Origin of the sequence: Colwellia piezophila ATCC BAA-637, from assembly GCF_000378625.1 — a bacterium.
Taxonomy (GTDB): Bacteria; Pseudomonadota; Gammaproteobacteria; order Enterobacterales; family Alteromonadaceae; genus Colwellia; species Colwellia piezophila.
The window spans coordinates 1-57,671 of record NZ_KB905171.1 but is presented as its reverse complement, the minus strand read 5'-3'; the positions used below and the strand labels follow the sequence as shown (position 1 = coordinate 57,671).

The following is a 57,671-nucleotide window of genomic DNA, read 5'->3' as shown; positions in this document are numbered from 1 at the left end:
CTCTAAAGCTATTAAATTGTATGGATAACACTAAATATACAATCAATAATGAAATGGCTAACACCATAATTAAGGTATTACCCTCTTGACGTAACTGACGAGACTCACCCGCATAATCAATAGAGTAGCCCAGTGGTAATATCTCTTTTGCTTTATTTTCAATGGCTGATAAAGCCGCTTCTTTGCTAGAGCCAGGCGCAGCGACGCCGTAGATTCTAAAGGAGGCTTGTTGAGCAAAAGTCCCTAACGCTCTAGGTACGGTTTTCCACTTTAAATCAGCCACGGCTGACACAGGTAATAGCTCACCGGTGGGCAGTTTGATGGTTAACGATAAAATTGCCTCGGTTTTACTACGTACTTCATCATTAATGATAGGTATAACGCGATACGCTTTACCATTTGCATCAAAGCGATTAACAAAGTTACTCGATAATAAAACGCCTAGCTGTTCACTTATTTGACCAACTGTCATGCCCAAATCAGCAATCTTTTCACGATTGAGTTGTAACTCAACTTGCGGCAAATCTATTTTTAAATCGGTATCAGCGTAAAGAAATTGACCACTGGCAAAGGCGGCGCCAACCAGTTGATCGGCATATTGCTTCATTTCACTGTAAGGGGCTGACGCTTTCACGATCATTTCTACTTCAAACTGTCCCGAACTCGGTAAAGAAGCCGGTAAGATAGGAAACATATTTAGCCCTGGTATCTGTGCTAATTTCCCATAAATTTGCGGGACTAATGACTGAGCGCTATAGTCGCGATCATCGGCATTAACTAACTCCAAACCACCAAAGCCACCGCCACCAAAAATTATTTGCCAAATTTTCTTGCCGCCTTCAATCTCTTGTAAACTTGCCACAACAGGGTTCATTTGTGCAACGTTATACTCTAGTGATGCATCAGGTGGTGATTGAATAACAAACATAACCATGGATTGGTCTTCTACGGGCGCCAGTTCTTTTTTCGAGTATAGATAAAAAGGCACGGCTAGTAGTGATACCACGATGGCAATCAGAAAGACTTGTCCTTGCCACTTAAATATCTGCGTTAATAAATTAGCGTAACCTCGTTGTGTTTTTTCAAAAAGATGATTCACTTTGCTTGTAAACCAACCTTCCTCGCCACCTTTAGGTGAAGCATAAGCACTCATAATCGGCGATAAGGTAACGGCGACAATGCCTGAGATAATGACAGCAATGGCCAGGGTAAAAGCGAATTCTTTAAATAATACCCCAGTCAAACCCGATAAAAAGCCAATAGGCGCATAAACGGCTGCCAGTGTTAAGGTCATTGAAATAATAGGTACTAGCAATTGTCGTGAGCTGATCAAGGCGGCATCAAATTTCGACATGCCTTGGCGCATCAATCGCGCCACGTTCTCTACGACAACGATGGCATCATCGACCACTAAACCAACAGATAATACGATAGCTAACACGGTTAATAGGTTTAACGAAAAGCCCATCATCGACATGGCGGCTATAGCACCTAAAATAGAAATAGGTATGGTGATTAATGGTACAATGGCACTTCGAAAAGAGCCCATCAAGAGTAGCACTACCAAGCCAACTAAAAAGACGGTTTCAGCTAAGGTAGTAAAAATTTCACTTAACGCATCGCGCATATACAAGGTGCCGTCATAAGCATAATCAATTGAAATACCATAGGGCAGGGTTTTATTGAGCTCCGCTACTGTTTTATATAACCTATCACCAATGGCAATTTCATTAGCACCAGGCAAAGGCCAAATAGAAATATAAACGGCATCTTGGTCGTTTAGTCGCGCGGTAACACTAGTATCTTCAGCGGCAAGTTCAATGTTGGCGACATCTTTTAAATAAATATTTGCGCCATCTACCTTACTGATCACTAATTGTTTAAACTCTTCAACACTGCTGAGCTGGGTATTGGCAACGATATCAATTTTTTGTCGACTATTTTCCACATAACCTAACGTGGCTATGGTGTTATTTGTTGCTAAGGCTTGATAAACATCACTGGCACTTAAGTTAAATACTTGCAGCGCTTCTGCGTTTAACCACACTCGCATTGCCGGTGTTCTAGCCCCTTCAATACCAACTCTTTGTACCCCTTCAATGGCATTTAAAACCGGATTAACTTGGCGAGTTAAATAATCAGTAATACGTGATAAGTCATTGCCATTGGCTTGGACATTTAAATAAAATACTGCAAAAGGTCTATCGGCACGACTTACTGATACCACGGGGTCTTGGGCACCTTGGGGTAATTCGAAACGAATTTGTCCTAACCTGGTATTTAATTCAGCTAATGCCAGTGTTGAATTTACATTAAGTTTAAGCCAAACCGTGACTTTAGAACTACCTGAAGTACTGGTTGAGTCAACGTATTCAACCCCGGGTACCGTTGCTGCTGCCCGCTCAATAGGCTCGGTAATAAAACCTTTGACTACATCCGCTGAAGCGCCGATATAATAGGTTTCTATGACGAGTGAGGCACTGTCTATCTTGGGGAATTGCAGTACTGGAATTTTGCTTGCTGACCATAGGCCGGCAATACAAATAATAATAGAGAGGACGATAGCAACCACGGGTCGTTTAACAAATATGTCCATAATGGATGGTTTACTTTCTTGCATCATAATCCCTTATTCTTTAGTGCTAACATCAGCAGCAGGCGTTTTTACTGCTACGTTGGATTTTTCAGTGGCAGACTCGCTAGCAAGGTATACTTTCATGCCAGGGAATAATTTAAATGCACCTTTATTAGCAATAAGCTGACCCGCTTCAACGCCGCTAAGGATCATCACCTGTGAACCTTGTCGTTCACCCAGTTCAACGGCAACTTGTTGTGCACGATAACTACCTTCACCGGCCGGTTCTAAAACAAAAACATAATTACCTAAAGCATCGCGTTTTATCGCTAAATCAGGTACTGAAGCAAGTGTTTTTTGCTGCGCAATGGGCACTATCACTGACACTAAGGTGTTGGGTTTTAACGCTAACGTTGCTGAAGGTATTTGTGCGCGGTATTTTAAATGGCGTGAAATTCGTGATAACTGAGGGTCTACGGCTATGATGTTTGCTTCATACTCAGCCGTTTGATTCATCGGACTAATTTTTACTATCGACGCTAAACTTAGCTCTTGATAGAACTGCGGCAGATTAAAATCTACCCAAGTAAAGTCATTAACGCCCACGAGTTCAAGTACCTGACTATTTATATCTAAATATTGACCAATTTCTAAAGTATGAATACCTACTTTGGCAGTAAAGGGGGCGGTTAGTATTTTTTTGTCGATTGCTGTTTTGATTACGCTAATATCAGCTTGTGCAATTTGCACTGCTGCACGCGCTTGATCTACTTGCTCTTCACTGATAGTACGATTTTGGTGCAATTTAATATTACGCGCTAAGGTCTGTTGTTCTAGCATCAAAGTCGCTTGAGCGGCCATTAATCGGGCATCTTCGTCCCTATGGTCTAATTCGAGTAGTACCTGACCTTTTTTAACAACACTGCCTGAAGCCGCATTTAAACGGATAATTTGACCGGCAAGTTCGTTATTGATCATTAAAAATTTGAATGCTTGTACTTCGCCACTGACTTTAATATGTTTTTGGTAGCTAACAGTACTAACTTTCACTGCCGTTACGGTGGCTGCAGGCTCTGGCATGTTGGCTGCCTGAGCTTTTGCCGCTTGTTGTAATGATGATTTATAGCTATGTAAACCAAAAATTGTTGCGGCTAATATGATAATCACCAAAAGCCATTTAGTTATATTCATGATTGTTCCTTTATCTCTTTTAGGTAAAGCGTCTAGACAATAACTAAACGTTTTACCCTAGTGTGGTGATGTTGTTGAATGATAGTTTATTAGTGTTCTAAACTTACCTAAGCCCAGCGTCTGCTAGGTGTAGGCAAACTTTGTTAATGTCTTCATTTGATATTTTGTTTTGCCAATCATAACTATTGACTAAACGTTGCATACTGTTGATATGCAAATCATCCGGAGCTAGTGCTGACATTTCTTCTGTTGAATTTTTATCAGGGTTATTGTGCCGGCAATGGTGTAAACGTACCGTTTGAAAATAACCTATCGATAACGACCAGGCACCTACGTTTATCTCTTCAATATCTCGATTACCTGAGGTTAACTCACCGGAATCTGCAGCGGTTTGCAAAAACTGTTGAAACATCGTTTGGCATCGCTCTCCGCAGGCAATCATTTGTGTTAACCAACGCTGCGAGCAACGTTTCATCATCGCCTCTGTATTGACAATGCTTTCGAGCTGATGATCAAAGTTATACATTTGCACCTTAGAAAAGTCTAACAAGCTCAAGGCAATTATTCGTTCTGGTGTTGTTAAAGGTAAAGCGAGCACTTTGTTAAACACACCTTGGCGTTGTTGATACATGCGCGTGGCTAAGGCAATCAGCACATCTTCTTTACATTGCACGAACTTATAAACAGAGCCCATCGACAGACCGGCTAATTTAGCAATAGCAGACATAGAAAAGTCTAAGAGACTACTGTCTTCGATAGCCTTAATTGCAGCGCAGATAATTAGTTTTTCTTGTTCTTGTACACTAAACCTCGGAGCTGGAGCCATAATAAACCTATGTATAATGTTATTCGAATGTCGTTCAAATGTTATTTTAACTGACTTTTTGTTAAATTCAAGCATAAATCGTTATTTACACAGGTACTTTTTTGGGTGTGGTTGCTTGTGGAGAAGGCTAGGGAAGTAGTCGTTATTTTTTTGTGATAGAGCGTAGCGGGTAAATATGGGTATCGGGCTATTGCGGGACAAGTTATGGATGGGCACAGGACGTTAATCATCGCAATGAAAAACCCAGATAAATATTGTTCAGTATCTGCTTGTAACGCTTATTTAGGTGATGATAAATTTAGCTAGGGTGAACATGATGCCAGTGAATTAATGAAAGCTGCGAGGCAGGTCGTGCCAGCGAGAATTAGCCAAGGGCAGCTGATGATTTTTAAATGATATATTAGGATATTTCTTTAGACATGAAAGTGCTGTAAGGATCTACTTGATAATCGGCAAAGGGCAAACAAGTTTCAAAGCCAAGTTGTTGATAGAGCCTTTGTGCAGGGAGGAATGCATCCATAGTGCCGGTTTCTAAACTGAGCTTTTGGTAACCACGACTACTTGCTTGGTCGATCATATGCTCCAGTAGCAACTTAGCAACGCCTTGGCGTAAAAAGTTCTTAGATGTGCGCATAGATTTTATTTCACCATGACTATTATCTAACTCTTTTAACGCGCCACAACCCGCTAATTCGTCCCCTTGCCACACAGCCCAAAAGGTGATATCTGCATGTGATAATGCTGATAAATCCAAGGCATGTACACTTTCAGGCGGCGAATGGTGCAACATCTCTTGATGATGTTCTTCTAACAAGGCGATCACTGCGGGATGAGTTAGTGCTCCGATGTGTATATCCATGCTACTTTCGATTCTGCTTTTTGGTTTCTTTAAGTAAAGCTTGTTCAAATTCTTCAGGGAATAACACTAAACCTTGGTTATCTTGATTAGGAAACACTACTAAAGCCAGTTCATCGTCAGTCAAACCCAAGCTCCAACGGCTATACCATTTATCCAAAGAGATAGATTGGGGCTTACATGCATGCCACTCACCGGTTGCCCAGCGCTGAGCAAACGCTTCATTTGGCCATACTGGTACACAATCTTCATCGTCTGTATTGAGCATCATACAGCCATGTTCATCAGCCAATATCCAAATTTCTTTATTGCTAATAACTTGTTGCAGTAAGTAGTTTACGCGTTTTTCATCATCGTATTTTTCGATAGTATCGAGTTGTTCAGTTGATATAGGCATGGGCAGGAATGGCTGTTTGGAATAATTGCTAATTATTTTATCGTGTTATCCTTACACAAACAACAGCAGCCTTTAACTGCTGGTTAGTTATCACTATAACCGGTCATTTCGACAAAACCGACCCCTTGATGACTACCACTAAAAGTCACCATGCCTTCAAAGTACTCAATACCAAAACGCATAATTTGTTGCTCATTAACTACTTTTACCTTGATATCTATGCCTTCTTTAGCAATAACTAATGAAAATGATTGTGGGTAGGGTGAACTACTGGTGGCGTTACGTTTCTGGTTATAGTTATGACTGATAAGGGAGATCTCATCCGATGTTATGCTACGAATTTCGCCATTACGCGCCATTATGCTGGCATAAAAGTAATCTTCGCTGTCTGAGCGAACACGAAAAACCATCAAGGCCGTGTTTTCATTTAAGCGCAGAGAAAACCAGTCCCAACCTAGCTGATCTTGCCCTAACATTTGTGAAGCCCATTCACGATCGAACCAGGCTTGGCCAGTAACTTTTTGCCATCTACCTTGCCAATAGACCTTGCCTGTCACTTCTATAAAGGGCTGAGAATAATAGTGACTGGCGATATTTAAACTAGGGTGCTTAAGGCTAAAGCCATTTTCGCCCTGCAGAAAGTAGTCTTGTCTCGTTGATAAGTTTAATTCTACCTGCCAATCATTATTTGCCGCAGTTAGAATTGCCTTTTCCTTTATTAAGGGATCTGCTTCACTCGGTATTGAACCAATAGCTGAGCCATAAACTAGCCTGGCAGGCAGTAAAGTCGAGGTCGATTGCCATTGCCAGTCATCTATTGTGGCACTAAAAGGCTCAGTGGTTATTTTGACGTTGCCGAACTCTTCGCGGCCATTTCTATAAGCGGTGTTATGGCTTTTTGCATCAGCTAAAGCGGCATGAGCGAAGTACCAGTGTTTATTGCCAACTGCACGGCGAAAGAGGGTCCATTGGCTCGCTAATGACTGACCATCTTCAGTGGTTAAAGTAGCGGTTAGATACCACCACTCTTGGCGGTAATTTTTCTGCGGAGCATGGGCTTGTGGAAAAACAACCTGATTATCTATTGAAGGGCTAGCAAATTCACCGTTATCATCAGCAAGCAATTTTAGCGGACTACGTTTTCTATCAACCTCTTCACTACAGCCAGTAACAATTAGGCCGCAGGCTAACAAGATTAATAGCTGTTTTAAACAATGTTTGAGGCGATGTTTTAAGTTAAGTTTTAAGTTATGTTTTAAGGAATATCTGCAGCATAAAGTTTTCATGACAAACTCGCCCTCACATTGAGTTTATATAAGGGAATAGCTAATGCGGGCAATAATATAATTAGCCCGGTAAAGCTAGTGAAGGCAAATGGCGCGATATCTAATACTAGCGGCATAGACCAACCAAATGATGCTGGTAGCACCTTTGATACCAAGGCTTTAGCCAGTAGACCAGCGACCGGCCAACTAAGTAACAGCACACCAAAAGCTAGCAATAGCCACTGCATCAACATATGACTAAAGAGTTCCATACGGCTATAACCTAAGCTACTTAATGTATGTAAATCTGGCTTGCGTGCCAATTCCAAATTATTGGCTGATAAAAATAGCCCAAAGCAGGCGATAACCAGTAAAACAAAAGCAATGGCTTGAGTGAGTACAAAGGTTTGTTTAAATATTGCTAATGCCATTGTTTTGATTTGTTCAGGTACAAATATCTGCTGGTCATCAAGACCAAGCTGCTCAGCTAACGCAGGTAGACTTAACTTGTTATTGTCATGAAAGTAGACACCAAAGCCACGTTCACGCCAACCTGAAAGGGGGATTTGCTTAGCCTTTAACGGTATTTTTACCGAGTAGCCTTGATTGCCATAGTCATAAAAAATAGCTGTTATTGTACAAGTAAGTGTCTGCGTGCCTTGTTTGATGGTGAATTTCTGGTCTAGTGCTAAGCCTTTTTTCAAAGAGAGTTGTTCATTGATATAACAAATGAATTGCCCAGTAGGCTTTTGTTTGGACGACTTTATTTTAAACAATAAACTGTTTTGTTGTTTTACTGACATAAGTGCATGCACTGCCAGAGTATCATTATCGTATTTGGCGGTAGTCTGTTTAAAGACAACATATTCATCAATATTGTCTTGTTGATTTAACCAGGTCTCCACTCTGTCTTTTTGCTTAGGGTTATAGCTGATAAAGAGGTCTGAGCTGAGCAACTGATCTAAATAGGTGGTGAAAGATTTTTCAAAACTATTAACCATAAGCGCAGCGGAAATACTGGCAGTGAGTGCTAGGTAAAATGCAGCTAAGGGTAAATAACGTCTGCCTACTTGTTGGCGGGCATCTTTTACAACAAACTTGAGGCGAAATGAGCGAGTTAAATAACTCATGCCCTTAAGTAAGTAGCTCAGTAAATTAGGTAATAATGCGACACTGGCGATTAACAGCAGGCCATATTTTATCATTAACTGATGCCAGGAGTTTTGTGCATAAACCTCAGGCCACAGCAGGAAAATAGCCAGTAAGGTTCCCCCTATTGCCGCACTTGCGCTGTAGTTAAATGGCTGGGGCACAATACGGGCAGTTAGCGCTATTTTTGCTGAGCTAATAACCCTAAACTGTTTTAATAGTGCTAAAAAAACGGCGACGCCCGAAATGACGAATGCCCACAAGCTATATAACCAATGCCATTGAAAATGACCAGTTTGTCTTAGCTGATAAAGCTGTTCTAAGGTGATGCCTAATATGGGCAGTAGTATTGAAACCAAGGCAAAAGCAATGGCTATACCTATAATACTGGCGAGCAAGGTTAAGGCAAAGGCTTCACACAACATGACTTTTTGTATACTGGTTAACTCTACGCCGAGTAAACGCAATTTTGCCGCTAACTCGCCGCGCTTTTGCCATGCTTGATTAGCGGCTTGAAAAGCGATAAATAAACTAACGATAAAACCTAAAATGGCCAGTGCTGATAAATTTAAGTGTAAAGCATCGGCAAAACCTTCCCGCTCTTCCAGTGACCAGGCCTCTTGTATGGATAAGTACTCTGGCAAGGCTGCTGCCAACCGGACTTTTTCAGCATCGCTAATAGCGCCAACCATTAAATGACTAAAGCCTTTGATATCCGGAAAAATCTGCCAAGCAAGCGGTAAGTCAATTAAGGCAACGTTACCCCAGTCATTTATTTGGTTGTAGTTAACTTTTAATGGCTGCCCATCAGCTAAGGTAACTTGCTTCACTTCATTTATAACTGTTGCTACATCAAGGGTTGATTCATCAGTTAAGGCCTCAGGTAAAGTATTCGTTAAGCCAAGAGATTCTGCGTAGTCACTGCTGAGGTTAATGCGATTAGTAGTAAAGCTCTCTGGCATAGTCAATACCAGTGGTAGCATGTCCATGGCTCTAAAGGTTATTTTTTTACCGGAAGTTAGCGTTTTACGAAAAAGCTGTGCTGGTGAAAGTTGATGAAAGCCTTGTACTGTTAACTTGCTAAAGTCATCGATAGAAATATTGTGCCCTTCATTGGCAACAATATAAAAGCTCACGGGAGATTTTAACCGGCTGTTGGCTTCTTGGTACTGCTGCTCACTGGCATGATTTAATACCAAAATGCACAGTAAAGTACTGGTGGCTATGGCTAAGCTTAAAATGAAGCCAAGGTTTAATAAGGGCTTGTGTAAGTATTCAGCAAGATGCGCTTTTAATACCAAGAAAAACTCGCTCGTTTTTCCTTTGCTCAGGTTGTTCTGCATGAGGTTAGCCAGTTACTAAGCAGATGGAAGATTCTTGTAAACGATAAATCTTATCCATACTCGCGGCTACATCAGCGCTATGAGTGACCATGAGTAGTGCCGTATTGTTAGATTTTGCCAATTTGACTAACTGCGCTACTACCTGACTACTATTCTTTTCATCTAAATTGCCAGTTGGCTCATCGGCAAGCAGTAATTTAGGCTTACTGTTTAGCGCGCGGGCAATGGCAACTCGCTGCATTTCCCCACCTGATAAGGTTGCAGGATACTTTTTTAATAAACTGCTTATGCCAAGTTGCTCCGCTAGGGCTAAACCATGTTGAGCATCATAGCGACCAGCGAGTTTGGCGCTGAATTCGATATTATCCTGCACGGACAAGCTAGTAAGTAAGTTAAATTGTTGGAAAACAATACCAATATGTTGTTTTCGTAACTGGCTAAGTTGTTTATCACTGGCTTTTGTTAATGATATGCCTGCTACTACAATCTTACCGTGCTGAATTGGCTCAAGACCTGCTATTAAGTTAAGTAAGGTTGTTTTACCACTACCACTGTCACCCATTAATGCCACACATTCACCTGGGGCAACGGATAAATTTAAATCAACTAACAAATGGCGATGATTATCACCATCGATGATCTGATGGTTGAGCGATTGGATCAATAAGGACAAAATAATTCCTTTTTTATTGAGGATTGCCGCGAGCTAATAGCTTTACAGCGATAAGTTAAATTGCTCTACCAGCAAAGTTAAGCACTTTTTATTACCGGTATAAACATAGTCGTTCAACAACTTTTTAGCGCTTGTTTAGCTGCTTTATCAAAAGTTCGTTTAGGTTGAGGGTCGACAATGAAAATATTGACCGCTTCACCAATAGCATTAATATCAAAAGCTAACACTACCCAGCCTTCAATGCCATCTCTAGCTGCACTTATGGGTATTTAGGATTTATTCTAACCAGTGGTCTTGCATCTGCATCAGTTTGGTTTTTGTTAATCGATATCGATTTTTTCAAAGCATACAATGATAATTACGGCCATTTAGCTGGCGACGAGTATTTGAAAAAAGTTGGCACTTGTCTTAAGCCGCAGGTTAATCTTGCTGTTGATCAGGTTGCTAGGTACGGTGGTGAGGAGTTTGCTTTTGTTTTATTAGAATCTCATGATGTCGAGTTAATCGCCCAGCGGTGCCTTAAATCTATTGAGGCGTTACCCGTTAAACATGAGTTTTCTAAAGTTGAACCTGTGCTTACCATTACCATTAGCATTGGTTATTGTACGATCATTCCGAAGAAGGATACTGCTCCTAGCAGTCTTATTGCTGCTAGGATTAACCTTTTATAAGGCTAAAGGCAGAGGTAGGAATAATGCACTGGCGAGTTTAGCTGCTAAGTCACCGCAAGCCTACAGTATATAATGGTTATTTTCCTCAGGAAAAGTTATACCAATTTCATTACATTATTACCCACTTGTGCTGGCTAAAATACTCCAAGGCTGCGTTACTCTCAATCCCAATAGGGAGTATTGCTCAATCGAGCGTCTTACCTTGATTTATTTTTCCTTCGCGCAATAAAATCACAAACTTAATGACAGGTGTATTACTTTATTTCAGGCAAAAAAAACCGACAGCAGAGGCCATCGGTGAGTTAGCTATGGGGAAGCTAGAATATTCAATTATTACAACAAGCGTTCGCATAAGGGAACGAAGACAAGTATAGAGTAACTGCTCTATACTGGCAAGTGTATTTTGTAACTTTATTTCACTTTAGTTGCTTTATTACGTAATGTGCGTGCCAATAAATACCTTTTACTATGATTATTATTCATTAATGGTGAGAACACTTGCGTTAAATCAATAAAAAACCGCGGGGTATTTGGTGATTTAGCATGCATACAGTAAACTAGCGGCAATTATCGTTTTAATATTGCTTTAAGTGAAAATACCATGTCATCTTCAGATCAACATTCTCAAAATAGTGACTCATCTACTAACGCTTCTGCACCATCCGATGTTGACACTTCAGCCGACAACTCAGCGGATAGTAAAAACACAACGCATTTTGGTTATAAAACTATAGAAAAAGACGATAAAATTTCTATGGTTGCTGGCGTTTTTCACTCAGTTGCCAAGCAATATGATGTGATGAATGATTTAATGTCATTTGGTATTCACCGTTTGTGGAAACGTTTTACTATTGATGCCAGTGGTGTACGCCCAGGTAATAAAGTATTAGATCTTGCTGGCGGTACCGGTGATTTAACCGCTAAGTTTTCGAAATTAGTCGGCCGTGAAGGTCAAGTGGTTTTGGCTGATATTAATAGCTCAATGTTAAATGTTGGCCGTGATAAGTTACGTGATAAAGGTTTAGTGCAAAATATAGAATATGTGCAAGCGAATGCTGAATATTTACCGTTTGAAGAAAATACCTTTGATATCGTCACTATCGCTTTTGGTCTGCGTAATGTAACAGATAAAGATAAAGCCTTACGTTCTATTTATTCGGTATTAAAACCCGGTGGCCGTTTATTAGTGTTAGAATTTTCAAAGCCTGAAAATGAATTATTGAATAAAGCTTATGATTTTTATTCATTCAACATTCTACCTAAAATCGGTGAACTAGTAGCGAAAGATGGCGAAAGCTACCAATACTTAGCCGAATCTATTCGTATGCATCCGGATCAAGAAACTTTAAAAGCTATGATGGAAAACGCTGGTTTTGAACAAACCACCTTTAAAAACTTAACTGGCGGCGTAGTTGCCTTGCATAAAGGTTATAAGTTTTAACCATGCAACGCTCTAATAAGTCGCCATTAGCTGCTCAGACTACTCAATCGAGTGTTCCCGTTAGCACTCTATTGAGTACTTTATTTAGTGAAGGCTTATTATTACCACAAGCCACAACTTCAACCATTGAATTGATTATTAATAAAGCTTTGGCTTTAAATAACAATAAATTGGTCTCCTTTGCGGCGATAAGTCAAAAAACGCTGACGATAAAATTAGCTGAGCTGTCCTTTCCATTATCTTTTACCGTAAATAATAACGCAGGTTCAACATATATCATGGTGAGAGCTGCTGCTGATTTTAGCGATTGCACCATAAAGACCAGCCTCAACACCCTTAAAAAATTAAAAGCTAAGCAGTCACTGACACAGTTAATCAAGCAAGATGAGTTGGACGTGAGTGGTGATATTAAGGTGGCGCAACAATTTACCAGTATTATTGAAACACTTGCAATAGATTGGCAAAGCGAGCTTGCTAGACACCTCGGTGATGTACCAACGCATAAACTCTTACAGTTTGGTAATAAAATCACCAAATCGCTGGTCGCTACTGGTAAGCAGCTTGAAGCGGATATTGGCGAATATATCGTTCATGAAAAACGTCTTGTGGTGACTAGCAGCCAAATAAATGCCTTTAATCAACAAACAAAAGACATCGCCAGTAAAGTAGATGCCTTGTCTGATCGTATTGATAAAATCTTATTAACTGTCGCTAACTAAATCCTAGTTCGACCTTCAACTAATAAACCATAGGAAATAATAACCGCCGTGAGTAGTCAACGTCTTTATCAAATCGTTAAAACCTTCTTGAACTTTGGTTTAGATAAAATGGTTCCTCCAGGACTATTACCTTGGTATGCCAAAGCTGGCCGGGCGAGTTTATTTTGGCTGAGAAACAAACATAAAGATAAAACGCCAGAGCAACGATTTCGCTTAGCCATAGAGTCTTTAGGGCCTGTTTTTATCAAATTTGGTCAAATGTTATCAACTAGACGTGATTTATTACCGCCAAAGTTAGCTGATGAATTAGCTTTATTGCAAGATAAAGTAACCCCCTTTGACGGAGTACAAGCAAAAGAGCTTATTATTGCCGCCATGGGCGAAGAGGTTTTTGAGCAGCACTTTAAAGATTTTGAGCTGACCCCACTTGCATCAGCCTCTATCGCACAAGTTCATACCGCAACCTTACTCAGCGATGGCGAAGAGAAAGATATCGTTATCAAGGTATTACGCCCTAATATAAGTAAAACTATATTGGCGGATATTAAAGTGATGTCTTTCTTTGCTGGCATCGTCGCGCGTTGGTTACCTGATGGTAAGCGTTTACGTCCTAAAGAAGTGGTCGAAGAGTATCGTAAAACCATTTTAGATGAGTTGGATCTTAATCGCGAAGGGGCTAACGCTATTCAATTAAAGCGTAATTTTGAGCAGGGCAGTGAATACGATAAAGCGCTTTATGTGCCTGAAATTTATAGTGAATATAGTTTTATAAATGTTCTAGTGATGGAGCGTATTTATGGCGTTGGTGTTGGCGATATTGAGACGCTTAACCAACTTGGCGTCAATATGAAGTTATTAGCTGAACGTGGTGTAGAAGTGTTTTTCACCCAAGTATTTCGTGACAGCTTCTTTCATGCCGATATGCACCCAGGTAATGTTTTTGTTGATGCCACGGATCCCGCCGATCCTACTTGGATCGCGATAGATTGCGGTATTGTTGGTACCTTAAATCGTGAAGATAAACGTTATTTAGCGGAAAACTTTGTTGCCTTTTTTAATCGTGATTATCGAAAAGTGGCGCAATTGCATGTTGACTCTGGGTGGGTGCCAGCCAATACCAGTGTCGATGAATTTGAGTTCGCAATCCGTACGGTTTGTGAGCCTATTTTCAATAAACCGCTGTCAGAAATATCCTTCGGCCAAGTGCTTGTTAACTTATTTAATACCGCGCGCCGCTTTAACATGGAAGTGCAGCCGCAACTGGTCTTGCTGCAAAAAACCTTATTGTATATTGAAGGTTTAGGTCGTCAACTCTATCCACAGTTAGATTTATGGCAAACGGCAAAACCCTTTTTAGAAAATTGGGTGAAACAGCAAATGGGCGTGAAAGCGGTCTTTAGTAAAATTAAAGCCAACTTACCGTTTTGGAATGAAAAGCTGCCTGAGATGCCGGATTTAATTTATGACTATTTGAAAACCAGTCGTGAAAATCAGCACCTACAAACCCAATTAATGCAGACTATGCTGGCCAGTCAGAGCAAAAGCAATCATCGAATTATTTATAGTATTATTGGAGCAGCAATGATCATTGCAGCGGCAATTCTGCTAAGTTAGTAGGGCGTTTTAACTCGTAAGCCCTACGGATAACTTCATTAAGTTAAAGTACAAAAGCTATTTCTTAGCTTCTTTTGCTTTAGCGAGTTGAGCGCGTAAACCGGCCATGCCTTGTTTATTTGATTGCTCAACGTGTTCGACGGTCTTTTTCTTCGATGCGCCAAGCTCCCAATTTAAATCATCTTGCGGTAATTCATGTAAAAATCGGCTTGCTTCGGTTCGTGTTAGCTCACCAAACTGACGACGTTCTTTGGCGTAAGTGAATATTAACTCACGTTTCGCACGTGTTATGCCAACGTAAGCAAGACGGCGCTCTTCTTCAACACTGCCTTCATCAATACTGGTTTGATGGGGTAGTAAGCCTTCTTCCATGCCAATAAGGAATACATACGGAAACTCTAGACCTTTGGATGCATGCAAAGTCATCAACTGCACTTGGTCGTTACTGTCTTCTTCTTCGTTACGCTCCATCATATCGCGTAAGGTTAAACGCGTGACGATTTGTGGCAGGGTCATCGGCTCTTCATCATCACTGCCTTCGAGCATTTGCGTAACCCAGCTAAAGAGTTCAGTGACATTTTTCATGCGCATTTCTGCGCCTTTTGCACTTGGGGTGGTATCGTAGAGAAAATCTTCGTAATTTATCTCCCGGATCATTGAACGTAATACTGCGGCAGTATCGCCACGCTCAGTTTGATCGCCAACATTAACTAGCCATCGAGTGAAGGCTTGCAGCTTCATTAAGCTTCGTCCCGCTAAGGTTTGCTCTAAGCCTAATTCAAAGCTAGCGGCAAACATGCTAATTTGACGCATATTGGCGTAGGTGCCTAACTTCTCTAACGTGGCGGGTCCTAATTCTCGCTTTGGTATATTAACAATACGTAAGAAAGCATTATCATCATCGGGGTTAACCAGTACTCGCAGGTAAGCCATGATATCTTTGATTTCAGCGCGGGAGAAAAATGAAGTACCGCCACTGATTTTATAAGGGATACGATTTTGCATCAGCGCTTTTTCAAGTAAGCGTGATTGGTGGTTACCACGGTAAAGCACGGCATAATCTTTGTATTGGCTGCGGTTCATAAAACGATGGCCAATAAGCTCGCCAATCACCCGCTCAATTTCATGCTCTTCATTGTTTGCCTGTAATACGCGCAGCTCTACGCCATAGGCAAGGTCACTAAATAAGGCTTTGTCGTATATATGAGGGTTATTGGCAATCAGTACGTTGGCACATTTTAAAATACGACCGCTAGAGCGGTAATTTTGTTCTAATTTAATAAGTTTTAAGTTGGGGTAATCTTTGCCCAGCTGCACTAAGTTTTCCGGCTTGGCACCACGCCAAGAATAAATGGATTGATCGTCGTCACCCACTACTGTTAAACGTGCTCGTTCTCCGGCAAGTTGTTTCACTAATTCGTATTGGCTGGCATTGGTATCTTGATATTCATCGACCAATAAATAGCGAATCTTTTGTTGCCAACGCTCTCTAACCTCAGGGTAATTCTTCAGTAATAGCGTCGGAATCAGAATAAGATCATCAAAGTCTAAGGCATTATAAGCTTTCATGTGCTTATGATAACGTTGATAAAATTCAGCATATTCAACACTATTGGCATCACTGGCCATTTTTATCGCGGCATCTGGCAAATGTAATTCATTTTTCCAGTTTGAAATCATGCTTTGTAATTTGCTCAGTAAATCTTTATCGCCATCAAGCTCATCTAGGGTTAATTCTTTCAGCAGTGCTAAGCTGTCTTGATCATCAAATAAGGTAAAACCTGGTTTATAACCGAGGATTTTTATTTCACGGCGGACAATATCAAGACCAAGTGAGTGGAAAGTAGAAACGGTTAAACCTCGGGTTAAGTCTTTGCCTAACATCTTTTTGATACGTTCTTTCATTTCACGTGCGGCTTTATTGGTAAAAGTTACCGCCGCAATATTTCGTGCTTTGTAATCACATTTTTGAATCAAATAAGCGATTTTTTGACAAATAACCCCAGTTTTACCTGAGCCAGCGCCCGCGAGTACTAGACACGGGCCGCTAACATATTTTACTGCTTCATTTTGTCCGGGATTCAGTTTCATTTGTTGCAACTTTATTCGAATAAATTTTATTACTGGGGATTTTACCTGTTTTTAGTCTTTGGCAAAACAGTTACAATGCTTCTAATGTAAAAATCGATGAGAAATTATTATGATCAATGCAAAAAAAATTGAAGAACTGGCTAAACAAGTCACCGATGCTATTCCGCCAAGCTTAAAAAATATCGCGAGCGATTTTGAAGATAAAGCTAAAACTATTTTACAAAATAAGTTGTCACAACTTGATGTGGTAACGCGTGAAGAGTTTGATGTGCAAACACAAGTATTGATCAAAACACGTGCTAAATTAACTGAACTTGAAGCTAAATTAGCCGAGCTTGAAGAAAAAATATCAGCAAGCTAATGATTGATATTAAGCGCTAGCTGTTAAAATTTAGCCATATTATTATTTATAAACTATCTACCATATTAACAAGGACGAGATTATTTCATGTCACCTTCTAAAGTTGCCTTAACGTCAGGCCCTTCAAAAATTACCTGTTTCAAAGCTTATGATATTCGCGGAAAATTAGGCGAAGAGTTAAATACCGATGTCGCATATCGAGTCGGCCGTGCCTTTGCTCAACACACAAAAGCGAAAACCGTGGTTGTTGGTGGTGACATTCGTTTAACCAGTGAAGAGTTGAAAGCAGCTTTGGCGGAAGGTTTAATGGCCGGTGGCAGCAACGTTATCGATTTAGGTTTAGCTGGTACAGAGCACATTTATTTTGCTACCAGTCACTTAAAGTGCGATGGCGGAATCGTGGTAACCGCAAGCCATAACCCTATTGATTACAATGGCATGAAGTTGGTACGTGAAAACTCAAAACCTATTAGTGGTGATACCGGACTTTTCGATATTCAAGCCCTTGCTGAGCAAAACGATTTTGTTGAGGTAGCAGTGAAGGGAACATTAAGTACAGTTGATATTACCCAGCCTTATACCGACCACTTATTAACCTACATTGATAATAAAAATATCACGCCATTAAAGTTGGTAGTGAATGCGGGTAATGGCACGGCAGGCCCCGCACTTGATGCTATTGAAAGTGCTTTTAACGCCTTAAATGTACCGGTTGAATTTATTAAAGTGCATCATCAGCCAGATGGCAGTTTTCCTAATGGTATTCCAAACCCACTCTTAATTGAGAACCGTGCTGCGACGCGTGATGCGGTCATCAAACATGGTGCGGATATGGGTATTGCTTGGGATGGTGATTTTGACCGCTGTTTCTTGTTTGATGAACACGGTGAATTTATTGAAGGTTATTATATTGTTGGTTTATTAGCTGAAAACTTTTTAAGTAAAGTTACCGGTGATAAGTCACAAGCAAAAATCATTCATGATCCACGCTTAACTTGGAATACTATTGATATTGCCGAGCAAGCGGGTGCTCAAGCTATTCAAAGTAAAACCGGTCACGCTTTTATCAAAGAGCGTATGCGTAGTGAGGATGCCATTTATGGCGGTGAAATGAGTGCCCATCATTATTTCCGAGATTTTTTCTACTGTGATAGCGGCATGATCCCTTGGTTATTAATAGCCGAGTTGGTTTGTTTACGTAAGCAGCCGCTTTCTAGCCTAGTGAAAGAGCGCATCGCGGCTTACCCATCATCGGGAGAAATTAACAATAAAATTGCCGATCCAAAATCAGCTATTGCCCGTGTTTTTGATTTTTATCAACCCCAAGCACAAGTGATTGATAAAACTGATGGTATTAGTATGGAGTTTGGCAATTGGCGTTTTAATTTACGTAGCAGTAATACCGAGCCCGTGGTACGGTTAAATGTGGAGTCTAAAGGCGATAAAGCTTTAATGCAGCAAAAAACAACACAAGTATTAGCTTTGTTGCTAGCGGAGTAGTTTTTAAAGGGTTGAGGTTTTAATGGCTGAGATTTTAATGACACCGAGCGAACACTGCTCTTATAGTGAGCTGTCATTTACTGAATTTATTGACCAATATACCCAGCATCAAGCCTTGTATGAAGGTAAGATGCCTAAGACAAGGTTATTTGAACTCACTTTGCCTTGGCTGATTGCAACAGAGCAGTTTATGCTGCCTGAAAACAGCCAAGTGCTTGTGCATTGTTTATATCAAAAAACCGAAGGGCAAGAGTCGACCTTAAGTATCGCTTGGCCTTTGGTGCACATAACAGACAAAAAATCATCTAAAGTACAGCTTCGCTGCCTCACTAGCTTTTATTCAGCGCTCGGTGAGCCAATATTCTTCATGCCTGCCGTGAAAGAGAATTTACTGCAATTATTTTCTTATATCGAGCAACAGCATCAATGGCATAGTATGCAATTGGGTGCTTTTGAAGACGGAATCGTTAGCGAGGCGTTAATTGAGTACTTCCGCTACCAAAAAATATTTTCTCAAACAAACAATATCTACCAGCAAGATATAACCGATTACGTCAGTTATTATCAACAAAGACCAAGCCAGTTACGTAATACCATCAAGAGACGTGAAAATAAACTCGCTAAAGCACATCAGTATCGAATTGAAATAATTACCCATGTTGACAAATTCCCTGCTGCATTTACGGCTTATCAAGTTATTTACCAACAAAGCTGGAAAGGTGATGAATTTAGTTTCGATTTTATCGAACAGGTTTGTTTAGCAGCCTTAGCTGAAAATAAGCTACGCTTAGGGCTTTTGTTTGTCGATGATGAACCAGCAGCTGCCCAGTTATGGTTTTTACAATCGAGCTGTGATGAGTGCTCAGCGCAGCAAGATAAGATGGCACAGAATAATAGTAGGGCTCAAAATAGCTGCATTGCTAAGAATGACAGTGGCCAGCGACAAACTACCGCTTCAATCTTTAAACTGGCTTATCGCCCGAAATATCAACAATATTCTGTTGGCTCTATCCTATCTTTAGCTTTATCTGAGTTTGTTATCAGTCAAGACCACGTTAGTCGTATTGAATTTGGCATGGGCGCTGAACCCTATAAAAAAGAGTGGTTGAACGCTACTAGAGTTCGCTCTAGTTACCAGATTTTTAATGCTCAGAGTATTTCTGGTAAGTTAGCTATACTGCGTAATATCGTGCTGCCACGTTTAGTGAGGCTATTCACAAGGAAAAATAGTAAATAATGACTTCTGCACCTAGTATCGAAATAGTTACCGAGCAAGTTACCGAGCGCAAAGTTACACAAACGAGCGCGCAGTTGATCAAGTTACTTATCGGTATCATTCCAAACTATCAAGATGATTTTTGGCATGCGGAGACAGAATTATTTGGCGCTATTGCTGAGTTTGATTCCATGGCATTAGTCACCTTAATTGGTGAAATAGAAGCGCATTTTGATATAACACTTGATGATGACGATATCAGCGCTAATAATTTTGCTTCTGTAGCGAGTTTAACTGAATTAGTGCTAGAGCGTAGTTAAGCATTTTGGCTAAGCTCTCAACAGCTGTTGAGTTTTATCAAGGCACGAAAGGGCCGTTATTTAGGTTGATTCGCACACCTGAGCAAGTGTTTGCGTATCTGTTATTTATCCCACCATTGTTCGAACAGGCTAATCAAACTCGCCACCATATTACTCGATCAGCCATCAATGCTTACCAGCAAGGTATAACAACTATTGTTTTTGATCACTACGGCACGGGTGATAGTTCCGGTGAATTGATGGATGCTAACTTGCTCCTATGGCAACAAGACATTATTAAGCAAATAGCAGAGCTTAAAGCGCACTCGTCACAGCCCATTTATCTCTCCTTAGCTTTATCGGCAGTATTACTATTATCTGATGAAATGTTAACTCAAGTTGATGGTTTGATACTTTTACAGCCGGACTTTAATGGCAAACGTTTTGTGCAACAGTTTAAACGTCTAGCACTCGCTGCCCAGCTGAGTGGCAATGCTCAGGCTAAAAATTCTCAGACCAGAAATAGTAGCCCTAAGCACGGTGGAGACAATGAACAAAAAACCATTGATATTGCAGGTTATCAGATGCAAGCCGCGTTATTAGAAGAGTTAGCCGGGCAAGCTTTAGCTAAGCTAAGTGATTTTAATGGCGATTGTTATTGGTTTGAATGGCAGGCTGCGTCCGAAGCGTTGAGCCCAGCTAAAATTAAACAGCAACAATCATTCGCCCAAAAAGATAGTCAGTTATATTTATATCAAGTCGATGATGTAAAGTTTTGGCAAGCAACAGCGTTACACATTTCGTCTTCGTATTTAACTCAAGAGCAAGCAGTCTTTTCTCAATTACGCTCAGCGCAAGGAGAGAGTAATTGATGATAGAGCAAGGCGTTATTTTCAACAGTCATGGTAAACAATTAATTGCTATTGAACATTTGCCAAGCACTGAAACGGCGCCTGTCGGCAGAGAGCAGCGTAAAAAAGCGCTAATCATCGTTGTTGGCGGTCCACAAACGCGTGTTGGTAGCCATAGACTCTTTGTGCATTTGGCTAGGGCATTAGCCAAGCAGGGTATTACCGTTTTTCGCTTTGATTATACGGGTGCAGGTGATAGTGAGGGAGAGCTTAGTAGCTTTACGGACATTCAAAATGATATAGCTGCGGCAATTCATATCTTTGCACAGCGCCATGAAGGGATAACTGAATGGGCTTTGTGGGGCCTATGTGATGCCGCATCGGCTATCTTACTTTATCTCAATGAAAATCCCCAGCAGGATAAAATAAAGCAGTTGTTTTTGGTCAACCCTTGGGTAAGGCAAACGCACACCCAAGCACAAAGTTACCTGCGCTTTTATTATATTAAGCGCTTCTTTAGTAAAAGCTTCTGGCAAAAGTTTTTAACTGGCAAGGTAGCCACAAAAACAGCTTTTAGCGAGCTCCACGGTTTTTATCAGCAAAGTAAAGTAGGTAAAGGCATTAATAAAGATGATGATTTTGTAAAGGAAATGCTCTTTGGCTTAGCTGGGTTTACCGGTCAAGTTGATATTTTACTCAGTGGTAATGATTTAACCGCAGCTGAATTTAAATTATTAGTGAAAAGTAATAACGATTGGTTTGAGGTAACGGCTAGAGAGACGATAAAACAAAAAACAATTAGCCATGCAGATCATACTTTTTCGCACTCAGATAAACAAAATCAATTGATAAAGGCGGTTTGCTTAGCCTTAGAAAAATAAAGTTAGTTAGCCTCTCGTTGAAAATTAACGAGGCTAGGTTGCGTGATCCAACATTTGCATTACAATTAATTAAGCAGTTAAGAAGTTAAGAAGTTAAGCATTAATTAATCATTGGCATAAACCTAGCCGCTTTAAGGAATAAAATGAAAATAGGCATCATCGTTGGCACACGTCCAGAAATAATCAAAATGGCACCTGTTATCCGTGAATGTAAAAAACGCGGCATAGCCTATTTTATCATCCATTCAAATCAACATTACTCACAAGAAATGGATAGTATCTTTTTTAAAGAACTAAAGCTGCCCGCACCGGATTACAATTTAGGTGTTGGCTCGGGTTTACATAGCAATCAAACGGGTAACATCTTGATTGAAATAGAGCCGATTCTGTTACAAGAAAAACCAGATGTTGTTCTCGTTCAAGGGGATACCAATACTGTTTTATCAGGAGCCTTAGCGGCATCTAAGCTTGATATCAAGGTAGGACATATTGAGGCTGGTTTACGTAGTTATGATCGTACTATGCCTGAAGAAACTAACCGTATTTTAACCGATCATATGAGCGAATATTTATTTGCTGTTGGGCCCAATCAACATGCCATTTTAGCAAAAGAAGGCATTGCTCTTGATAAAATTTTCATTGTTGGCAATACCGTATCAGACTCGCTCTTTCAGCATTTAGATATTTCAGCTAGCACCAGTACTATATTGTCTGACTTAGGCATAGCCGCCAATAAGTACTTCTTAATTACCGCACACAGAGCTGCCAACGTTGATATCTCGGCAAATTTATTAGAATTATTGACCTTACTTGATAAATTACACCAGCAATACCACCAAACCATTGTTTGGCCAATCCATCCAAGAACCCAAGCTAAATTAACAGAGTTTTCGATAACGTTACCCAGTTACTTAAAGCTTATCCCTCCAATTGGCTACTTAGATTTTATTCAATTACAAAAACATGCGCAGCTCATTTTAACCGACTCAGGTGGCATCCAAGAAGAAGCCTGTTTGTTAGGTGTACCTTGTATTACCTTACGTGAAAATACGGAACGGCCAGAATCCATCGAAGTAGGCGCAAATATATTAGTGGGGCGGGATGCAGAAAAAGCCTTAGCGGCAGCAAAGACCTGGCTTGCTAGTGATACCGATCGTTTCAACTGGGATAACCCTTTTGGCGATGGTCATGTGGCGGAGGCTATTTTAGATATTATCACTCAAGCGGTACCTAATACTCTTGCAGATGAAGTTATCGCTAAAAATGAGAGCATAAGTGTCATTGGTATGGGCTATATGGGCTTACCTATTGCAAGTTTACTGGCTCAGGCGGGTTACAGTGTCACTGGTGTTGATTTAAATAGCGATAAAGTGGCGGCAATTAATAAAGCACAATGTCCGTTTGATGAAGCGGGTTTAGCTGATCTCATCACTAAAGTTGTTGCTCAGGGTTTCTTAAAAGCGAGTAGTGAAGTACCGGTAAGTGAAAGCTATTTAATCGCTGTGCCCACCCCCCATAAAAATAACAGCTGTGACCTTAGTTATGTGTTTAGCGCGGTTGATGCTATTGCGCAAGTGGCTAAAAATGGTCAAACCGTAATTATCGAATCGACCATTTCACCTAAAACAAGTTTAGCGATAGTGCAACGCTTTGCTGATGCGGGTTTAACGATTGATGTTGTTCATTGTCCAGAGCGCGCCATTCCGGGGCAAACCTTATATGAGCTTGTACATAACGACCGTATTATCGGTGCCGCAAACCCTAAAGCACAACAGAAAGTTAAAACGATTTACCAAAGCTTTGTCAAAGGAGAGGTGTTTCTAACAGACCTAACTACGGCAGAGTGTATTAAATTAGTTGAAAACACCTCACGTGATGTAGGTATTGCCTTTGCCAATGAATTATCACAAATTTGTGCCGAACTAGCAGTTGATGTCCATGAAGTCATACGTCTAGCTAATCGTCATCCTAGAGTAAATGTGTTATCGCCCGGCCCTGGTGTGGGCGGCCACTGTATTCCGATTGACCCTTGGTTCTTAGTTGAAAACACTAGGGCTGGTGAGTTTGTTCGTTTGGCTCGCGCTATTAATGATAAGCGCCCAAATTTAGTCGCCGAGCAAGCCCTGGCATTATTGGTGGAGGTAAAAGGTAGCGTTGCAGGTAAAAAAGTAGGGATTTTAGGGGTGGCATATAAAGCCAATGTCGATGATTGTCGTGAATCTCCTGCGGATGCCATTATGGAACACTTTAAGAAAGCCGGCGTTGAGGTTAACTACCATGATCCCTTTGTACATCACTGGCACTGTGACCGTCAGGAAACTATTACTGATATAGATAACTGGGCTGATATTTTAATTTTGGTTACCGACCATGAGTGCTATAGCAATCTGAGTCTATCGAGTCGATTGCTAAACACCCGGGCATAAAATAAAAAACCTATTAGCATTATTGCCAATAGGCTTTAGTTAAAAATCGTCAAATGGCTATCAAATAAGATTTTAAGTGCTATACCTCAATGCACTACCTCAATGTAATCAATCAATAATAATCGTTAAAGGAAGTTCGAAATGAAATTTGTAAACACTTTTCTCTGCTTTAGTCTTGCACTGGCCATAAGCGCTTGTAGTGAGCAAGTCTCTGTTGAATCGCATTTAGCGAATGCAAAAAATTATCTGAGTGAAAATAAAATCAATGAAAGTATTATTGAGTTAAAAAATGTTATTCGCGCCGATAGTAAAAATGCTGAAGCACGGTTTTTATTAGGTCAAATTTATCTGAATTTAGGTGATGGCGTCTTGGCGGTAAAAGAGTTAGAACGAGCTCAACAGCTTAAATATGCCGACAATAAAGTATTACCCTTACTGGCACGAGCTTATATTTTAACGGATAGCGATGCAGAGGTTTTGGCTTTAAGTGAGTCAGCTAGTGAACTTGCCAACGAGGAACAAAGTCATTACTTAGCTTATAAAACGCTAGCGGCATTACGTAGCGAGCAAAACGAACAGGCGAAAACCAGTGTCACCCTGGCACAATCACTCTCGCAACAAAGTTTATATAGTATGTTAGCTTTGGCTTACCTACAGTTTACTGAGAATAATTTTGATGAAGTGAGCGTGTTAATTTCACGGATATTAACCATAGATCCTAAGCAAGTTGATGCCATTATGTTGCAAGGGAAAGTTGGAGTAGTTACTAAAGATTACCAACAAGCTGCCATTAGCTTTAAGAGGTATTTAGATTTACAACCCCGATCGGGTATTGTGCAATTACTATTAGCCGATGCGCTACTTAAATCCGATCAACATGCGGAAGCTGAAAAGTATGCAGATGCCATACTCGCCAAAATTCCGAGTCAACCTTTTGCTAATTACATAAAAGCCATGGTGGCGTTCAACAGCAAAAATTTTGACCAAGCAAGTGAGCATGCTGAACGAGCATTGTCGGCAAATTTCAATCCATTTAATTTAAAGCTAGTGGCGGGCGCAAGTGCTTTCTATTTAAAAAATTGGCAACAGAGTTATCATCATTTATCGCCGATAGTGGAATACCTGCCAAAAATTCATCAAGCAAGACGTATGTTGGCTGTTACTCAGTTAGAGCTAGGCTTAGTTGAAGAAATCAATGCGACTATTGGTGATTTTGACCCAGACCAAGCAGGGGATGCAAAATTCATCTCATCATTAAGCTATAAACTTTTGGAGTTAGGTGCAACAGATGAAGCAAGGAAGTTACTCGAAAAAAATGAAAGTGCCAGTGCCAATAATGCAAGTGATGCGGCTAGACAGGGTATTTTAAAGTTAATGATGAATGACCCTTCAGGCTTACAAAATTTGCAAGCTGCAGTAATACTTGACCCGGAATTTATTGAAGCTGAGTTAGCATTGGCATTTGCATCGCTACAAAAAAATGATATTGAAAAAGCACGAGTTATAGCGACTAAATGGCAACAAAAATATTCGGATAAAGCGGGTGGTTATAACTTAATGGCAAGCATAGCTATTAAAGAAAAAAATTATCAACAAGCTGAGCAATCACTAAAACAAAGCTTATTGTTAGAGCCTGACAATATTTTCGCGTTAACAGAACAACTCAGATCTGCTCGCTTACAAGAAAATGAAGTCTTGAGTAAGCAAAGAGTTGATTATTTAATTACCTTGACGCCCAGCAATAATAAAGTGTTAAGGCACTATTTTGGTATCTATCGAAATGAAATGGCGTTAGCAAAATTGCAAGCAGCCTACCAAGCAGATAAAACAGACATTAAAAAAGCAATATTAGTGACCGAAGCTATGGTGACTTTGGCGCAATATAAACAAGCAGAGAGTTTACTTCTTGATTTACAGGATACCCCTAACTTACCTAAGCGGTATTGGAAGTTAACGGTATTTAATTCTCAAAGACAAAATGATATTAAGAAAGTTGAATCCGGCTTAGAAGCTTGGTTAAAAGCCAGACCATACCATATTGAACCAGTCATTTTATTGGCCGATTTACATGCTAATAGTGGGCATAATGAACGAGCGTTAAGCGTCGTTAAACGCGGCTTAGCTTACCATAAAGATAATTTAGTCTTACAACTGATAAATATGCAGTTATTGCTTAATAGCCAACAGATTATCCCAGCAAAAAAACTTTATAAAAAATTAGCGGTAGCGAATATTAATGAGGCTTTAAAGCAGGGCTTACAAGGTAGAATATACTTATTAGAAGAAGAGTATACTCAAGCGATACCAAAATTAACCCAGTTTTATAAAATTTATCCCAGTAGTCACAATGCCGTATATCTCGCTGGAGCTTATTTGGGTAATGAAGAGCAAACTAACGCAGTAAAAGTGTTGGAGCATTATTTAACCATTGAACCTCATGAGAACCGTATTAAAACTATGTTGGCGGGCATCTATTTAGACAGTGATACCAACAAAGCTATTGCAGTTTATGGTGAAGTCATAAAGAGGCAACCAAGCAATGTGGTTGCCCATAACAATTTAGCGTGGTTGTTCTTAGAGCAAAGTAATATGGATAAAGCACTTATGCATGCCAAAGAAGCCTTCTCCTTAGCGCCACACATCCCAAATGTTGCGGATACTTACGCTAAGGTTTTACTTAAGTCAGGTGATAAGCAAGGAGCCTTAAAGTATGCCAGTAAAGCTTTTAAATTAGCAAAGGGGAAGGATATTGATATCCTACTTAACTATGTTGAAGTGCTTATTGCTAACAGTCGAGGTAATGAAGCAAAAGACTTATTAAGCAAAACTTCTCCAAAAACGGATAAACAAACTGAGAAAAAAGCCCTGTTAAATGCACAGTTATAATGGCTTAGTCGATATATCAAGCGGCTACATTAGCGGTTAGCTATACGAAAAAATTTCATTATATGGGGTGTGAAGCACGAAAGTGAAATTGAAAAACCCGGTACTAAGGTAAATAAAAAACCCCAGTTTAATCAAGTTAAACTGGGGTTTGTATCAGGACTTGAAAAAGCTAAAGCTTATTTCATTGCCGCGTAGTAAGCGGCTAAGTTATCTATATCAGTAGCAGAAAGTGCCATAACCATACCTTTCATAGTAGGGTCATTACGTTTGCCTGATTTAAAGTCTTTAAGTTGCTTGGCCAGGTAAGCTTCTTTTTGGCCCGCTAAATTAGGGTAAGTTGGTACAGCAGAGATACCCATAGCACCGTGACAAGCCGCACACATAGCTGATTTTGCTTTACCAGCCGCTGCGTCGCCAGCAAATACAGGAGATGCCATCATAACCGCTGCTGTAGCAACAGCAAGCATAAGTTTATTCATAGTTTCACTCTCTTTGGTTTAAAGTTATTTGTAACCAAGGTAAAATGCATAAAACGTACAGGGGTTACAAAGATAAAATTCTAATATGAGTATATTGAAAATAAACTAACTTGTCGTTGGTTTTTTTGTTAAAACCGATGATTAACAACAAAGTTTCGTCGTATAATTAGCGATATATCTGCCCAAATTAAACGGTTTATCATGCCTATTTTAATAACACAGCAAAACCCTTTATCAATAACACTGCAAGTAGATCATCTGAACCTAAGGTTTGAAGTTGAATGGTATCAAGAAGATATCGCAAGACTCACTGAGTCAATCCTCTCATTGCTCTCATCAGTGATTATACAAGAGAAAATAACCGGTGCAGATCGAGAGAATATCCGTTTTAGTTGGCAGGGGTATTACCTGATATTAAATTTTGACTACTATAGTCAATCCTGCTGGTTTGAGGGGCAAGATAATGAAAAAGCAGAGTGTTTAGCTAAATTATATTCCGAGTTAATTAAATGATGGTTAGTAATCTCCAACCCCTTGGTAAAATTTTGATCAGTGGTTGCTTCTTAGGGCAACGAGTTCGCTACAACGGTGAAATCAAGCCATTGATAAATGAATTACTGACTTTGTGGCAGCAACAAGGTCGTTTGATCTCTATCTGTCCAGAAGTCATTTCTGGCTTACCTGTGCCAAGGCCAGCCGCTGAAATTAATTTAGTTAGTGGCAAGGTCATTACCGTTGACGGCAGTGATGTAACGGAAAAATTCAATCAAGGCGCTCAACAAGCGTTGAAGTTATGTCAGCAACATAATATAGAGTTTGCGCTATTAAAAGAATCTAGCCCATCGTGTGGCAGTACTACTATTTACGATGGTACTTTTTCTCAACAAAAGATTAGCGGAGCAGGAGTTACCACTAAACTGCTACGTCAGCACGGTATTAAGGTTTATAGTGAAGACTCTATTACCGCATTGGCTGAGCAAATAAAGGCTAGTGATCAGACCAGTTAGTGTGCATAATGAATTAGACGTTTTGGTAGCATTCAAAGGATAATTCTATGGCCAACAAGTTCAGTACCATCATTAGCAAGGTTAATAAATTCCCAGTATTTTTACGCTCATTCCTGTTAACTAAATTATTTTCTAGCAAAGTAAAATTTGCAGGTACCACAGGTATTGTCATTGAGGAAATTACCCCTAAAAAAACACAGATATCCTTAGCCAATAAAAAGTCAGTACAAAATCATATTGGCGGCATTCATGCTATTGCCGCTGCGGTATTAGCCGAGTCAGCAACGGGTATAGTTTTCGGCATGAACGTACCTGATTCTAAGCTGCCGTTATTAAAGTCTATGCAGGTCAGTTACCAACGACGTATGCAGGGTGGCTTGCATGCAGTAGCGACATTATCGGATGAGCAAATAGCGCAAATAAATGAGCAAGAAAAGGGCAGTGTTTTTGTGTCGGTAATTATTAAAGATGAATCAGGGCAAAGCCCTATTGAATGTCAAATGGAATGGGCTTGGGTTAGTAAAAAAAAGCGCAGTGATAATCGCAAAGCTTAATGCCTTAACCTCCTATTTGGTCTAGAGTATTATTTAAGGGAATCGAATCATACTGAAAAAAGATGACTACCAAGAAAGACCTGAAATCAGCGGCAAAGCCACCTGATGAAAAGCAAGTTGCAACGAGCGCAAAGCTTTTAGTTAAAACTAAGGCATTTCATCAGTATTTTACTCTATACTTCTTTGCCATATTGTTGGTTATAGGGGGCTCGCTATCATCAGCATTTTTTTTGTTTAGTCAACAAGCTAAGTATTCACAAACCATCATTGATGAGCAAGTGATACCACTACAAAGTCAACTTTTACAGCAATCCTATCTCATTGAAAGTAATCACTTACTTAAGGTAATGTTACCAAGCCTCAACGTGGCAGAGCTAATCCCCTTGCAGCAAGAATTGACGCTGAAAAGCAAAAAATTGTCACTACTCACTTCTCTTAACCAAACTCGCTACCAGCAATGGTTTAACCATAATAATGAGGCAGCCGAACTGATTACCGGTATTGTCGAGGATAATCAGCAAAATAACGCCTTAAAAAATAAAGCCCTGCTTCAGCTAGACACCATACTTGATGCGATAACAATCCAATTAGATAAACGAAATACAGGTTTTGAACAAGCGAAACTATTAACCGAGGGGAAAAATAAATTAGCGAGCATCGTTACCTTGATGGCGAGCTTGAATTTACAAACACAGCAAAGCTCCTTTCTACAATTAAGGACTCGTTTAGATGATGTTTTTATTAGTAATTATTCAAAAAAATTGGCTAACTTACAGCAAGGTAATCAAGGTATAGCGGATATTGTCAGAGACTTTGTCCACCTTAAAGATCATCTCTTTAAAAGTGATTTTTTAGAGCGATGGCAACAACAATTAGTGTTGTTAAATAGCTATCATCAGCAGCTAAGTTTTCAACAGCAAGAGTTATCAGTCATGCTTGCTGCTTTAATTGAGCACAATAAAAACAGCTCTGCTGCCAATAATGAATACCTTACCCAGAACAAGCCACTAATCGCGGAAAATCTTTTGCCAATAACGCTACTGATGCTATTTTCTGTCACTTTCATCGGTGTCGTTACTTTACTGTGGCTAATGTGGCAGCGCTTAAAAACCACAACTAATAAAAATACTCATTATATTCACCAAGCCTTAGCGGGGAAATTCGACGCCGTTTGTATTCACGAACAGCAGGTTTTGAATAGACTAGCCAAAGAGACACTAGTTTCAGCCGAGACTGAGCAACTAGTAAAGAAGATTTCTCAGCGAAACATTACTACAGCTAAAGAGATTGATACCTTATTATCGACAAAACAAACCGCTCCAGATAGCGCCACAGACAAAGCTTCCGTCATAGTGGCACAGCCGTGCTTATTTACCGAAAAAAGTGTTAAAGTGCTGCAACTGATGGCGATAAAGCAACAGGTTTTGCTTGGCGCGAATGAGTGTACCGCAAACCTAGCCGATAAAAGAGATGCGCCACTGGCGATAAAACATGATTATATTTATCAGGCGTATCAGCAAGGACGGGCCTTAGTCCGCAGAATTGCACAGCTAAGATACTATCAGCACTTGCAGGGTAATAACGTCGTACTTACCTTGGTTGATGCCAATGTGTTTTCTCTGGTGCAGGCGGTTTTATTTAATCAACAGAGTCAGCTCATCGAGCACGAAAATACTATTTCGGCGACTTTTGATGAAAAAATATTGGCAGAAGTGAATCTTGATGCTGAGCTCTTTAGTGAATTAGTTAAGGTTTTCATTGAGCTGCTGTTGACGCATCAGACAAAAGTGACATTAGTACTCACTTGGCAATTAATTGATAAAAATACCAGCCAACAAAAAGTACGCTTTAGTGGCCAAATTCAAGAGGCAGATAAACGTAAGCAACTTCCTGTTGATATCATCAATATAACTGATGTCGACCATGAGCAAAATGAGGGCAGTGGCTTAGCAAGGTACTTCAATACCTTATTAAAGTACCAACACGGCGACGACTTGAGCGCAGTGTTAACGGAGCAAGGTTATCAGTTAAGTTTTACCTTACCGCTAACTGTAACCAATGCTCAATCTGTACGGCATTATCCGGCAATGTCATTACCAACTCACTTACCAAATATTAAACACCAAGCCAGTCGGTTGGCTGAAAATTACTTACCTATGCCGATAGAGGTGTTATTAGCTGTTACATCACCCGATAAGTATCAAGATTTACAGCAGCTATTACAAAGTATGGGGTTATCGGTGACTTATGTTGTTACTGAGTTATCGCAAAAAATACGGTGGCGCAGTGACCGCTTTACTATATTGTTAACGGAACTGAATACCACAGCCTTTACTCCTTTTAGCGTAGCAGTCACTTCTCTTGATAGACGAGTTTTACCACGAGGTGTGTTTAGTTTAAATGGGACAATGTCATTCACGGATAAACCCGAAGGATTTTCTTTGTGGCACAGCGGAAATTTAACTGCAGATAGTGATGTTAAAACGTTATTATCGGCAATGCACCCTTGGTTGAAAAAGCGGGTTAGTGAGCACTGTCGCCGCACTAAAACTTGTGATGCAGTGAGTGATAACGATGGTATCATTGACAATAATGAGCAAGTTAAGTTAAGTCTTACCGCAATTGAAAATGAAAGTATAAAACCAACAGATAAAAAGCAGTCGGTAAGTTTTAACTTTAAGCGCTATATACAACATCAAGGCTCGGCTGAATTAGCATTGTTTATGCTAGACGATTATACAAGTAATAATGAAGTCTTAGTGGCAGCTTTAACGAAAGCACTGGTCGATAACAATGTGAAAAAAGTTGCTGCGATTATTAAGGCACTAACGGTTAATAGCAAAATTCTTGCCGCCGATGAACTGTTACAGTTATGTCATCATTGGCAGGAGTTATTAGCTAAACAAGCACTCGGTAATAATACCAAACTACAAGTTAAGCTATTAGATAAAACTCAGCAGGCTGTTAAGGCCATTAGCCAGTATGCTGATCAGGTGGTGTAGTTGGCTGAATTATTCGATAGTGCGTATTATACCAAATGAAGTAATGAATTGATCACTTAGCGAGAATTAAAAGGCTTAGAGGCAAGGCATTGATTGAAGAGAATGGTTATTCAGGAGAATAAGCTCCTGCATTCTCTAAGAAGCTACATCCATATAGCGTCCTTGTCAAAAGCAATAACGCCGCTTATAAGCCTTTTAAACTCGCCCTCTGGGAACTCAGTAGCAAACTGATAACGTCACAAAATGAAAGAAATATAGAATAACTATGTTTAACTCATTTTGTTTGTTCTAAGCTCGCTTCTGAAGTTCTAAGTTGGTCGATTCATTATTTCAATTGGTATTAGTTCTGATTATAGGAGTACACATTGAACAAGAAGCATAAGCTTATATTAACGGATAGTCCCTGTGTACGGAACTGCTGTTTAGATAGTGAGGATATTTGTCTGGGGTGTTTTCGTCATATTGATGAGATTATTGCTTGGCGTAGTTTCAGTGAACAAGACAAACAGCAAGTTATTGTCCTATGCCAGCACCGGCAAAATGAGCATAACAATAAAATTTAATAACTACTTTCAATATACAAGCATGTATCTTTTTATACTTTTATCGTAAAGTGAGCGCCTTAATGCACATTGAAATTTATTAAACTTTTAAAAAGGACTTTATGTGATTAGTAAGAAAACCCTCAAATCAATGCTCAGCTTTAGCGAAAATCAACCACTAGCGCCAAGCTTTATTCTTATTTACCTGGTGACTTGGTTAGTCTGGCATAAACAATTGTTTAGCCATTTTATCAGTGCCGAAGGCGGTTTCCTTACTAAAGTGGTGACGGCACTAACATCCATTGAAGATAACCAATTTTTTGTGGTTTTTCTTATTAGCGCTTTACTGGTTTTAATTCGCCTTGTTGTTAACTATTTAGTGTTCCGCTCAAGAGCGCTTTTAAACACTGCGGATGATGATTTTACTAAGGCAAGAGATGCTCAGCTCTTCTCTAAAAATGATGATATAGCTAATGTTGTCGCCATATTAGAGAAAACTAAACAGCAATTGGCGGCAATGAAAGTACGCGAGCAAACAGCGGTGGCTGAAAGAAATACCGCTATTAAAAATCTGTTGAATGTTCAGCATGAATTAGATGAAGCAAAAGCTGATATCGAGATGCTAAATACAGTCGCAGCTAATTAATTTCACCTCATTGAATAAATATGGGCAGGAGGCTTAGCTTCAAAGCTCATTGATTTAAGGTAAAAGCTTAGGCATCTCGAGTCAGGCCTTTCTCGACGGAGCGAATCAAGCGCAAGGTTAATCTATGATTTTTAGCTTGCTCTGTTGCCGCTTTTTCGGTAAGTGCTTTCTTTTTTCTGTGTTGCTCTAGCGCCCAGTTTATATGCTCTACCACGAGTTCACTTGCCTCGAGTGACTTTGCTGCTAAAGCGTCAACAACCCCTTCACTATAAGGTGCATTGCCTAATGCCACGGCAATATTTCGTAACCAGCTTTGATAACCAATACGCCTGATGGGCGAGCCTTGTAATACAGTGAGAAAATGTTCTTCAGACCAAGCGAATAACTCGAGTAAACTGATATCGTCAAGGTTATTTCTTGCTTGAAAATCATGCTCAAGGCTGAGCTTAGCGTATTTATTCCATGGGCAAATTAACTGGCAATCATCACAGCCATAAATCCGATTGCCCATTAAGGCACGTAATTCCTCAGGAATAGCTTCTGGCGACTCAATGGTAAAATAAGAAATACAGCGCCGTGCATCAACAGTATATGGCGCTACTATTGCTTTGGTGGGACAAATCTTGATGCAGGCGACACAGCTACCACAATCATTAGTCTTTGTTTGTGTATCAATTATTTTACTGGCATTAACGCTATATTCATTCGTGCTAATGGGCAGAGGAATATCAACAAATAGTTCACCCAAGAAAAACCAAGAACCCGCTTCTTTATTAATTAATAACGTATGTTTACCCGCCCAACCTAAGCCGGCTTTTTCTGCCAGAGGCCTTTCCATGACAGGCGCGGAGTCAACAAATGGACGGCAGTTAAAATCGCTGCAATACTCAGCTATCTTCTTGCCTAATTGCTGTAAGCGTTTGCGCATTAATTTATGATAATCACGACCGAGCGCATAACGACTGATATAAGCCTTGTTTTTATCTTTTAGTATGGTGGAAAATTTTGCGTTCTTGGGCAGGTAATCTAACCGAACACTGATGACTCTTATGGTACCGGGTACTAATTCCGCTGGTCGAGCACGCATTAAACCGTGGCGTGCCATGTAATCCATATTACCGTGATAATTGTTGGCTAACCAACGTTCTAACACACTTTCATGAGCCGATAAGTCAATATCACTGATACCTAAATCAGAAAAACCTAATTCCTTGCCCCAGTAATTGATTTTTTCGGCTAATTCTTGATAGTTAATAAGAGACGTTGTCATACAAATAAAGTCAGCTTGAGCTCGTTGGTGGAACCATTAATGGGGTTAGCAATATAACCATGAAATTACCGGTGAGTTTATCACAAAAGCGAGTAATGATATCAGTGTATAGTACTAGTCCCGTCTCGAAAAATGATGTTAACCATTTTTTAGTGATGAGTACAATTGCCGGCAAGTTGGAAGGTCATCAAGCTTAATAGGCACTGTTTGGCGTGGCACAATTGGCGTGTTAGTTTTGCAAAGAGAGAATATTTTTTACCCAACATGGTTGGCAGCGTATATTCATGGCGCGTCAGCTGATATTATAGCCAATAACAAGCGTCAACGTGGTCTGATAGCCAGTGTTTTATTTATATCTTTCAAGCAATTGCTTGACGGTAAAATAGAGAGTCATTCGCGCCATGATAGTAATCGAAATCAATATAGAAAATCAAAATGAAGCAATTAGAATATTTTTTACCTGATGAAGCAGCCACTATTGCCATTGGCTCAGGGCTAGCCCAAGTACTGAAAAAGGCAACAGTTCAGCAAGCATTAGTAGTTTATCTCATCGGCGATTTAGGTGCCGGTAAAACTACACTGACTCGCGGCTTTGTTCGAGGTATGGGGCATCAAGGTAATGTAAAAAGCCCGACTTATACCTTAGTTGAACCTTATGAGTTAGGGGATTGGCGAATATTTCATTTTGATCTTTATCGTCTTGCTGATGCCGAAGAGTTAGAGTATATGGGAATTCGTGATTATTTTAATAATGATTGCTGCTGCTTTATTGAATGGCCAGAAAAAGGTACCGGGCTATTGGCTAAAGCAGATATTAACATTAATATAGTTTATCAAGATGAACAAAGAATCATCAAACTGCAAGCAGAGTCTAGTCATGGCGAACAAGTGATGACAGCACTTGCACAAATAATAAAATTATAAAAAAAGTTGGGGTAAGTTGGATGTATCACAGATTTCTTCTGGCGATAGCAAAAATACGACTATTGCGTTTGCTCGTTGCTATCACCTGTTCGAGTTTATTTTCGATAAGTGCTTTCGCAGCCAACAGCATTGATGGTATTCGTGTATGGCCAGCGCCAGAAAATACTCGTATAGTCTTTGATGTGAAAAAAAAGCCCGAGTATAAATACTTTACACTCAGCAAACCTGACCGTTTGGTTATTGATTTTAATAATACCAAAAATACCGTCGCCTTAAAAAAACTTGCCGCCAACGATCCCCGAGTAAAACTTTTCCGCTCCAGTATCAGCAAAGGTAAAACCCGCTTAGTATTGGAGTTAGCGCAATCATATCAATTGACTATTTTTCCATTAGCTCCAGCGGGTCAGTATGGCCATCGCTTGGTGCTTGATCTTTATGATAAAAACAGAACAGATGAAGCAAAATCAAAACCTAAAAGTAATGTCGGCGATATCATTATTGGCATAGATGCGGGTCATGGTGGTGAAGACCCCGGCTCTATTGGTGGCAAAGGCACTTATGAAAAGCGAGTGACTCTAGCCATCGCTAAAAAATTGCAAAAACTCATTAATAAAGAAAAAGGCATGAAAGCGGTAATGATCCGCAGTGGTGATTATTATGTAAATATAAATCGTCGTACTAGCCTAGCCAGAGAAAAGCACGTCGACTTTTTTGTCTCAATTCATGCCGATGCGTTTCGTACTTCAATACCTAGTGGTGCCTCAGTTTGGGTAGTGACTAAACGTAGAGCTGAGTCAGAGATGGCCAAATGGTTAGCAAATAGAGAAAAAAAATCAGAGTTACTTGGCGGCGGTGGTGGGGTAATCAAAAATACTTCAGATAGCCATTTAGCGCTGGCCTTAGCGGATATGAGTAAAGAGCATTCCCTTGGTGTTAGCTTTGGTGTCGCGAATAACGTCATAAAAGAACTGAAAAAAATCACCAAAATGCATAAGAAAACTCCACAAAATGGTAATTTCGGTGTACTAAAATCTTCAGATATACCTTCTATTTTGGTCGAAACCGGTTTTATTTCTAATCACCGAGAAGAGAAGAATTTAACCTGGTCTAAACATCAGCAACGTTTAGCGGATGCCATTCATCGCGGTATTAAAAATCACTTTTTAGCGCACCCCTTAACCGGCTCTTATTTTGCCTCTGTTGGTTATAAAAAACATAAAGTCCGTAGTGGCGATTCACTGTCGGTGCTAGCTCAGCGCTACAATACCTCGATGAGTAAATTAAAAGCTATCAATAACTTAAAGTCTAACGCTTTAAGAATTGGTCAAACATTAAAAATTCCCCGTACCGGATAAAGTCCCTATGAGTATTGCTATATTACCAGCACGTTTGGCTAACCAAATTGCGGCCGGTGAAGTGGTCGAGCGTCCTGCTTCTGTCATTAAAGAGTTGATTGAAAATAGTTTAGATGCCGGTGCAACCTCAATTCATATTGATGTAGATAAAGGTGGCATCAAAAGAATCAAAATTACTGATAATGGTCATGGCATCGTTAAAGATGAATTAACCTTGGCATTAAGCCGTCATGCAACCAGTAAAATTAAAGATTTAAATGATTTAGAAGCCATTACTAGCCTAGGTTTTCGTGGTGAAGCCTTAGCCAGTATTAGCTCTGTGGCCCGATTAACCTTAACGTCCAAGCCGAAAACGCAAAACACAGCATGGCAAGCCGTTGCTGAAGGGCGAGATATGTCGGTTAACATCAAGCCAGCTGCCCATCCTGATGGTACTAGTATTGAAGTACTTGATTTGTTTTTTAATACCCCGGCGAGACGCAAGTTCTTACGTACCGAAAAAACAGAATTTAACCATATCGATGAAGTGGTACGTCGAATCGCACTTACCCATTTTGAAGTCAGTTTTATCCTAACGCACAATGGTAAAACTGTGCGCCAATATCGTAGTGCTAGTACGCATGCGCAATGCACTAAACGTGTTGCTATGGTTTGTGGTCCAAAATTTATCGAGCATGCCGTAGAGGTAGACTGCCCACATGATAATATGAGGCTATCTGGTTGGTTAGCAAAACCGAGTTTCTCACGCAGCCAAAACGATCTTTGTTATAGTTATGTCAATGGCCGGATGATGCGTGATAAGTTAATTAATCATGCTATACGCCAAGCATATGCAGACTTGCTGCCACCGGATACTTACCCTGCCTTTGTCTTGTTTTTACAGCTTGATTACCGGGAAGTTGATGTCAATGTACATCCGGCCAAACATGAAGTACGCTTTCATCAAAGCCGTTATGTACATGATTTTATCTATTCTGTTTGCCATAAAGCGTTGACCTCAGCGTTAGCAGGCGAGCAATTGTTTACACCGTCTGAGAATGATATAGCGTTAGTGCCTGAACAATCATACGCGTCTGTTGATACCAATGACGTAACAACTAGCCCTACATCGAATACTGAATGTGCCCCTGTCAATTACCAAAAGGCTGATTATATTAAGCCCTTACAGCATATTCACGATGTCAGTAATCGACAATCAGCGAGAAATACTATATCGGAGGTGGCTACGACAAATTATCAAGCATTAATGACACCTCATGTGGACGTTTCAAGTGAAGTCGCACTTGCAACGGGCTCAACTAAAGACTTTACCCTCGAGCATGACTTAGCGATTCAGCAAGCCTCAGCGAATCAGAGCATCTTGCTAAGCATACATCAACCGGGTTATGCACTGTATAAAGCAGAAAGTGAGGTGAGAGTGCTATCGCTATTTAAATTAGCTAAATGCACTTATGGTAAACTCGTTGAACAAAGTTGGCAGAAAATCAGTGAGGAAATAGATAGCAACAATGAGGGTTTAATTAGCCAGCCGCTATTATTACCTGTGATGGTCAGTCTTTCACCAGAGCAGCATAATCTGGTCATTGCACAACAAGAGAAGTTAGCGACAGCCGGTATTGTTCTCGTTAAACAGAGCCAGAATAAAATACAAATAAGGCAATTTCCGGCATTATTACGTGAGCAAGATGTGAGTAGTGCTGTTATCACTATTATTAATGAACTTATTGAACGCCAAAATGGTGATGAAGGTAATGAGCTCGATGAAAGGGCTATTTGTCATTGCGTAGGAGTCGCCATGGTGCTTGCTCAATATGATGAAGTGCAGGCCGAGACTTTGGTAAAACTGGCGAGAAAATTGTTTAATGAGCAACTTAGTCAACAATTGCTCTTGAATTCTACCCCTCTTGACCTTACATCTCATATTAAGCAGTTACATTAACGTCCTTTAGTTTATTTTAGATAAGAGTTCAGTATTCGTGTCAGTTGAAAGCATCTCAGAGTTAAATCAGCCACCTGTTATTTGTTTAATGGGGCCAACCGCATCAGGTAAAACTGCTTTGGCTATGGCACTGCAAGAAGCGTTACCTTGCGATATAGTGAGTGTCGACTCGGCACTTATTTATCGAGATATGGATATTGGTACAGCTAAACCAACAAAAGCGGAGTTAGCTCAGTATCCCCATCGACTTATCGATTTACGTGATGCCAGTCAAAGTTATTCAGCTGCCGATTTTTGTCGCGATGCGTTAGCTGAAATTGCCGAAATCAGAAGTAACAACCGCATTCCATTATTGGTCGGCGGCACTATGATGTATTTCAAAAGCTTAATTGAAGGGATTTCCCCACTTCCGACCGCGAATGCAGAAGTACGTAAAGAGATTGAAAGTGAGGCGTTAGTAAAAGGCTGGCAGGCAATGCATGATCAGCTAGAGGAAATAGATCCTGTTTCAGCTGAACGTATACACCCGAACGATCCACAGCGCATTACTCGAGCGCTTGAAGTGTATCGGTTGACGAGTAACACTTTGACACAATTGACTCAAATTAAAGGTGCTAAGCTCGGCGGCAATGTTCTACAATTAGCGATAACGCCTAAAGAACGTAGTACTTTGCACAAGCGTATTGCCCTACGCTATCAACAAATGATTGATTTAGGCTTTGAGCAAGAAGTGATTAAGTTAAAGTCACGGCCTGATTTACACCAAGATTTACCTGCTATTCGTTGTGTTGGCTATAGGCAAATGTGGCAATACCTTGAGGGTGAAATTGACCATGATGAAATGATTTTTCGTGGTGTTTGCGCAACCAGACAATTGGCTAAAAGACAATTAACTTGGTTACGAAATTGGCCCGATTTACATTGGCTGACAACGGACGATAAAACTAACTTAGCACAAGTTTTATCACTGCTTGACGCAAAGCAATAAGGGTAAGCAAATATAAAGCAATAGTTTAAAATTGATGTATAATTAATTTGTTAGCTATTTAATACAGCGTTTTGCTGTGTTGTTTTCATAGTAAATTTTTCAGATATTGTGTTACTGCGTTTTAAGTTTGCCAGTAACGTTTAATAATAATAAAAGGGACCATATAATGGCAAAAGGGCAGTCTTTACAAGACCCATTCTTAAATGCATTACGTCGTGATCGCATTCCAGTTGCAATATATTTAGTTAACGGTATTAAATTACAAGGACAAGTAGAATCGTTCGATCAGTTTGTAATTCTCCTTAAAAATACAGTTAGTCAGATGGTATATAAGCATGCTATATCTACCGTTGTACCTTCTCGCGCTGTGAATACAGCACCTGTGCCTAGTTTGGATGATCAGTCTGCAGATGATTAAAGCTTTTTATCTTGTTTTGATTACGACTAATTATGGTACTAGGACTTAATACTATTGTTTGAACGTTATCAAGCGGGTGAACAGGCCGTACTTGTTCATATAGATTTCCCTGATGAGAGTAGTAGGGAAGACTTGAACGAGTTTAAAATGTTAGTGTCTTCTGCTGGTGTACAAGCGTTGACCGTGGTGACGGGTAAACGAAATACTCCTCATCCCCGTTTTTTTGTCGGCTCAGGTAAAGCAGAAGAAATTCGTGATGCTGTAAATCTAGTTGGCGCTAATGTTGTGCTGTTTAATCATAGTTTAACACCGTCACAAGAAAAGAATATTGAAGCATTATGTGAATGTCGAGTAGTTGATCGCACTACTTTAATTCTTGATATCTTTGCACAACGCGCTAGAACTCATGAGGGCAAGCTACAAGTTGAATTAGCACAATTACGTCATATGAGTAGCCGTTTAATTCGAGGTTGGACTCATTTAGAGCGACAAAAAGGTGGTATCGGTCTTAGAGGGCCAGGTGAAACTCAGCTTGAAACAGATAGACGTTTATTACGAGAGCGTATGGTTAATATTCGCAAACGTTTAGCTAAAGTGGAAGTGCAAAGGCAGCAGGGACGAAGAGCAAGAACGCGAGCAGAGTTACCCACCTTGTCTCTAGTAGGGTACACCAACGCCGGTAAATCGACCTTATTTAATACCATAACTCAGGCTGAAGTTTATGCTGCAGATAAGTTATTTGCGACTTTAGATCCCACGTTGAGAAAAATAGACTTAGTGGGTGTCGGTCGTGTTATTTTAGCGGATACAGTGGGTTTTATTCGTCATTTGCCCCATGATTTAGTCGCCGCTTTTAAAGCAACACTCACTGAAACCCGTGAAGCTGAATTATTATTGCATGTCGTTGACATTTCAGATGACAGACGTAGCGAAAATATTGAACAAGTAGAATATGTACTTAAAGAAATTGAAGCAAACGAGGTTCCTCAGCTACTTATCTGTAACAAAATAGATAACTTAGATGATATTGAACCGCGAATAGATAGAGACGATCAAGGTAAGCCAATTCGTGTTTGGCTATCGGCACAAGCGAATATTGGTATCGAATTATTATTTACCGCACTGGCAGAACGCTTAGATATACAAGTGGTAAATCATCAATTAAGTATCCCGCCAAGTGCTGGGAAGTTGCGTGGGGAGTTATACCGATTAAATTGTATTACTAGCGAGAGTTTTGACGAACAAGGCTATTGTCACCTTGAAGTGAAGTTACCATCGCGTGAATGGCAGAAGTTACTCGCCAATGATAGTAATGAAATAGCCAGGTACGTTGAGTATTAAGTAGATTGAACATTAGTGTAAATTAATTTTAATTGTAGGGGCGAAAATTTTACTTTCGCCGATTTTAGTGGAGAACAATATGGCTTGGAACGAACCGGGGAATAATGAAAAAGACCCCTGGAAAAATAAAGGTGGCAAGAATCAAGGGCCACCAGATTTAGATGAACTTCTTAATGACCTAGGTAAAAAAGTGACGGGTATTTTTGGTGGTAAAACTACTAAAGGTGGCTCTGGATCTGGCTTAGGTAAGAATTTTTCCAGCATTGGGCTAAGTATTCTTTTAGTCGTAGCTTCAATTGTTTATGCCTTTAGTGGTTTTTACACTATTAAAGAAGCAGAGCAGGGCATAGTGCTACGTTTTGGTCAGTACACAGGTACAGTTGAACCAGGTATTAACTGGAAGTGGACTTTTATTGACCGCATTATTCCAGTTGATATGCAAAGTACCCGTGATATGCCTTCCTCTGGCTTTATGTTAACTAAAGATGAGAATGTTGTTCGCGTAGAAATGCAAATTCAATATCGTGTTGTTGATGCTCGCAACTATATTTTCAGTGTGACAAATGCCGAAGACAGCTTAAATCAATCACTTGATAGTGCCCTTCGTTATGTTGTTGGTCATGCAGACATGGATGACATTTTAACCAGTGGTCGTGAAGCAATTCGCCAATCGGTATGGCAAGAGTTAGAAAAAATAATTGCACCTTATAACTTAGGTTTAATTATTGTTGATGTTAACTTTAAAGATGCTCGTCCACCCAATGAAGTGAAAGATGCTTTTGATGATGCGATTTCGGCCCAAGAAGATGAAGTTCGTTTCTTACGGGAAGCCGAAGCTTATGCTAGAGGTATTGAACCACGGGCACGTGGTCGTGTTAAGCGTATGGAGCAGGAAGCAACTGCCTATAAAACTCAAATAGTATTAGATGCACAAGGTGAGGTCGCTCGTTTCGAAAAAATCTTACCAGAATATCAAGCGGCACCTGGAGTAACACGTGAGCGTTTATATATTGCTACTATGGAAAAAGTATATGGCAATACCAGTAAGGTTATGATTGATGTAGAGGGCAGTAATAATATGATGTACTTACCTTTAGATAAAATTATTCAGCAACAAAATACTAATAACCGTAGTGGTAATACTAAGTACATACCTGGGACTCAGTCTAGTGTGAATACGTCACCTTTATCATCGTCAAACCGCTCTGATAGATTCAGTAATGGGAGAAACTAAACAATGAAAAATTTTTCCATTGCTATATTAGCGTTACTTGTCGTTTTAGGTTTATCGTCAGTTTTTGTAATTTACGAAGGCCAACGTGGCATCGTATTCCAATTTTCAAAGATTAAACGTGATAGTGCTACCGATGAAATGATGGTCTATGAGCCGGGTTTACACTTCAAGATTCCATTTATTGAGACAGTACGTAAATTAGATGCGCGTATTCAAACATTAGATGAACCTGCCGATCGTTTTGTAACCTCAGAGAAAAAAGATTTAATGGTTGATTCATTTGTTAAATGGCGCATCATTGATTTCTCTACTTATTACCTACGTACTGGTGGCTCTCTGGATAATGCTCGGGCATTACTTAAGCAGAAAGTTAATAACGGTTTACGGACTGAATTTGGTAATCGCACCATTAAAGAAATCGTTTCTGGTGATCGTGCTGCTATTATGAGCAAGGCACTTGAAAGTGCGGCAAGTAGCCGGGAAGACTTAGGCATTGAAGTCGTAGACGTACGTATTAAAGCAATTAACTTACCGACAGAGATAAGTAATTCTATCTATGAACGTATGCGTGCTGAACGTACTGCTGTTGCTACAGAACATAGGTCACAAGGTCAAGAGCAAGCCGAAATTATTCGCGCTAAGATTGATGCAAAAGTAACCGTCATGTTAGCTGAAGCACAGAAATATTCATTTACTGTACGTGGTGAAGGTGATGCACTGGCAGCTAAAGTCTATGCCGATGCTTATACAAAAGATCCAGAATTTTATAGCTTCTACCGTAGCCTTGAGGCTTATGAGAAAAGTTTTAGCAGTAAAAATGATATCATGGTGGTCCAACCTGATAGCCAATTCTTTCGTTACTTAAAAGATGGCAGTGGTATTAAAAAATAGCTAGTACTCTAGTGTTATAAAAAGCCAGCATATCTGCTGGCTTTTTTGTACCTAGTACAAAAAATCTTGATGCAGATTAATGCAAATGAACACTATGAAACAAATAACCAGTTTAACTTCTGTTATATTCAAGCAGATTAACGCTGAGTTATAGATAAATAGCAGTACTGTAGAGTACCAATTCAATAAAGGTAAAAAAATGACAATAAGAAAATATCTGATCGCTGCAATCGTATCATTACCAATGACCACAATTTTAATGGCGGCAGAAGCACCATTAGTTTCAATTAAGACTCAAGATGACTTTTTTAATAATATTAGTAAACTCTGTGGTAAATCCTATGAGGGTAAAGTTACTGTTGATAATTCAGATGGCGGTAGTTTTGCTAATAAAAAATTAGTTATGCATGTGCGCAAGTGTACAGATAGCCAATTACAAGTACCTTTCCATGTTGGTGACGATGCTTCACGTACCTGGATCATTACTAAAACGGGCTCTGGTTTATCGTTAAAACATGATCATCGCCAAAAAGATGGTAGTTTTGATAAATCAACTATGTATGGTGGTCATACCCTTGATGGCGGTTGGGCCGAAATGCAATCTTTTCCAGCAGATCAGTATTCGAAGGAACTTTTTGTCGCACAAGGAATACCGCAATCTGTTGGTAATACCTGGCAAATGTACATCTATCCAGAAAAATTTACTTATCGTTTAATACGCCAAGGTAGAGAATTCAGGGTAGATTTCGATTTAACTAAGCCAATTAATACCCCAATTACGCCATGGGGTTACGAATAATTTCAAGCTAACCTGTTAACTTTATAGGTTATTTTAAAAGCAGCTCAAAAAGCTGCTTTTTTCTCTTGGACTATAAATGAAATTTTGATAAAATCCTCGCTTAATTTTCTTATGAAATAGTAAAACATGGGCAAAAATGTAGTTGTTCTCGGCACTCAATGGGGTGACGAAGGTAAAGGTAAGATCGTAGACTTACTAACCGATAAAGCTAAATATGTAGTTCGTTATCAAGGCGGTCACAATGCTGGCCATACTTTAGTGATCAACGGTGAAAAAACCGTATTACATCTTATTCCATCGGGCATATTACGTGATAACGTAAAATGCCTTATCGGTAATGGTGTAGTTTTATGTCCTAAAGCTTTAATGACAGAAATTACCATGTTAGAAGCCAAAGGCGTTCCAGTACGTGAACGTTTACTGATTAGTGATGCATGTCCACTAATTCTTCCTTACCATAATGCTTTAGATGCGGCACGTGAAATTGCGCGCGGTAATAAAGCCATTGGTACTACAGGTCGTGGTATTGGTCCAGCCTATGAAGATAAAGTTGCACGACGCGGTTTACGTGTTGGCGATTTATTCTGCGCAGAAACATTTGCGGCTAAACTAAAAGAAATTGTTGAATATCATAACTTCACCTTGATTAACTACTATAAAGTTGAGCCAGTGAACTATGAAGAAGTATTAGCTGATGCATTAGCGGTTGCCGATACCATTAAAAAAATGACGGCTGATATTTCAGAAATATTAGATCAAGCGCGTAAAGCGGGTGAGCCAATCATGTTTGAAGGTGCCCAAGGTACCTTACTTGATATCGACCATGGAACTTACCCTTACGTAACTTCTTCCAATACTACTGCCGGTGGTGTTGCAACAGGTTGTGGTTTTGGTCCTCGTCATTTAGATTACATCTTAGGTATTACCAAAGCTTACACTACGCGTGTCGGTTCGGGTCCATTCCCTACAGAGCTTCATGATGATATTGGTGACCACTTAGGTACTGTCGGCCATGAATTTGGTGCTACTACAGGTCGTGAGCGTCGTTGTGGTTGGTTTGATGCCGTTGCTATTCATCGTGCCATTCAAGTAAACAGTATCACAGGTTTTTGTTTAACTAAGCTTGATGTACTTGATGGCTTAAAAACATTAAAAATATGTATTGGTTACAAAACTGAAGCCGGTGATATTATCACTGTGCCGCCTACGGCAGCTGAAGGTTATGAAAAAGTTACGCCGGTATACGAAGAATTGCCGGGTTGGACTGAAAGCACTGTTGGTGCTACTTCGGTTGATGCCTTGCCTGAAAATGCCCTTGCTTATATCAAGCGCATTGAGGAAATTACCGGTATACCAGTAGATATTATCTCTACGGGTCCAGATCGTGTTGAAACGATTATTAAAGTAAATCCTTTTCTTTAGGTAGCTTACTTTTCTTATAAATAAGAAAAGTAATCACTGAACAAAAAAGTCTAGCCACGTGCTAGACTTTTTTTTGGAAAAATTTTAATAAAACTTCAGTAAACAGTAAGTGATCGGATGTGTAAAATAATACATTTAGATTATCATAACGCACTGTATAAGGCTTGATAGCAGATTATGTTTTTTAGGGGCTTTCCACCGCTTATATGAAGTTAAAGTCGAGTTTTTACTACAGTACTTAAATAAAATAACCATTATTTATAAAGTAAATATTGCTTTAAGACATATTGATGCCTTGCTTGTTATAGCTTACGACGAGTTAATATAAGAAAACAGACTTGTATTGGGTTAGGCAATTGCAATACCATATAAGTAAGTAAAAGCGAGTTGTATTAATAACGACAATAGAAACTAGAACGTGGCTATACTTGCCTTAACAAAAAAACCAACACCATTAATAACGCATTAGGAACCTCCATGACAGATCTACGTCAGCAAGCTTTAGATTACCACTCACAACCAACACCAGGAAAAATTGCTGTTGCCTTAACAACAGCAGCTGAAACAAGTTATGATTTATCTCTTGCCTATAGCCCCGGTGTGGCCGAGCCTTGCCGAGAGATTGCTAAAAATCCAGACGATGTTTATAAATATACCGCTAAAGGTAATACCGTTGCCGTTATTACTAATGGTACCGCGGTTTTAGGTCTGGGTAATTTAGGTCCGATGGCCTCAAAACCTGTTATGGAAGGTAAGTCGTTATTATTCAAACGTTTCGCCAATATTGACTCGTTTGATATTGAAGTAAAGCATAAAACTATTGATGAGTTCGTTAATACAGTAGCGAGTATTGCCGATAGTTTTGGTGGCATTAACCTTGAAGATATTAAAGCACCGGAGTGTTTTGCTATTGAGAAAGCCTTGATTGAACGTTGTGCTATTCCCGTCTTTCATGATGATCAACACGGGACTGCAATAGTCACGGCCGCAGGCATGATGAATGCGTTAGACATCCAGGGTAAAGATATTAAACAAGTTAACATCGTTTGTTTAGGTGCCGGAGCTGCTGCAATAGCCTGTATGGAGTTATTGATCAAGTGTGGTGCCCAGCGTGAAAAAATTTACATGTTAGATACTAAAGGGGTAATCCATACGCGTCGCACTGATTTGAATGAATATAAAACATTATTTGCAAACAATACCGATAAACGCACGTTAGATGATGCTATAGAAGGGGCTGATGTATTTGTTGGTGTTTCAGGACCTAATCTTCTTTCGCAAAAACAAGTGAAATCAATGGCGAAAAATCCAATCATCTTTGCTTGTTCTAACCCAGATCCAGAAATTAAACCTGAGCTTGCTCTGGCTGTGCGTGATGATTTGATTATTGCTACGGGCCGTTCAGATTACCCGAACCAGGTGAACAATGTTCTATGTTTCCCCTTTATTTTCCGTGGTGCATTAGATGTTCGCGCTCGTACTATCAATGATGCCATGAAGATTGCTGCGGTGCATGCGATTAGAGCACTTGCCAAAGAACCAGTACCCGCAGAAGTACTTAAAGCAAGTGGAGCAACAGAGCTTACCTTTGGTAAAGATTATATAATTCCTAAACCAATGGATTCACGTTTATGTGCTGTCGTTGCCAAAGCCGTTGCTCAAGCTGCCGTTGATTCGGGTGTTGCTGCTTTACCAATGCCAAAAAACTATATGTCTTAGTCATTCACTAGTCAGTACTGCTTTTAACTGCATTAGTCTTTGACTTTTTTGACAATAATACAAATAAAGGTCATGGTATCAAAATTACCATGACCTTTTTTATTGGATCCAAACTATGAACAAATCGTTAACTTTCATATGTCTAATTATATTGCCACTGATTATAACGGGATGTGCTCAGGCAAATAATGAACAACTTACACAACAAAAGGTCGCTAAGGTGGGAGAAAAGCAAGTAACGGAGAAACCAGATCAATCTTGGCAACAAGTGACCGTGAAATATTATGATTTTGAAGGTGGCTTCTACGGCTTAGTATCACAAAAAGGTGACAAACTATTACCGATGAACCTTGCCAAAGAATATCAACTACCAGGTACAGTACTAAGAGTTCAAGGTCAGCTTATTAAAGACATGATGACTATCCAACAATGGGGACAACCATTTAATATTGTCGAGGTTGAGTTAATTAAACTAGGTAAGGCTAATCTAGGAGATAAATTTTAATTAATATAAAATACTCAGCTGTAAGCAAAGGGAGTTTACCCATGGTTGGTGTTGTTCAATATATTTTGATTTTATCACTTTTATGCTTAGCTGGCTGTTCCCGAATAGATTTGCACTTAGCTGAAAATGCCTATGCAGAAGCAAAAGCAACAAAGCAGGCTAAGCCCATTATTGCCGCACTAAATACACTTACCATGTTAGCGCCTGAAGTATATCAGGCCAAATTGAACTCCGCTCAAATGGCAGTGATAAATTTACAACGGGCTAAGTCATATATAGCTAAAAATAATTATTACCTAGCCTTTATTGCAAGTCATGAATCATATCGAGCATTACCGACCATCAAAAGTAAAAAAATATTGATAAAAACAGGGGTAAAGATACGCTATCTGTTGGATGCTCAAGCAGGTATTGTCAAATCGTTTCAGAATTTACCTAAATCAATTCCAGCACTGCTCTCTAAGTATGAAAATAAGCCTGCTCTTGAATGGGATTTGATCGAAGTAAACAGTGTAATTGAGCAGCTTGTTAGTGCAACTAAGGCCATGAATAGCTCATTAAAAATTATTGAAGGTGAACAAGGCGCTAACTTGTCTGTTGAAATTAAAAAATGGCAATTGGCTATTCAAAACCAGTTGCAAATGATTAACGATATACAGAAATATTTAATCCATTTAGCGCTATATAAGAGTGCTAACGTTCTTGAAGACATGAATAATAAATTAACACAAGAGACTGTTAACTTATTATCTCTTGTTCGAGAAAGTCTAGCTGAAGCTGCGATGCGGCCGAACTTTATTAAAGCGAATGAAGCATATCAGCCCTATTATCACTTGAATGAAAACTTAGCTTTGGCAAGTTCCTCATCTCGAGGCAATAGTCATGCTGTTTGGTACCAGCACTGGCATAGCCTTGAACTACAAGTTTTGGCAATGAGTAGTTCATTTTCTCAATACCCACTAGCGTTTACTGAAAGAGCCAAGCAATTAAAGCTATATAAGGCAAAGCTTGTTTTACCTAATATGAGCAACGGCTTTTTAAAATTGAGCTTATTCATAGGAAAGCATCAGGCAGTTTATAGCTTGATTGATAAACTGCACAGAGATCGCATGATATTAAACTACGGTGAGTCTTCAGTTTAAAAATAACCACCATTGAATAGGATTTAGATATGAGTTGTTTGGAAAAATTTATTTTTGTCACTTTGTTGTCATTACTGTTATTTATAGCACCAGTAGTCGCTCAGGATGAATTACCTGCCATCCTTGATTATTACCCCAATTGTTCTTATCACATTATTGATAATGCTAAAGTAAAAGTCAAAACAGAGCAGCCATTTGCTGATAAAACCAGATTAAGTTTATTGAAAAAATTACGTAGAAAAGCTCAATCACTTGGTGCAGATAATCTTATACTGATAGATAAAAAAGTTATCAAGGTTATGAATACTGAGACATATTATGGTACGGACTCAGCGAATGTTGTTAAGTATATGGTAAGTTATGAAGCCGAGTTGATTAAGCAATGTAAATCGAATAATAGTAATAATCAAAAAACAGCACCGTATGATCGTCAAGGTTTTAAGGTTACAAATATTGCTATCGGCACCACTACCATTGAAACTAAATTCGTATTTACGCCACCGGTTAAAGAGCAACTAAACTATCCGATAATAACCAACACAGAGCTATCGCTAAAAAATGGCTTATATGGTGTTAATATAGGCTCAACTTACCAACAAGTGATTGCAACGTTTGGAGATCCGAGTTTAGTATTTTCTTTATTTAAAGGTGAAGTGGTTATAGGTTATGGACGAAACCACTGGCTCCACTTTCGGGCAGATAAGTTAGTTAAAATACACAGTAAATTATCGATTATATCGCCAACCTTATCAAATAAGGTGCCACTACGTGATTTCTTTGATGATATCCCATGGTTAATTGCTAAACAAATAGTACGACGTTCATCCTTCGCAGCAGTGAAATCTGCACTGTCAGCTGATCTTAAACTTAACTCAAAAAAACAAGTTGTGATAAAGGGTCAAGAAAATAGTTTGATATTGAGTTTTAGTTATAATAAAAGTGTTGAGGATAACTCAAAGGCATATACTTTGGATCACTTCTCTTTACAAGCCAACTCATATAAAGAGCCTAGTTATCAATTAGGTAATAGAAGAGAATCTCAATTCGATATTTTAGGGTTAACTCTCTCTCAATTGAATCAAGAGCAAGTCGTCGATTTACAGTCATTAACGAGTAAACTAGGCCAACCGATCGGACGTATTACGCTTTCGGTGCATTCATATATTGATATATATAACTCAAGTTTACTTGTTGAAATAAAGAATTCAGCGTTGGCTTCTATTCAATTGTTGGAGCAGTTGTTTAGCCTAGATGATGAGTATGCTAAAAAGACACCTTGGTTTATAGGTGACTATATTCAAGGTAAAAGTATAGCGCAGCTCAGAGAATACTTTCCTATAGATTCGTTTGAGTTAGATAATACCGTACAAATAGAGGCTGAACAATTTCAATTAACACTCTTTTTCGATGATAACTACAATGGCAATGTATTGTATGAAGTGGCAGTGACACTCTATTAAGGCGGCTTATTCATGTTGTTTATACTAGTGGCGTTAGCATTACTTATTGTGACTACAGACAAGTGGTTGCATAAACTGGGTTAATACAGTTTGCTTATCAATAAACTGAATTTGATATAGTGTTTGGTAATCATCTTCGCTCAACGACTCAACTTGCTGCCCGCTTAATAGGTGGGTTAGTTGTGGGGTGGTATTACTATGGCCGACAATTAAAGAATTTTCTTTACGCTGTTTTAAATGCAACGAAAACTGTTCAAGTTGCTTAGGGTTATAATTTTTGATGGCAATTTTTTGCTTGTTAGACAAAGGGGCTGCTGTCGACATCGTTCTTTGGTAACTGGTACTATAAATCGACTTTACATTTGCTGTACTCAATAAGGTTGATAACTGTTTTGCTCTTGCCTTACCACATTGAGTTAAGGGTGGGTTTTTACTATCCGCTTGCTTTTCAGCATGCCTCACTAGGTAAAGGGTAAAGTTATCACTCGCTAAACACGGCTGAAGTAATAAAACACCGGCAATCATTAAGCTGAATTTTTTCATAGTGTATTTTTCTTTAAGTAAGAGTGCAGCGTCAGACGTCAGTGTGATAGAAAATTAGCTATCACACTGACTTGTTAGCGCACGTGACGATTAAAACAAACGATTTAAGCCATTTAATGCCGCAACTCGGAACGCTTCTGCCATTGTTGGATAATTGAACGTTGTTTCAACAAAGTACTCTATAGTGTTGCCACCATTCTTTTGCTGCATAATAGCCTGACCAATGTGAATAATTTCTGCCGCATTTTCACCAAAACAGTGAATTCCCAGAATCTCTTTAGTTTCACGGTGGAAAAGGATCTTTAATGAGCCAACTAAATTATTAGAGATTTGTGCTCTGGCAAGATGTTTAAATTGAGCACGACCTACTTCATAGGGGATCCTAGCTTCAGTCAGTTCTTGTTCAGTTTTACCGACAGAGCTAATTTCTGGGATGGTATATATACCGGTAGGGATATCGACAATTAACTTAGCTTTACTTGTGCTATCTACCATAGCTAAAGCAGCAATTCGACCTTGATCAAAAGCAGCACTTGCCAAACTTGGGTAACCAATGACATCACCAACAGCAAAAATATTGTCGACTTCTGTTTGATAACAATCATTTACTTTCAACTGACCACGGCTATCAGCCTTTATTCCTGCCGCTGCTAAATTCAAATCTGCGGTATTACCCGTACGACCATTGGCAAAAAGTAAGCAATCGGCGCGCATTTTTTTACCAGATTTTAAATGCACAATGACTGAATCATCATTGGCTTCAACACGCTCAATTTCCTCTCCATGACGGATTACTACACCACTATTTCGCAGGTGGTAACTGAGGGAGTCAGACATTTCTGCATCTAAGAATGACAGTAAACGTTCACGGGTATTGATTAAGTCTACTTTAACCCCCAAGCCTCTAAATATAGAAGCATATTCACTACCAATAACGCCGGCACCGTAAATAATGACATGTCTAGGTGCATGCTTAAGGCTTAAAATACTATCAGAGTCATAAACACGTGAATGGTTAAAATCAATATTATCTGGTTGGTAAGGGCGCGAGCCAGTCGCTATGACTATTTGCTTAGCGGATATTTTCTCAACTGAGCCATCAGGGTGCAATACTCGTACTGTATTCGCATCAACAAAGGAAGCCTCACCTTGAATCTGCTCTACCCGATTACGATTATAAAAGCCACTGCGTAGGGCTACTTGCTTACTAATAACCGCTGAAGCATGACTTAATATATCTTGGAAGGTTAATTGCTTAACTTGATCATTTTGCCTGAATAATGGGTTGGAATTGAATTCAATTAAGCGGCTAACGGATTGGCGTAATGCTTTTGATGGTATGGTTCCCCAATGAGTACAACCTCCGCCCACTTGGTGGTGGCGTTCAATGATGGCAACCTTTTTTTGGCGCTTAGCAAGATTCATTGCCGCACCTTCGCCACCAGGGCCAGTACCTATGATAATTACGTCATAATCAAAATCTTTTTCTTCAGTTTTACTTGTTTTTGATTTAGTCAAAAGAAGTCCTCAAACCTTGCTCATTCATTTTATTTGAAGCGAAAATTTTAACAGGATTTGAGGTAAATGGTAATACAGTTTTTAGACCGTTTTATTGATGTTAACCGAGTTTTTCCGTTAAATTCTGCCAACTACGGCGCTGCTCCGTTAATCTTTGCTTTAATTCTTGGTATTGCGCCATCAAGTCTGATTTTTCAACTTCAGCTAGTAGGTGCTCTCGCTTTACCTGCAAGACTTTTTTACGAATCAGGTAATATTCGTTTATTTTATTTACTAGCAATTCGTATTCTTGTTGTAGGTAAATCAGTGTTTGCTCAGCATTAGGGTGAGTAATTAACTTTGCTTTGGTATGTTTAAGTGTCATGGCAATACGCATTTTTTCAATTTTATCTTCAGGGCTAACACGTAAATGATGAGTCAGACCTAACCATTGACAGCTTTTTATTAACCATTTAGTTGGGTCAAATTGCCACCAACGAATACCATTACGGTAATCATTTTCAAAATTATGGTGGTAATTATGATAGCCTTCACCAAAAGTTAAATAGGCTAATAAACCATTATCTCGGGCGGTATTTTTGTCAGTGTAGGTTTGCTTACCCCAAATATGAGCCAATGAATTGATAAAGAAGGTTGTATGATGACTCATTACCAGCCGAAAGAATCCTACCAACAACAAACTGTTAATTAGATTGCCATGCCATAAACCAAAAGCAACGGGAACACCTATGTTCATCAACAACATGAGTAGTAAGTAGTGTTTGTGTTGCCACATAACGATGGCATCTTTTTGTAAATCTTTAACATTTTTGTAGTCATGATATCGGTTTGCTTGGTACTCCCTACACATCCAACCTATATGAGAATACCAAAAGCCCATTTTAGCGGAATAAGGATCAACGCCATTTTTATCAACATGTTTGTGATGTATCCTATGGTCTGAAGACCAATGTAAAATGCTATTTTGTAGAGCAAAGGCACCACCAAGTGCAAATATGAAACGTAAACTCCAATGCGCTTGATAGGCTTTATGTGACCAAAGACGATGATAACCTGCTGTAATTGACATGCCACAATAAATAAAACAAAGCACAGCAAAAATTATTTCAGTATTATCAAAGCCATAAGTGAAAGCACGATAAGGTACAGCTATAACGGCTATTAAAAAGGTAACTAAAAAAAGAGTAACATTAAGCCAAATGACAGCGGGTTTTTTCATTTATATCTCAAAATCGGGATGAATTTATTTAAGCGTACACGTGTACGCTGTTACAGCTAGTTTAGCTAGATCATCCGACCAGTCAAGAAGAGTTTATTAAATATATTTATACTGAGAGGGCAACACTGACATTTATTCAGTATTACAGTATGATAGTTATAGAAAACAATTCGTATTTTTAGAAGAGCAATGAGCATGAGTGGTGTAAGAGCACAGCAAAAAGAAAAGACCCGTCGTCAAATAATTAATGCGGCTTTAAAACAACTCAGTGCTGAGCGTAGTTTCTCTAGTTTAAGTTTACGCGAGGTCGCAAAAGAAGCTGGCTTAGCGCCAACCTCTTTTTATCGCCACTTTTCTGATATGGATGAATTAGGTTTAACTCTGGTTGATGAAGCAGGTTTAACCCTTAGACAGTTAATGCGCCAAGCAAGACAACGTATAGCTAAAGGTGGTTCTGTTATTCAAATATCGGTACAAACTTTTATGGAGCTTATAGAGAGTAATGGTAATGTTTTTAGGTTACTACTTCGGGAACGTTCCGGTACTTCAGCGGCTTTTCGTGCCGCTGTCATCCGAGAAATCCGCTATTTTACCATGGAGCTTTGTGATTATTTACAAAAAGCGAATCAGCTTGATGCCGATGTCGCTTATATGCAAGCACATGCCGCCGTAACTATTGTTTTTGGTGCAGGCTCTGATGCACTTGATATCGAGGATAAAACCGAACGGGATCAATTAGCTAATCAAACGATTCAGCAATTACGTTTTATTGCGCGCGGAGCACTTGAATTTAGTGACCGACGCAAAATATCTAAAAAATTTAGTTAGTCTACTTTCTGGTAAGTATTACACCGGTTTCAACATGGTTGGTGTAAGGGAATTGGTCAAATAGGGCAAATTTATCAATGTTATGAGTCTTTATTAATAACGCTAAGTTGTCTTTTAACGTCTCAGGGTTACAAGAAATATAAATAATCTTATTAAAGCGGCCAACCAATTCAACGCTGTCTTTGTCCAATCCAGCCCGAGGCGGATCAACGAGTACCGTATCGTAGTTATAGGTGGTTAAATCGAAGCCCTCTAAACGCCTGAACTTTCGTTCACCATTCATTGCCTGACTGAATTCTTCACTCGACATGCGGACAATGTCGATATTATTAATATTATTCTTTTTAATATTTATTTGAGCGGACCGAACAGAGGTTTTAGATATTTCAGTACCTAATACCCGTGAAAAGTTCTCGGCTAGGGCAATACTAAAATTACCATTACCACAATAAAGTTCGATTAAGTCACCACCGGCATTGAGTGTTGCTTGCTGAGCCCATAACAGCATTTTCTCATTGACACCGGCATTTGGTTGCGTGAAACTATTTTCAACTTGCTGATAAATATATGTCTTGCTGCCAACCTGCAACGACTCCATCACATAGTCTTTATCGACAATGATTTTTTGTTTCTTGGCACGGCCAATTATATCGACGGGAGCAATGGATGACAGATGCGCCTTTAACTTTCCTGCTTCTATTTGCCAGTTATCTTCTAACGGCTTGTGATACAGCATGCTAATTAATAATTCGCCACTCAATGTAGATAAGAAATCCACTTGAAAAAGCTTATAGCGCAACTCTCTATGATCTTTAATAGCAATTAACAAAGCTTTCATCGCTTTGTTAATTAATTCACTAGCTACAGGGAAGTCGTCAACTCTATATTTCTCCTTAGTTTCGCTATTAAACATGATATAAAAAAGATCATCGCCGTCATGCCAAACCCTAAACTCAGCTCTTTGACGATAGTTTAATGGGCTAGATGGGAATAATTCGGCAACGGGTAAGTTAAACTCACTAAACAGCTCAGCCATATCTTGTTGTTTTTTAGATAATTGTGCTTCGTAATTATCGGGATGAATATGACTGAACATAGTATTGCCTTTTTTTTTAAATGAAGAGATAAAATATCAGCGCAAATTTTACTACTGACTTAAGTTTTGTCTAGCCTTTAATTCATATAATTATCAATCAAAGATTCCCTAACAAGGTCAATTTTATCCTATAGACGATATTCTCTCTATGCAGTTAAATACTGTTAGGATTTATCAGGGCTAATTCAACTGCCTCATGAGTAGCAACATTGGTGTAAAAGGAAAGTACGCATGGCTGGCAGTTGCCAAATTGAAGCCTAAACGTGATTTCACTGTCATTACAGCGCAGTTTATAAAACAGCACCTATATACAGCACCTATATATAAGAGAGTAGTTTTGAAAATTAGTCATTAAAAAAGGCGACTAACTTTCGTTAGTCGCCTTTCATTGAATTAGTTAGCGTTTAATCTTCTTGATGGTTATCATCAGTTCTCTCTGGGCGTTCTTTCGCTTCTCTCACTTTTAGAGTACGTTGCTGAAATTCAGTATCATTGAGCGCAGTAATTGCTTTATCAAGATCATCAGCGGCCATCTCTACAAAACCGAAGCCACGACGCTTTCCGGTATGTTTATCTTTCATTAAACGAACAGAAAGCACAGAGCCATGATTAGCGAAAAGTTCTCTAACAGCGGTTTCATTAGCTCTATAGGGTAGGTTACCCACATAAAGGGTTCTAGCATCTTCATCGCTAGCAGCTGTATCAGCGCCTGTAGATGTAAGTGAACTAGTTGGAGAAGTCGTAGTGATTAAAGGTGCGATAAATGCACTAATAAATACTAGACCAGCTACAAGAGTAGAGCTAACTGGCATGGTAGGAGCGACAATGTATGCGACAATGTAAGCGATGATAGCAAAGACAACAGCAACGATGACTGTTTGTGATTTTGGAGAATTCATATAAAGATACCTAATTATTATTTTAATAAACTGATTTAATTGCTTGAATATGTACAAAGAGCAATTCTATGTTACGCAGCTTTTCATAATGTGCAACTCTCAAGTGTAAAAATTATGCAATTAAACCCACTATATTAAACTCTAAATACAAAAATAGTCGATTTACGGGTAAAAAACACTCGTCTTGTCTTATATATGAACACTTAAACGAAAGTTTAAAAATAATCCTTGTACAAAAGTTAAAACTCTTTACAATGCGCTCCAGTTCCAAGGGGTTCAGGTGAAAACCATGACCAACTGGACGTTTTGATAAGTTATCTACTTCCTTTTAAGGGTAATCAGTTAACTTAACGTTTAGTTTTAAAATATTTTTTAAATACTTTAAAATAAACGTTGACATCAAAACTAGGCAGCGTATTATACGCCACCTGCTTCGGGGCAACAGCAACGAAGTCAAGCAAATAACGAATGAGATTATTTGCTTCTTAACGCTTCTCTAATAGAGAGTAGTTAAGGTTTTCTTTAACAATTAGTTATCATGCAATTTGTGTGAGCACTCACATTAATGTTGTTTTACATAGTTTTCCTTTCGGGGAGAACAAAAACGCTTAATGAATGATGTTCATGCAAACAAATATAGTTACTTATCTTTAGCGAGGTAGGTAGCGACTATGTAATGCTTCTTTTACTTGTAGGCGGG

51 protein-coding genes and 1 pseudogene (1 of these 52 running past the window's edge) are annotated in these 57,671 nt (G+C 39.4%); 35 read left to right on the top strand and 17 right to left on the bottom strand.

Annotated elements, in window-relative coordinates:
- The 3 genes from F580_RS0118350 to F580_RS0118340 form a co-directional block, all read right to left on the bottom strand.
- Positions 1 to 2,620: the 5' portion of an efflux RND transporter permease subunit gene (locus tag F580_RS0118350; RefSeq protein ID WP_019029209.1), read on the bottom strand. The gene continues 476 nt to the left of window position 1, outside the view; only the first 2,620 of its 3,096 coding nucleotides appear in the window; the start codon lies at positions 2,618 to 2,620; its stop codon lies beyond the left edge, outside the window.
- Positions 2,621 to 2,629: 9 nt separating this feature from the next.
- Positions 2,630 to 3,766: an efflux RND transporter periplasmic adaptor subunit gene (locus F580_RS0118345; protein ID WP_019029208.1), complete on the bottom strand. Its 1,137-nt coding sequence runs from the start codon at positions 3,764 to 3,766 to the stop codon at positions 2,630 to 2,632.
- A gap of 103 nt (positions 3,767 to 3,869) precedes the next feature.
- The gene (locus F580_RS0118340; protein WP_019029207.1) at positions 3,870 to 4,592 is read right to left on the bottom strand and encodes a TetR/AcrR family transcriptional regulator; all 723 of its coding nucleotides are present in this window, start codon (positions 4,590 to 4,592) and stop codon (positions 3,870 to 3,872) included.
- 186 nt (positions 4,593 to 4,778) lie between these two features.
- Here F580_RS0118340 and F580_RS26975 point away from each other — a divergent pair.
- A pseudogene (locus tag F580_RS26975) lies at positions 4,779 to 4,898 on the top strand (S-formylglutathione hydrolase); the annotation flags it as partial.
- A gap of 94 nt (positions 4,899 to 4,992) precedes the next feature.
- Here F580_RS26975 and F580_RS0118335 read toward each other — a convergent pair.
- The 6 genes from F580_RS0118335 to F580_RS26970 form a co-directional block, all read right to left on the bottom strand.
- Positions 4,993 to 5,451, bottom strand: coding sequence for a GNAT family N-acetyltransferase (locus F580_RS0118335; protein ID WP_019029206.1), 459 nt, complete (start codon positions 5,449 to 5,451; stop codon positions 4,993 to 4,995).
- 1 nt (position 5,452) lies between these two features.
- Positions 5,453 to 5,845 (bottom strand): DUF2750 domain-containing protein, encoded by a 393-nt coding sequence (locus tag F580_RS0118330; protein WP_019029205.1) that lies wholly within the window; start codon positions 5,843 to 5,845, stop codon positions 5,453 to 5,455.
- 83 nt (positions 5,846 to 5,928) lie between these two features.
- Positions 5,929 to 7,131, bottom strand: coding sequence for a lipocalin-like domain-containing protein (locus tag F580_RS0118325; RefSeq protein WP_019029204.1), 1,203 nt, complete (start codon positions 7,129 to 7,131; stop codon positions 5,929 to 5,931).
- Positions 7,128 to 9,602, bottom strand: a complete 2,475-nt coding sequence (locus F580_RS0118320) for an ABC transporter permease (RefSeq protein WP_019029203.1) — start codon at positions 9,600 to 9,602, stop codon at positions 7,128 to 7,130. Before F580_RS0118320 ends, F580_RS0118325 begins: the two co-directional genes overlap by 4 nt.
- 4 nt (positions 9,603 to 9,606) lie before the next feature.
- On the bottom strand, positions 9,607 to 10,275 hold the full coding sequence (locus tag F580_RS0118315) for an ABC transporter ATP-binding protein (protein ID WP_019029202.1): 669 nt from the start codon (positions 10,273 to 10,275) through the stop codon (positions 9,607 to 9,609).
- 113 nt (positions 10,276 to 10,388) lie between these two features.
- Positions 10,389 to 10,502, bottom strand: coding sequence for an energy transducer TonB (locus F580_RS26970; protein WP_019029201.1), 114 nt, complete (start codon positions 10,500 to 10,502; stop codon positions 10,389 to 10,391).
- An 18-nt stretch (positions 10,503 to 10,520) separates the two neighbouring features.
- On the opposite strand from F580_RS26970, the gene F580_RS0118305 reads away from it, so the two are divergent.
- From F580_RS0118305 to ubiB, 4 genes are all read left to right on the top strand, one after another.
- On the top strand, positions 10,521 to 10,946 hold the full coding sequence (locus F580_RS0118305) for a GGDEF domain-containing protein (protein WP_342663228.1): 426 nt from the start codon (positions 10,521 to 10,523) through the stop codon (positions 10,944 to 10,946).
- 601 nt (positions 10,947 to 11,547) lie between these two features.
- Positions 11,548 to 12,387 carry a bifunctional demethylmenaquinone methyltransferase/2-methoxy-6-polyprenyl-1,4-benzoquinol methylase UbiE gene (gene ubiE, locus F580_RS0118295; RefSeq protein ID WP_019029198.1) on the top strand — a complete coding sequence of 280 codons (840 nt, stop codon included), beginning with the start codon at positions 11,548 to 11,550 and terminating at the stop codon, positions 12,385 to 12,387.
- A gap of 2 nt (positions 12,388 to 12,389) precedes the next feature.
- Entirely contained in the window at positions 12,390 to 13,106 is a 717-nt protein-coding gene (locus F580_RS0118290; protein ID WP_019029197.1) for a ubiquinone biosynthesis accessory factor UbiJ, read from the top strand.
- A gap of 48 nt (positions 13,107 to 13,154) precedes the next feature.
- Positions 13,155 to 14,720 carry a ubiquinone biosynthesis regulatory protein kinase UbiB gene (ubiB, locus tag F580_RS0118285; protein ID WP_019029196.1) on the top strand — a complete coding sequence of 522 codons (1,566 nt, stop codon included), beginning with the start codon at positions 13,155 to 13,157 and terminating at the stop codon, positions 14,718 to 14,720.
- Positions 14,721 to 14,777: 57 nt separating this feature from the next.
- Here the strand turns inward: ubiB and rep are convergent, their stop codons facing one another.
- Positions 14,778 to 16,811 carry a DNA helicase Rep gene (gene rep / locus F580_RS0118280; protein WP_019029195.1) on the bottom strand — a complete coding sequence of 678 codons (2,034 nt, stop codon included), beginning with the start codon at positions 16,809 to 16,811 and terminating at the stop codon, positions 14,778 to 14,780.
- Between the two features lie 109 nt (positions 16,812 to 16,920).
- Between rep and ubiK the strand changes: the two genes are divergently transcribed.
- The 8 genes from ubiK (at position 16,921) to prsT (ending at position 27,231) form a co-directional block, all read left to right on the top strand.
- The gene (gene ubiK / locus F580_RS0118275; RefSeq protein ID WP_019029194.1) at positions 16,921 to 17,172 is read left to right on the top strand and encodes a ubiquinone biosynthesis accessory factor UbiK; all 252 of its coding nucleotides are present in this window, start codon (positions 16,921 to 16,923) and stop codon (positions 17,170 to 17,172) included.
- 87 nt (positions 17,173 to 17,259) lie between these two features.
- The gene (locus tag F580_RS0118270; RefSeq protein ID WP_019029193.1) at positions 17,260 to 18,672 is read left to right on the top strand and encodes a phosphohexomutase domain-containing protein; all 1,413 of its coding nucleotides are present in this window, start codon (positions 17,260 to 17,262) and stop codon (positions 18,670 to 18,672) included.
- Positions 18,673 to 18,694: 22 nt separating this feature from the next.
- Complete coding sequence (locus F580_RS0118265) at positions 18,695 to 19,909, top strand: GNAT family N-acetyltransferase (RefSeq protein ID WP_019029192.1); 1,215 nt, start codon at positions 18,695 to 18,697, stop codon at positions 19,907 to 19,909.
- Positions 19,909 to 20,208, top strand: a complete 300-nt coding sequence (locus F580_RS24940; protein WP_019029191.1) for an acyl carrier protein — start codon at positions 19,909 to 19,911, stop codon at positions 20,206 to 20,208. The genes F580_RS0118265 and F580_RS24940 overlap by 1 nt, the downstream gene beginning before the upstream one ends.
- 5 nt (positions 20,209 to 20,213) lie before the next feature.
- Positions 20,214 to 21,059: a hydrolase 2, exosortase A system-associated gene (locus tag F580_RS0118255; protein ID WP_019029190.1), complete on the top strand. Its 846-nt coding sequence runs from the start codon at positions 20,214 to 20,216 to the stop codon at positions 21,057 to 21,059.
- Entirely contained in the window at positions 21,059 to 21,919 is an 861-nt protein-coding gene (locus tag F580_RS24935; RefSeq protein ID WP_019029189.1) for a hydrolase 1, exosortase A system-associated, read from the top strand. Before F580_RS0118255 ends, F580_RS24935 begins: the two co-directional genes overlap by 1 nt.
- Positions 21,920 to 22,062: 143 nt before the next feature.
- On the top strand, positions 22,063 to 24,345 hold the full coding sequence (gene wecB, locus F580_RS0118245; RefSeq protein WP_019029188.1) for a non-hydrolyzing UDP-N-acetylglucosamine 2-epimerase: 2,283 nt from the start codon (positions 22,063 to 22,065) through the stop codon (positions 24,343 to 24,345).
- Positions 24,346 to 24,486: 141 nt separating this feature from the next.
- Positions 24,487 to 27,231 (top strand): XrtA/PEP-CTERM system TPR-repeat protein PrsT, encoded by a 2,745-nt coding sequence (prsT, locus tag F580_RS0118240; RefSeq protein WP_019029187.1) that lies wholly within the window; start codon positions 24,487 to 24,489, stop codon positions 27,229 to 27,231.
- A 176-nt stretch (positions 27,232 to 27,407) separates the two neighbouring features.
- On the opposite strand, the gene F580_RS0118230 is transcribed toward prsT, so the two are convergent.
- Positions 27,408 to 27,710 (bottom strand): c-type cytochrome, encoded by a 303-nt coding sequence (locus tag F580_RS0118230; protein WP_019029185.1) that lies wholly within the window; start codon positions 27,708 to 27,710, stop codon positions 27,408 to 27,410.
- 201 nt (positions 27,711 to 27,911) lie between these two features.
- Here F580_RS0118230 and F580_RS0118225 point away from each other — a divergent pair, with 201 nt between their 5' ends.
- From F580_RS0118225 to F580_RS0118205, 6 genes are all read left to right on the top strand, one after another.
- A complete protein-coding gene (locus F580_RS0118225; protein ID WP_019029184.1) occupies positions 27,912 to 28,223 on the top strand; it encodes a DUF3630 family protein in 312 nt (103 codons plus the stop codon).
- Positions 28,220 to 28,717: a 2-thiouracil desulfurase family protein gene (locus F580_RS0118220; protein WP_019029183.1), complete on the top strand. Its 498-nt coding sequence runs from the start codon at positions 28,220 to 28,222 to the stop codon at positions 28,715 to 28,717. The genes F580_RS0118225 and F580_RS0118220 overlap by 4 nt, the downstream gene beginning before the upstream one ends.
- A gap of 47 nt (positions 28,718 to 28,764) precedes the next feature.
- Positions 28,765 to 29,271 carry a DUF4442 domain-containing protein gene (locus F580_RS0118215; protein WP_019029182.1) on the top strand — a complete coding sequence of 169 codons (507 nt, stop codon included), beginning with the start codon at positions 28,765 to 28,767 and terminating at the stop codon, positions 29,269 to 29,271.
- A gap of 62 nt (positions 29,272 to 29,333) precedes the next feature.
- A complete protein-coding gene (locus F580_RS0118210; RefSeq protein WP_019029181.1) occupies positions 29,334 to 32,273 on the top strand; it encodes a hypothetical protein in 2,940 nt (979 codons plus the stop codon).
- 365 nt (positions 32,274 to 32,638) lie between these two features.
- Positions 32,639 to 32,836, top strand: coding sequence for a DUF1289 domain-containing protein (locus tag F580_RS26085; RefSeq protein WP_083927018.1), 198 nt, complete (start codon positions 32,639 to 32,641; stop codon positions 32,834 to 32,836).
- 103 nt (positions 32,837 to 32,939) lie between these two features.
- Positions 32,940 to 33,461, top strand: coding sequence for a hypothetical protein (locus F580_RS0118205; RefSeq protein WP_245560642.1), 522 nt, complete (start codon positions 32,940 to 32,942; stop codon positions 33,459 to 33,461).
- A gap of 67 nt (positions 33,462 to 33,528) precedes the next feature.
- Here the strand turns inward: F580_RS0118205 and queG are convergent, their stop codons facing one another.
- On the bottom strand, positions 33,529 to 34,731 hold the full coding sequence (queG, locus tag F580_RS0118200) for a tRNA epoxyqueuosine(34) reductase QueG (RefSeq protein ID WP_019029179.1): 1,203 nt from the start codon (positions 34,729 to 34,731) through the stop codon (positions 33,529 to 33,531).
- Between the two features lie 226 nt (positions 34,732 to 34,957).
- On the opposite strand from queG, the gene F580_RS0118190 reads away from it, so the two are divergent.
- The 15 genes from F580_RS0118190 (at position 34,958) to F580_RS0118120 (ending at position 50,868) form a co-directional block, all read left to right on the top strand.
- The gene (locus F580_RS0118190) at positions 34,958 to 35,170 is read left to right on the top strand and encodes a hypothetical protein (RefSeq protein ID WP_019029177.1); all 213 of its coding nucleotides are present in this window, start codon (positions 34,958 to 34,960) and stop codon (positions 35,168 to 35,170) included.
- Positions 35,167 to 35,655, top strand: a complete 489-nt coding sequence (tsaE, locus tag F580_RS0118185; protein WP_019029176.1) for a tRNA (adenosine(37)-N6)-threonylcarbamoyltransferase complex ATPase subunit type 1 TsaE — start codon at positions 35,167 to 35,169, stop codon at positions 35,653 to 35,655. The genes F580_RS0118190 and tsaE overlap by 4 nt, the downstream gene beginning before the upstream one ends.
- 20 nt (positions 35,656 to 35,675) lie before the next feature.
- Complete coding sequence (locus F580_RS0118180; protein WP_051092109.1) at positions 35,676 to 37,010, top strand: N-acetylmuramoyl-L-alanine amidase; 1,335 nt, start codon at positions 35,676 to 35,678, stop codon at positions 37,008 to 37,010.
- Between the two features lie 7 nt (positions 37,011 to 37,017).
- The gene (gene mutL, locus F580_RS0118175) at positions 37,018 to 38,949 is read left to right on the top strand and encodes a DNA mismatch repair endonuclease MutL (protein WP_019029174.1); all 1,932 of its coding nucleotides are present in this window, start codon (positions 37,018 to 37,020) and stop codon (positions 38,947 to 38,949) included.
- Positions 38,950 to 39,001: 52 nt separating this feature from the next.
- Positions 39,002 to 39,937, top strand: a complete 936-nt coding sequence (gene miaA, locus F580_RS0118170) for a tRNA (adenosine(37)-N6)-dimethylallyltransferase MiaA (protein ID WP_026301523.1) — start codon at positions 39,002 to 39,004, stop codon at positions 39,935 to 39,937.
- A 166-nt stretch (positions 39,938 to 40,103) separates the two neighbouring features.
- The gene (hfq, locus tag F580_RS0118165) at positions 40,104 to 40,355 is read left to right on the top strand and encodes an RNA chaperone Hfq (RefSeq protein ID WP_019029172.1); all 252 of its coding nucleotides are present in this window, start codon (positions 40,104 to 40,106) and stop codon (positions 40,353 to 40,355) included.
- A gap of 54 nt (positions 40,356 to 40,409) precedes the next feature.
- Complete coding sequence (hflX, locus tag F580_RS0118160) at positions 40,410 to 41,696, top strand: ribosome rescue GTPase HflX (RefSeq protein ID WP_019029171.1); 1,287 nt, start codon at positions 40,410 to 40,412, stop codon at positions 41,694 to 41,696.
- Between the two features lie 79 nt (positions 41,697 to 41,775).
- The gene (gene hflK / locus F580_RS0118155) at positions 41,776 to 42,930 is read left to right on the top strand and encodes an FtsH protease activity modulator HflK (RefSeq protein WP_019029170.1); all 1,155 of its coding nucleotides are present in this window, start codon (positions 41,776 to 41,778) and stop codon (positions 42,928 to 42,930) included.
- Positions 42,931 to 42,933: 3 nt separating this feature from the next.
- Positions 42,934 to 43,821 (top strand): protease modulator HflC, encoded by an 888-nt coding sequence (gene hflC / locus F580_RS0118150; RefSeq protein WP_019029169.1) that lies wholly within the window; start codon positions 42,934 to 42,936, stop codon positions 43,819 to 43,821.
- A 244-nt stretch (positions 43,822 to 44,065) separates the two neighbouring features.
- Positions 44,066 to 44,620, top strand: coding sequence for a hypothetical protein (locus F580_RS0118145; protein WP_157443177.1), 555 nt, complete (start codon positions 44,066 to 44,068; stop codon positions 44,618 to 44,620).
- 126 nt (positions 44,621 to 44,746) lie between these two features.
- Complete coding sequence (locus F580_RS0118140; RefSeq protein WP_019029167.1) at positions 44,747 to 46,042, top strand: adenylosuccinate synthase; 1,296 nt, start codon at positions 44,747 to 44,749, stop codon at positions 46,040 to 46,042.
- Between the two features lie 477 nt (positions 46,043 to 46,519).
- The gene (locus F580_RS0118135; RefSeq protein ID WP_019029166.1) at positions 46,520 to 47,761 is read left to right on the top strand and encodes a malic enzyme-like NAD(P)-binding protein; all 1,242 of its coding nucleotides are present in this window, start codon (positions 46,520 to 46,522) and stop codon (positions 47,759 to 47,761) included.
- 115 nt (positions 47,762 to 47,876) lie between these two features.
- Positions 47,877 to 48,266, top strand: coding sequence for a hypothetical protein (locus F580_RS0118130; RefSeq protein ID WP_019029165.1), 390 nt, complete (start codon positions 47,877 to 47,879; stop codon positions 48,264 to 48,266).
- A 41-nt stretch (positions 48,267 to 48,307) separates the two neighbouring features.
- Positions 48,308 to 49,408 carry a hypothetical protein gene (locus F580_RS0118125; protein ID WP_019029164.1) on the top strand — a complete coding sequence of 367 codons (1,101 nt, stop codon included), beginning with the start codon at positions 48,308 to 48,310 and terminating at the stop codon, positions 49,406 to 49,408.
- Positions 49,409 to 49,437: 29 nt separating this feature from the next.
- Positions 49,438 to 50,868: a hypothetical protein gene (locus tag F580_RS0118120; protein ID WP_019029163.1), complete on the top strand. Its 1,431-nt coding sequence runs from the start codon at positions 49,438 to 49,440 to the stop codon at positions 50,866 to 50,868.
- A gap of 39 nt (positions 50,869 to 50,907) precedes the next feature.
- On the opposite strand, the gene F580_RS0118115 is transcribed toward F580_RS0118120, so the two are convergent.
- The 3 genes from F580_RS0118115 to F580_RS0118105 form a co-directional block, all read right to left on the bottom strand.
- The gene (locus F580_RS0118115; protein ID WP_019029162.1) at positions 50,908 to 51,411 is read right to left on the bottom strand and encodes a SixA phosphatase family protein; all 504 of its coding nucleotides are present in this window, start codon (positions 51,409 to 51,411) and stop codon (positions 50,908 to 50,910) included.
- A gap of 90 nt (positions 51,412 to 51,501) precedes the next feature.
- Entirely contained in the window at positions 51,502 to 52,929 is a 1,428-nt protein-coding gene (gene sthA, locus F580_RS0118110) for a Si-specific NAD(P)(+) transhydrogenase (RefSeq protein WP_019029161.1), read from the bottom strand.
- A gap of 100 nt (positions 52,930 to 53,029) precedes the next feature.
- The gene (locus F580_RS0118105) at positions 53,030 to 54,148 is read right to left on the bottom strand and encodes an acyl-CoA desaturase (RefSeq protein WP_019029160.1); all 1,119 of its coding nucleotides are present in this window, start codon (positions 54,146 to 54,148) and stop codon (positions 53,030 to 53,032) included.
- A gap of 195 nt (positions 54,149 to 54,343) precedes the next feature.
- On the opposite strand from F580_RS0118105, the gene fabR reads away from it, so the two are divergent.
- Positions 54,344 to 54,976: an HTH-type transcriptional repressor FabR gene (fabR, locus tag F580_RS0118100; RefSeq protein ID WP_019029159.1), complete on the top strand. Its 633-nt coding sequence runs from the start codon at positions 54,344 to 54,346 to the stop codon at positions 54,974 to 54,976.
- Between the two features lies 1 nt (position 54,977).
- Here fabR and trmA read toward each other — a convergent pair whose 3' ends face one another.
- Both trmA and F580_RS0118085 read right to left on the bottom strand, forming a co-directional pair.
- Positions 54,978 to 56,072: a tRNA (uridine(54)-C5)-methyltransferase TrmA gene (gene trmA / locus F580_RS0118095; protein ID WP_019029158.1), complete on the bottom strand. Its 1,095-nt coding sequence runs from the start codon at positions 56,070 to 56,072 to the stop codon at positions 54,978 to 54,980.
- Positions 56,073 to 56,476: 404 nt separating this feature from the next.
- Complete coding sequence (locus tag F580_RS0118085; protein ID WP_019029156.1) at positions 56,477 to 56,971, bottom strand: RNA recognition motif domain-containing protein; 495 nt, start codon at positions 56,969 to 56,971, stop codon at positions 56,477 to 56,479.
- Positions 56,972 to 57,671 lie beyond the last annotated feature (700 nt).

What these genes read in the sequence shown, in the direction of transcription:
- F580_RS0118345 (WP_019029208.1), bottom strand. Translation starts at nt 3,766, where the DNA reads ATGAATATAACTAAATGGCTTTTGGTGATTATCATATTAGCCGCAACA.
- F580_RS0118340 (WP_019029207.1), bottom strand. Translation starts at nt 4,592, where the DNA reads ATGGCTCCAGCTCCGAGGTTTAGTGTACAAGAACAAGAAAAACTAATT.
- F580_RS0118335 (WP_019029206.1), bottom strand. Translation starts at nt 5,451, where the DNA reads ATGGATATACACATCGGAGCACTAACTCATCCCGCAGTGATCGCCTTG.
- F580_RS0118330 (WP_019029205.1), bottom strand. Translation starts at nt 5,845, where the DNA reads ATGCCTATATCAACTGAACAACTCGATACTATCGAAAAATACGATGAT.
- F580_RS0118325 (WP_019029204.1), bottom strand. Translation starts at nt 7,131, where the DNA reads ATGAAAACTTTATGCTGCAGATATTCCTTAAAACATAACTTAAAACTT.
- F580_RS0118320 (WP_019029203.1), bottom strand. Translation starts at nt 9,602, where the DNA reads ATGCAGAACAACCTGAGCAAAGGAAAAACGAGCGAGTTTTTCTTGGTA.
- ubiE (WP_019029198.1), top strand. Translation starts at nt 11,548, where the DNA reads ATGTCATCTTCAGATCAACATTCTCAAAATAGTGACTCATCTACTAAC.
- F580_RS0118290 (WP_019029197.1), top strand. Translation starts at nt 12,390, where the DNA reads ATGCAACGCTCTAATAAGTCGCCATTAGCTGCTCAGACTACTCAATCG.
- rep (WP_019029195.1), bottom strand. Translation starts at nt 16,811, where the DNA reads ATGAAACTGAATCCCGGACAAAATGAAGCAGTAAAATATGTTAGCGGC.
- ubiK (WP_019029194.1), top strand. Translation starts at nt 16,921, where the DNA reads ATGATCAATGCAAAAAAAATTGAAGAACTGGCTAAACAAGTCACCGAT.
- F580_RS0118270 (WP_019029193.1), top strand. Translation starts at nt 17,260, where the DNA reads ATGTCACCTTCTAAAGTTGCCTTAACGTCAGGCCCTTCAAAAATTACC.
- F580_RS0118265 (WP_019029192.1), top strand. Translation starts at nt 18,695, where the DNA reads ATGGCTGAGATTTTAATGACACCGAGCGAACACTGCTCTTATAGTGAG.
- F580_RS24940 (WP_019029191.1), top strand. Translation starts at nt 19,909, where the DNA reads ATGACTTCTGCACCTAGTATCGAAATAGTTACCGAGCAAGTTACCGAG.
- F580_RS24935 (WP_019029189.1), top strand. Translation starts at nt 21,059, where the DNA reads ATGATAGAGCAAGGCGTTATTTTCAACAGTCATGGTAAACAATTAATT.
- wecB (WP_019029188.1), top strand. Translation starts at nt 22,063, where the DNA reads ATGAAAATAGGCATCATCGTTGGCACACGTCCAGAAATAATCAAAATG.
- prsT (WP_019029187.1), top strand. Translation starts at nt 24,487, where the DNA reads ATGAAATTTGTAAACACTTTTCTCTGCTTTAGTCTTGCACTGGCCATA.
- F580_RS0118230 (WP_019029185.1), bottom strand. Translation starts at nt 27,710, where the DNA reads ATGAATAAACTTATGCTTGCTGTTGCTACAGCAGCGGTTATGATGGCA.
- F580_RS0118225 (WP_019029184.1), top strand. Translation starts at nt 27,912, where the DNA reads ATGCCTATTTTAATAACACAGCAAAACCCTTTATCAATAACACTGCAA.
- F580_RS0118220 (WP_019029183.1), top strand. Translation starts at nt 28,220, where the DNA reads ATGATGGTTAGTAATCTCCAACCCCTTGGTAAAATTTTGATCAGTGGT.
- F580_RS0118215 (WP_019029182.1), top strand. Translation starts at nt 28,765, where the DNA reads ATGGCCAACAAGTTCAGTACCATCATTAGCAAGGTTAATAAATTCCCA.
- F580_RS0118210 (WP_019029181.1), top strand. Translation starts at nt 29,334, where the DNA reads ATGACTACCAAGAAAGACCTGAAATCAGCGGCAAAGCCACCTGATGAA.
- queG (WP_019029179.1), bottom strand. Translation starts at nt 34,731, where the DNA reads ATGACAACGTCTCTTATTAACTATCAAGAATTAGCCGAAAAAATCAAT.
- tsaE (WP_019029176.1), top strand. Translation starts at nt 35,167, where the DNA reads ATGAAGCAATTAGAATATTTTTTACCTGATGAAGCAGCCACTATTGCC.
- F580_RS0118180 (WP_051092109.1), top strand. Translation starts at nt 35,676, where the DNA reads ATGTATCACAGATTTCTTCTGGCGATAGCAAAAATACGACTATTGCGT.
- mutL (WP_019029174.1), top strand. Translation starts at nt 37,018, where the DNA reads ATGAGTATTGCTATATTACCAGCACGTTTGGCTAACCAAATTGCGGCC.
- hfq (WP_019029172.1), top strand. Translation starts at nt 40,104, where the DNA reads ATGGCAAAAGGGCAGTCTTTACAAGACCCATTCTTAAATGCATTACGT.
- hflK (WP_019029170.1), top strand. Translation starts at nt 41,776, where the DNA reads ATGGCTTGGAACGAACCGGGGAATAATGAAAAAGACCCCTGGAAAAAT.
- hflC (WP_019029169.1), top strand. Translation starts at nt 42,934, where the DNA reads ATGAAAAATTTTTCCATTGCTATATTAGCGTTACTTGTCGTTTTAGGT.
- F580_RS0118145 (WP_157443177.1), top strand. Translation starts at nt 44,066, where the DNA reads ATGACCACAATTTTAATGGCGGCAGAAGCACCATTAGTTTCAATTAAG.
- F580_RS0118140 (WP_019029167.1), top strand. Translation starts at nt 44,747, where the DNA reads ATGGGCAAAAATGTAGTTGTTCTCGGCACTCAATGGGGTGACGAAGGT.
- F580_RS0118135 (WP_019029166.1), top strand. Translation starts at nt 46,520, where the DNA reads ATGACAGATCTACGTCAGCAAGCTTTAGATTACCACTCACAACCAACA.
- F580_RS0118130 (WP_019029165.1), top strand. Translation starts at nt 47,877, where the DNA reads ATGAACAAATCGTTAACTTTCATATGTCTAATTATATTGCCACTGATT.
- F580_RS0118125 (WP_019029164.1), top strand. Translation starts at nt 48,308, where the DNA reads ATGGTTGGTGTTGTTCAATATATTTTGATTTTATCACTTTTATGCTTA.
- F580_RS0118120 (WP_019029163.1), top strand. Translation starts at nt 49,438, where the DNA reads ATGAGTTGTTTGGAAAAATTTATTTTTGTCACTTTGTTGTCATTACTG.
- F580_RS0118115 (WP_019029162.1), bottom strand. Translation starts at nt 51,411, where the DNA reads ATGAAAAAATTCAGCTTAATGATTGCCGGTGTTTTATTACTTCAGCCG.
- F580_RS0118105 (WP_019029160.1), bottom strand. Translation starts at nt 54,148, where the DNA reads ATGAAAAAACCCGCTGTCATTTGGCTTAATGTTACTCTTTTTTTAGTT.
- fabR (WP_019029159.1), top strand. Translation starts at nt 54,344, where the DNA reads ATGAGTGGTGTAAGAGCACAGCAAAAAGAAAAGACCCGTCGTCAAATA.
- trmA (WP_019029158.1), bottom strand. Translation starts at nt 56,072, where the DNA reads ATGTTCAGTCATATTCATCCCGATAATTACGAAGCACAATTATCTAAA.
- F580_RS0118085 (WP_019029156.1), bottom strand. Translation starts at nt 56,971, where the DNA reads ATGAATTCTCCAAAATCACAAACAGTCATCGTTGCTGTTGTCTTTGCT.